Annotated in this window: 56 protein-coding genes and 2 pseudogenes; 40 read left to right on the plus strand and 18 right to left on the minus strand. The window is 42.1% G+C overall.

The features are described 5' to 3' along the window. Positions 1-114: pseudogene (locus tag FNW02_RS40115) on the plus strand (IS982 family transposase); the annotation flags it as partial. Between the two features lie 889 nt (positions 115-1,003). Then, positions 1,004-2,785 (plus strand): glycosyltransferase family 39 protein, encoded by a 1,782-nt coding sequence (locus FNW02_RS10300; RefSeq protein ID WP_191757619.1) that lies wholly within the window; start codon positions 1,004-1,006, stop codon positions 2,783-2,785. Between the two features lie 46 nt (positions 2,786-2,831). On the opposite strand, the gene FNW02_RS10305 is transcribed toward FNW02_RS10300, so the two are convergent. Continuing rightward, complete coding sequence (locus FNW02_RS10305; RefSeq protein ID WP_191757457.1) at positions 2,832-3,434, minus strand: DUF3318 domain-containing protein; 603 nt, start codon at positions 3,432-3,434, stop codon at positions 2,832-2,834. Positions 3,435-3,753: 319 nt separating this feature from the next. Between FNW02_RS10305 and FNW02_RS10310 the strand changes: the two genes are divergently transcribed. Beyond that, entirely contained in the window at positions 3,754-4,014 is a 261-nt protein-coding gene (locus FNW02_RS10310) for a hypothetical protein (RefSeq protein WP_191757458.1), read from the plus strand. 103 nt (positions 4,015-4,117) lie between these two features. Here the strand turns inward: FNW02_RS10310 and FNW02_RS10315 are convergent, their stop codons facing one another. The 5 genes from FNW02_RS10315 to FNW02_RS10335 all read right to left on the minus strand — a co-directional run bounded on the left by FNW02_RS10315 (position 4,118) and on the right by FNW02_RS10335 (position 10,043). Then, positions 4,118-5,743, minus strand: a complete 1,626-nt coding sequence (locus FNW02_RS10315) for an iron uptake porin (protein WP_191757459.1) — start codon at positions 5,741-5,743, stop codon at positions 4,118-4,120. Between the two features lie 144 nt (positions 5,744-5,887). Next, positions 5,888-6,496 carry a Crp/Fnr family transcriptional regulator gene (locus FNW02_RS10320; RefSeq protein ID WP_191757460.1) on the minus strand — a complete coding sequence of 203 codons (609 nt, stop codon included), beginning with the start codon at positions 6,494-6,496 and terminating at the stop codon, positions 5,888-5,890. Between the two features lie 709 nt (positions 6,497-7,205). Beyond that, on the minus strand, positions 7,206-7,877 hold the full coding sequence (gene phoU, locus FNW02_RS10325) for a phosphate signaling complex protein PhoU (RefSeq protein ID WP_191757461.1): 672 nt from the start codon (positions 7,875-7,877) through the stop codon (positions 7,206-7,208). A gap of 28 nt (positions 7,878-7,905) precedes the next feature. Continuing rightward, a complete protein-coding gene (locus tag FNW02_RS10330; RefSeq protein ID WP_191757462.1) occupies positions 7,906-9,237 on the minus strand; it encodes a sensor histidine kinase in 1,332 nt (443 codons plus the stop codon). A 53-nt stretch (positions 9,238-9,290) separates the two neighbouring features. Next, a complete protein-coding gene (locus FNW02_RS10335; protein ID WP_191757620.1) occupies positions 9,291-10,043 on the minus strand; it encodes a winged helix-turn-helix domain-containing protein in 753 nt (250 codons plus the stop codon). 476 nt (positions 10,044-10,519) lie between these two features. On the opposite strand from FNW02_RS10335, the gene FNW02_RS39520 reads away from it, so the two are divergent. Further along, positions 10,520-10,651: a hypothetical protein gene (locus tag FNW02_RS39520; RefSeq protein WP_263627728.1), complete on the plus strand. Its 132-nt coding sequence runs from the start codon at positions 10,520-10,522 to the stop codon at positions 10,649-10,651. Between the two features lie 1,130 nt (positions 10,652-11,781). On the opposite strand, the gene hisA is transcribed toward FNW02_RS39520, so the two are convergent. Genes hisA through FNW02_RS10350 form a run of 3 tightly spaced genes read right to left on the minus strand, consistent with a single transcriptional unit; the run spans position 11,782 to position 13,238 of the window. Then, a complete protein-coding gene (gene hisA / locus FNW02_RS10340; RefSeq protein ID WP_191757463.1) occupies positions 11,782-12,555 on the minus strand; it encodes a 1-(5-phosphoribosyl)-5-[(5-phosphoribosylamino)methylideneamino]imidazole-4-carboxamide isomerase in 774 nt (257 codons plus the stop codon). Between the two features lie 39 nt (positions 12,556-12,594). Beyond that, complete coding sequence (locus FNW02_RS10345) at positions 12,595-12,897, minus strand: DUF3593 domain-containing protein (RefSeq protein WP_191757464.1); 303 nt, start codon at positions 12,895-12,897, stop codon at positions 12,595-12,597. Further along, entirely contained in the window at positions 12,897-13,238 is a 342-nt protein-coding gene (locus FNW02_RS10350) for a DUF2499 domain-containing protein (RefSeq protein WP_191757465.1), read from the minus strand. The genes FNW02_RS10345 and FNW02_RS10350 overlap by 1 nt, the downstream gene beginning before the upstream one ends. A 305-nt stretch (positions 13,239-13,543) precedes the next feature. Here FNW02_RS10350 and csaB point away from each other — a divergent pair, with 305 nt between their 5' ends. The 3 genes from csaB (at position 13,544) to FNW02_RS39900 (ending at position 15,423) form a co-directional block, all read left to right on the plus strand. Beyond that, positions 13,544-14,581, plus strand: a complete 1,038-nt coding sequence (csaB, locus tag FNW02_RS10355; protein ID WP_191757621.1) for a polysaccharide pyruvyl transferase CsaB — start codon at positions 13,544-13,546, stop codon at positions 14,579-14,581. A 144-nt stretch (positions 14,582-14,725) separates the two neighbouring features. Then, positions 14,726-15,043, plus strand: coding sequence for a hypothetical protein (locus FNW02_RS10360; RefSeq protein WP_191757466.1), 318 nt, complete (start codon positions 14,726-14,728; stop codon positions 15,041-15,043). A 158-nt stretch (positions 15,044-15,201) separates the two neighbouring features. After that, a complete protein-coding gene (locus FNW02_RS39900; RefSeq protein WP_348535383.1) occupies positions 15,202-15,423 on the plus strand; it encodes a hypothetical protein in 222 nt (73 codons plus the stop codon). A gap of 189 nt (positions 15,424-15,612) precedes the next feature. Here FNW02_RS39900 and pgeF read toward each other — a convergent pair whose 3' ends face one another. Continuing rightward, on the minus strand, positions 15,613-16,398 hold the full coding sequence (gene pgeF, locus FNW02_RS10370; RefSeq protein ID WP_191757467.1) for a peptidoglycan editing factor PgeF: 786 nt from the start codon (positions 16,396-16,398) through the stop codon (positions 15,613-15,615). 77 nt (positions 16,399-16,475) lie between these two features. Here pgeF and FNW02_RS10375 point away from each other — a divergent pair, with 77 nt between their 5' ends. Both FNW02_RS10375 and FNW02_RS10380 read left to right on the plus strand, forming a co-directional pair. Next, positions 16,476-17,288 (plus strand): biotin--[acetyl-CoA-carboxylase] ligase, encoded by an 813-nt coding sequence (locus FNW02_RS10375; RefSeq protein WP_191757468.1) that lies wholly within the window; start codon positions 16,476-16,478, stop codon positions 17,286-17,288. Positions 17,289-17,378: 90 nt separating this feature from the next. Next, on the plus strand, positions 17,379-19,001 hold the full coding sequence (locus FNW02_RS10380) for a M23 family metallopeptidase (RefSeq protein WP_191757469.1): 1,623 nt from the start codon (positions 17,379-17,381) through the stop codon (positions 18,999-19,001). A gap of 297 nt (positions 19,002-19,298) precedes the next feature. Here FNW02_RS10380 and FNW02_RS10385 read toward each other — a convergent pair whose 3' ends face one another. Beyond that, entirely contained in the window at positions 19,299-19,979 is a 681-nt protein-coding gene (locus tag FNW02_RS10385; RefSeq protein ID WP_191757470.1) for a riboflavin synthase, read from the minus strand. Between the two features lie 340 nt (positions 19,980-20,319). Here FNW02_RS10385 and FNW02_RS10390 point away from each other — a divergent pair, with 340 nt between their 5' ends. The 4 genes and pseudogenes from FNW02_RS10390 to FNW02_RS10405 all read left to right on the plus strand — a co-directional run bounded on the left by FNW02_RS10390 (position 20,320) and on the right by FNW02_RS10405 (position 24,525). After that, positions 20,320-20,817: a bifunctional nuclease family protein gene (locus FNW02_RS10390; RefSeq protein WP_162396377.1), complete on the plus strand. Its 498-nt coding sequence runs from the start codon at positions 20,320-20,322 to the stop codon at positions 20,815-20,817. A 154-nt stretch (positions 20,818-20,971) separates the two neighbouring features. Then, a complete protein-coding gene (locus tag FNW02_RS10395) occupies positions 20,972-22,102 on the plus strand; it encodes an aldo/keto reductase (protein ID WP_191757471.1) in 1,131 nt (376 codons plus the stop codon). Between the two features lie 4 nt (positions 22,103-22,106). Further along, positions 22,107-22,712 (plus strand): Uma2 family endonuclease, encoded by a 606-nt coding sequence (locus FNW02_RS10400; RefSeq protein WP_191757472.1) that lies wholly within the window; start codon positions 22,107-22,109, stop codon positions 22,710-22,712. Between the two features lie 173 nt (positions 22,713-22,885). Then, a pseudogene (locus tag FNW02_RS10405) lies at positions 22,886-24,525 on the plus strand (tetratricopeptide repeat protein). A 90-nt stretch (positions 24,526-24,615) separates the two neighbouring features. Here FNW02_RS10405 and FNW02_RS10410 read toward each other — a convergent pair. Further along, on the minus strand, positions 24,616-25,272 hold the full coding sequence (locus tag FNW02_RS10410; protein WP_191757473.1) for a GDYXXLXY domain-containing protein: 657 nt from the start codon (positions 25,270-25,272) through the stop codon (positions 24,616-24,618). Between the two features lie 54 nt (positions 25,273-25,326). Continuing rightward, on the minus strand, positions 25,327-26,745 hold the full coding sequence (locus tag FNW02_RS10415; protein WP_191757474.1) for a DUF2157 domain-containing protein: 1,419 nt from the start codon (positions 26,743-26,745) through the stop codon (positions 25,327-25,329). Between the two features lie 1,072 nt (positions 26,746-27,817). Between FNW02_RS10415 and clpB the strand changes: the two genes are divergently transcribed. The 3 genes from clpB to FNW02_RS10430 all read left to right on the plus strand — a co-directional run bounded on the left by clpB (position 27,818) and on the right by FNW02_RS10430 (position 31,310). Continuing rightward, entirely contained in the window at positions 27,818-30,436 is a 2,619-nt protein-coding gene (clpB, locus tag FNW02_RS10420; protein ID WP_191757475.1) for an ATP-dependent chaperone ClpB, read from the plus strand. 146 nt (positions 30,437-30,582) lie between these two features. Continuing rightward, the gene (locus FNW02_RS10425; protein ID WP_191757476.1) at positions 30,583-30,957 is read left to right on the plus strand and encodes a hypothetical protein; all 375 of its coding nucleotides are present in this window, start codon (positions 30,583-30,585) and stop codon (positions 30,955-30,957) included. Between the two features lie 17 nt (positions 30,958-30,974). Then, positions 30,975-31,310, plus strand: coding sequence for a hypothetical protein (locus tag FNW02_RS10430; RefSeq protein ID WP_191757477.1), 336 nt, complete (start codon positions 30,975-30,977; stop codon positions 31,308-31,310). A 262-nt stretch (positions 31,311-31,572) separates the two neighbouring features. Here FNW02_RS10430 and FNW02_RS10435 read toward each other — a convergent pair whose 3' ends face one another. After that, complete coding sequence (locus tag FNW02_RS10435; protein WP_191757478.1) at positions 31,573-32,148, minus strand: DUF924 family protein; 576 nt, start codon at positions 32,146-32,148, stop codon at positions 31,573-31,575. Between the two features lie 5 nt (positions 32,149-32,153). Next, on the minus strand, positions 32,154-32,717 hold the full coding sequence (locus tag FNW02_RS10440; protein ID WP_191757479.1) for an SRPBCC family protein: 564 nt from the start codon (positions 32,715-32,717) through the stop codon (positions 32,154-32,156). 963 nt (positions 32,718-33,680) lie between these two features. Here FNW02_RS10440 and FNW02_RS10445 point away from each other — a divergent pair. The 13 genes from FNW02_RS10445 (at position 33,681) to lpxD (ending at position 42,635) form a co-directional block, all read left to right on the plus strand. Further along, positions 33,681-33,830 (plus strand): hypothetical protein, encoded by a 150-nt coding sequence (locus tag FNW02_RS10445; protein WP_191757480.1) that lies wholly within the window; start codon positions 33,681-33,683, stop codon positions 33,828-33,830. A gap of 75 nt (positions 33,831-33,905) precedes the next feature. Beyond that, the gene (locus tag FNW02_RS10450) at positions 33,906-35,321 is read left to right on the plus strand and encodes a cation:proton antiporter (RefSeq protein WP_191757481.1); all 1,416 of its coding nucleotides are present in this window, start codon (positions 33,906-33,908) and stop codon (positions 35,319-35,321) included. Between the two features lie 139 nt (positions 35,322-35,460). Continuing rightward, positions 35,461-35,796, plus strand: coding sequence for an NADH-quinone oxidoreductase subunit K (locus FNW02_RS10455; protein WP_191757623.1), 336 nt, complete (start codon positions 35,461-35,463; stop codon positions 35,794-35,796). After that, a complete protein-coding gene (locus FNW02_RS10460; protein WP_191757482.1) occupies positions 35,793-37,232 on the plus strand; it encodes a cation:proton antiporter in 1,440 nt (479 codons plus the stop codon). The genes FNW02_RS10455 and FNW02_RS10460 overlap by 4 nt, the downstream gene beginning before the upstream one ends. Continuing rightward, positions 37,217-37,642 (plus strand): Na+/H+ antiporter subunit E, encoded by a 426-nt coding sequence (locus FNW02_RS10465; protein WP_191757483.1) that lies wholly within the window; start codon positions 37,217-37,219, stop codon positions 37,640-37,642. Before FNW02_RS10460 ends, FNW02_RS10465 begins: the two co-directional genes overlap by 16 nt. Before the next feature lie 41 nt (positions 37,643-37,683). Next, entirely contained in the window at positions 37,684-37,941 is a 258-nt protein-coding gene (locus FNW02_RS10470) for a hypothetical protein (protein ID WP_191757484.1), read from the plus strand. After that, positions 37,938-38,216 carry a monovalent cation/H(+) antiporter subunit G gene (locus tag FNW02_RS10475; RefSeq protein WP_191757485.1) on the plus strand — a complete coding sequence of 93 codons (279 nt, stop codon included), beginning with the start codon at positions 37,938-37,940 and terminating at the stop codon, positions 38,214-38,216. Before FNW02_RS10470 ends, FNW02_RS10475 begins: the two co-directional genes overlap by 4 nt. After that, a complete protein-coding gene (locus FNW02_RS10480; RefSeq protein ID WP_191757486.1) occupies positions 38,209-38,787 on the plus strand; it encodes a DUF4040 domain-containing protein in 579 nt (192 codons plus the stop codon). The genes FNW02_RS10475 and FNW02_RS10480 overlap by 8 nt, the downstream gene beginning before the upstream one ends. Next, positions 38,784-39,446, plus strand: a complete 663-nt coding sequence (locus tag FNW02_RS10485; RefSeq protein WP_191757487.1) for a Na(+)/H(+) antiporter subunit B — start codon at positions 38,784-38,786, stop codon at positions 39,444-39,446. Before FNW02_RS10480 ends, FNW02_RS10485 begins: the two co-directional genes overlap by 4 nt. 292 nt (positions 39,447-39,738) lie before the next feature. Continuing rightward, a complete protein-coding gene (locus FNW02_RS10490) occupies positions 39,739-39,933 on the plus strand; it encodes a hypothetical protein (protein WP_191757488.1) in 195 nt (64 codons plus the stop codon). A gap of 59 nt (positions 39,934-39,992) precedes the next feature. Further along, positions 39,993-40,154 carry a rubredoxin gene (rd, locus tag FNW02_RS10495; RefSeq protein ID WP_191757489.1) on the plus strand — a complete coding sequence of 54 codons (162 nt, stop codon included), beginning with the start codon at positions 39,993-39,995 and terminating at the stop codon, positions 40,152-40,154. 51 nt (positions 40,155-40,205) lie between these two features. Then, positions 40,206-41,438, plus strand: a complete 1,233-nt coding sequence (locus tag FNW02_RS10500; protein WP_191757624.1) for a BaiN/RdsA family NAD(P)/FAD-dependent oxidoreductase — start codon at positions 40,206-40,208, stop codon at positions 41,436-41,438. Between the two features lie 150 nt (positions 41,439-41,588). Continuing rightward, on the plus strand, positions 41,589-42,635 hold the full coding sequence (gene lpxD, locus FNW02_RS10505) for a UDP-3-O-(3-hydroxymyristoyl)glucosamine N-acyltransferase (RefSeq protein WP_191757490.1): 1,047 nt from the start codon (positions 41,589-41,591) through the stop codon (positions 42,633-42,635). Positions 42,636-42,693: 58 nt separating this feature from the next. Here lpxD and FNW02_RS10510 read toward each other — a convergent pair whose 3' ends face one another. Further along, positions 42,694-43,599 carry a CoB--CoM heterodisulfide reductase iron-sulfur subunit B family protein gene (locus tag FNW02_RS10510; RefSeq protein ID WP_191757491.1) on the minus strand — a complete coding sequence of 302 codons (906 nt, stop codon included), beginning with the start codon at positions 43,597-43,599 and terminating at the stop codon, positions 42,694-42,696. 388 nt (positions 43,600-43,987) lie between these two features. On the opposite strand from FNW02_RS10510, the gene FNW02_RS10515 reads away from it, so the two are divergent. The 5 genes from FNW02_RS10515 to FNW02_RS10540 all read left to right on the plus strand — a co-directional run bounded on the left by FNW02_RS10515 (position 43,988) and on the right by FNW02_RS10540 (position 49,143). Next, entirely contained in the window at positions 43,988-44,239 is a 252-nt protein-coding gene (locus FNW02_RS10515; protein WP_191757492.1) for an acyl carrier protein, read from the plus strand. A 456-nt stretch (positions 44,240-44,695) separates the two neighbouring features. Beyond that, positions 44,696-45,946, plus strand: coding sequence for a beta-ketoacyl-ACP synthase II (fabF, locus tag FNW02_RS10525; protein ID WP_191757494.1), 1,251 nt, complete (start codon positions 44,696-44,698; stop codon positions 45,944-45,946). 335 nt (positions 45,947-46,281) lie between these two features. Beyond that, complete coding sequence (gene tkt / locus FNW02_RS10530) at positions 46,282-48,309, plus strand: transketolase (protein WP_191757495.1); 2,028 nt, start codon at positions 46,282-46,284, stop codon at positions 48,307-48,309. A 124-nt stretch (positions 48,310-48,433) separates the two neighbouring features. Further along, positions 48,434-48,727, plus strand: coding sequence for a hypothetical protein (locus FNW02_RS10535; protein ID WP_191757496.1), 294 nt, complete (start codon positions 48,434-48,436; stop codon positions 48,725-48,727). 5 nt (positions 48,728-48,732) lie between these two features. Further along, positions 48,733-49,143 carry a PIN domain-containing protein gene (locus FNW02_RS10540; protein ID WP_191757497.1) on the plus strand — a complete coding sequence of 137 codons (411 nt, stop codon included), beginning with the start codon at positions 48,733-48,735 and terminating at the stop codon, positions 49,141-49,143. Positions 49,144-49,206: 63 nt separating this feature from the next. Here FNW02_RS10540 and FNW02_RS10545 read toward each other — a convergent pair whose 3' ends face one another. Beyond that, positions 49,207-50,088 carry an SMP-30/gluconolactonase/LRE family protein gene (locus FNW02_RS10545; RefSeq protein WP_191757498.1) on the minus strand — a complete coding sequence of 294 codons (882 nt, stop codon included), beginning with the start codon at positions 50,086-50,088 and terminating at the stop codon, positions 49,207-49,209. Positions 50,089-50,319: 231 nt separating this feature from the next. On the opposite strand from FNW02_RS10545, the gene FNW02_RS10550 reads away from it, so the two are divergent. After that, entirely contained in the window at positions 50,320-51,045 is a 726-nt protein-coding gene (locus FNW02_RS10550; protein WP_191757499.1) for a Uma2 family endonuclease, read from the plus strand. 62 nt (positions 51,046-51,107) lie between these two features. On the opposite strand, the gene FNW02_RS10555 is transcribed toward FNW02_RS10550, so the two are convergent. Then, the gene (locus tag FNW02_RS10555) at positions 51,108-52,046 is read right to left on the minus strand and encodes an NAD-dependent epimerase/dehydratase family protein (protein WP_191757500.1); all 939 of its coding nucleotides are present in this window, start codon (positions 52,044-52,046) and stop codon (positions 51,108-51,110) included. 303 nt (positions 52,047-52,349) lie between these two features. Between FNW02_RS10555 and FNW02_RS10560 the strand changes: the two genes are divergently transcribed. From FNW02_RS10560 to FNW02_RS10580, 5 genes are all read left to right on the plus strand, one after another. Next, positions 52,350-53,492, plus strand: coding sequence for a glycosyltransferase (locus FNW02_RS10560; RefSeq protein WP_191757501.1), 1,143 nt, complete (start codon positions 52,350-52,352; stop codon positions 53,490-53,492). A 112-nt stretch (positions 53,493-53,604) separates the two neighbouring features. Beyond that, positions 53,605-54,336 (plus strand): undecaprenyl-phosphate galactose phosphotransferase family protein, encoded by a 732-nt coding sequence (locus tag FNW02_RS10565; protein ID WP_191757625.1) that lies wholly within the window; start codon positions 53,605-53,607, stop codon positions 54,334-54,336. Between the two features lie 427 nt (positions 54,337-54,763). Continuing rightward, entirely contained in the window at positions 54,764-55,843 is a 1,080-nt protein-coding gene (gene gmd / locus FNW02_RS10570) for a GDP-mannose 4,6-dehydratase (protein ID WP_191757502.1), read from the plus strand. 23 nt (positions 55,844-55,866) lie between these two features. Then, the gene (locus tag FNW02_RS10575) at positions 55,867-56,811 is read left to right on the plus strand and encodes a GDP-L-fucose synthase family protein (protein WP_191757503.1); all 945 of its coding nucleotides are present in this window, start codon (positions 55,867-55,869) and stop codon (positions 56,809-56,811) included. A gap of 70 nt (positions 56,812-56,881) precedes the next feature. Next, positions 56,882-57,454, plus strand: coding sequence for a 5-formyltetrahydrofolate cyclo-ligase (locus FNW02_RS10580; protein WP_191757504.1), 573 nt, complete (start codon positions 56,882-56,884; stop codon positions 57,452-57,454). Positions 57,455-57,671 lie beyond the last annotated feature (217 nt).

A 57,671-nucleotide genomic window follows, 5' to 3' on the forward strand; every position in this document is an offset into this window, starting at 1 on the left:
CATCGCAGCCCCGTTAATTTTTGTGTTAACGTTTTATGCGGATTAATCGCTTATTGTCATCAACCTAAGAAACCTAGTCTTCAACTGGAGTGGCTCTTGCCTTCTTATCTTTAACCCGAACTCAGGTTAACTATTATAAAAATATTGATAAAGCAAATAACAGGTAATAATATCAGCATTTTCAAGCAAGATAATATGTTATTTTCATTCAGATTAATCAAGTTATAGACAACAATAGTTTACGACAAAAATATGTTAATTAAAACTATAAAATATTTTGACCAATGATTCTTTATTGGTACAAGCCTCCAGATTTATTCGTGGAATCAATAAAATATCCAAAATTTCCAAGCTCCCAGATTGATCCGTGGGGTCAATCCAAAATCTGTCTTGGAAAGTTCTGAGCGGAGGCTTCCTGCGATCAGACTTTCTGCATAATCTAAAATCTAAAATTGTCTGACTGATTTGATATTTCTGAAAACCCAGTGGTTATTTAACTATATGCGTAGGTGGTAAGCGATATTTTAAAACTGATTTTTGAGGATTTGCAGTATCCACCGGAGGTGTTGAGGCAACTGTATCGTAGGATTGAAAGGGGCGCAGATTTGACAATAGCTAGTCATCAATAAAAGGAGGCGGTGTAAGTAGTTAGAGAGTTGTCGAAGGTTTTTTATCCCGTGTGCATCGGAGTGCGATCGCAAGTACAACGCCCAATGATATAAAATTCTCTTGCAGCTAATTGGACGGCAAAAATTAATTTAAATTGCTGAACTTGAAACCGAATCTGGCAAGTAACCGACGTGAAATAGTCACAAATGAAGATTTTTTAATCGAACTTAAATCTTAAATGTCAAGTCTAAGTAGAAATTGGCTTGTTGATGGCAGGGCTATGAAAGCTATTTTTTGGGGCGTATCTCAATTTTACAGAAGGATGATCTCGTTGCTACCTACCGATGCTAACCACCGTGTACCTTTAGCAGGTGAAACCTCTGCCTCACAACAAATGCATTTGCATAATTGGCAGGCTTTTCTCCTTTCTCGCTGGCTTCACCCCTTGCTTTGTTTGATGTGGTTGATTATCGGCATCAGCTTACGCCTAGCCAACTTGACTGCAAAGCCTCCTTGGACTGACGAGTTTTCTACTTTAGTATTTAGTTTGGGGAATAGTTTTTTAGAAGTACCCTTAGATCAAGCGATCGCTCCTGATATTTTATTGCAACCATTACAACCACAACCCGCCGCTAATATCCAAGATGTATGGGCACACTTGAGTCATGAAACTAACCATCCCCCACTTTACTTTGTCCTAGCTCATTGGTGGATGCAGTTATTTCCCACACAAGAGGGTTTAGTTTCTTTGTGGGGGGCGCGATCGCTTGCGGCTCTTTTCGGTGCTGCATCCATTCCAGCTATCTATGTCTTAAGCTGGTTAAGCTTTCGCTCTCGCTTGGTTGGCCATTTAGCCGCTGCCATGATGGCAGTATCACCCTACGGTATTTTTCTGGCACAAGAAGCGCGTCATTACACTTTGGCAATTTTGTGGGTGATTGCTTCCCTGGCTTGTTTGGTAATTACCACACGTCACATCAAAAACCGTACACAATTACCTATTTGGGTAGCAATCTCCTGGGTAGGAATTAATGCTTTAGGTATTGCCACTCATTACTTTTTTGCCCTTACCCTCTGCGCTGAAGCTTTAGTTTTGATTGTTCTGGCTTGGCAATATCAGGCTGGCGCAAAATTTTCTCTTCTTTTGTCGCATCCCTGGCGGCGTATCTATGCCGTTGCTGTTGGCACTTTTGTAGCAGGTGCAGTTTGGCTACCCATATTTTTACATAACAGTTATGGTAGTAAATTGACAGACTGGATACAGCAACCACGTGTCGGATTTGCTTGGTTAAGCCCGATTTTTCAAGCTTTTGCGGCATGGATAACCATGATTTACTTGCTACCAGTTGAAGCACCACAGCTAGCAATTGTAATCGCTTCAGGACTGGTGATGCTGATCTTCTTGATTTGGGCAGCACCGATCCTGGTTCGGGGGCTAAAATTTCAGCTACAGCAATCAGAGAATCGCTTGATGACTCAGGTATTAGCTGGGATAGTTGTGGGAGCGATCGCTTTATTCTTCATCTTTACGTACTTTCTTGGTATTGATTTAACAAGGGGTGCTCGTTATAACTTTGTTTACTTTCCAGCTGTCATAGTTTTACTTGGAGCTAGTCTTGCCGTTTGTTGGCGTTCTCCGAAAAAACTAATGAAAAGAACTTCCGCAGAAATAGCCAAATGGAAAGAAATTCGGAAGTCGAAAATTGATCCTCGAAACTTTGGCAGAATAACTGGTAAAAAAGCCGTGATGCTCATTTGGCTAATGGGATTTTTCAGTGCCATCACAGTTATTTGCAATCTTGGTTATCAAAAGTACTATCGTCCTGACCTTTTTGCACAGCTAATTCAGCAAACATCGCAAGTTCCAGTACTCATTGCCACCACCCAAATTACTCATGTGCATATTGGCGAAATGATGGGAGTAGCCAGGGAGTTTAAAATGCAGAATTCCCGTTTATCAGATATTCTGTTTCTCTTGGCTCATCAAGACCAAGACCCTAATACTTCTACAATTGCTTTAGAAAATAACTTAAAGACGCTACCACGACCTTTTGACTTATGGCTTGTAAATTTTCGTGCTCCTGTAGCAGAAGTCAACAAATGTGTTGCTAATACCCAATCTTTGCCATTAGTAAACGGCTATGATTACAAGATTTTTCATTGTAGGAAAGATTAATCAGGGTTACAGTTGATTACGAATTGAAGCAAAGTGACTTGTTTTTTCACTCAAAACTTTCAGGCATACCCACTGGTGACAAACCCGCGATCGCTCGTAAGTTTTGACAACGAATCAATTCAGTAAAATTTAAACCAGAACGTCCTTCAATCTTAGCTACCGCCTCAATTGCAGATAACAAATGTTCTGCTGCTTGAACTTCTGAATAACCGCGCCGTTGTCCTATGCGAATTGCTGCTGCATCAGCATTTAACTCTGACTCTTGAGATTTATTAGTGCGCCAAATGCGAGTCAGGGCGATCGCGCTTAATCCCCCAGCCACAGCTATACCTACTACATCTGACTGTGTTGATTCCAATAATCCACCTAAAAGCCCCACTAATACTACACCTTGATAAATATCGGGTTTAAACCACTTCACCCCTGTTAACCAGCTAACCATCTGTAATAACAGTAAATCCCGTTGCGGCTTCGTCAGGCGACGCCACAAATCGAAGTTAATATATATCGGTCGTTCTCGATTCCAGGGTAAGGGAAAATCAGCTTGTATTACCTTTGACTGCTGCGGTTTGCTAACGATTTTTGTGGTCATCCGACCAGAAGCAGGCATTACATCTAATAAACGTCGAATTTCAACATTTGGCTCCATATTTTTAATTATTAGCCATAATATGCACGGTGACTAATTCTGCAAAAGATAAACTTTTCGTGTTAATCTTTGATTTGTCAAACGTTATCACAGTATTTAAGAATAAACCTTCTGGTGGTGAAAACCTACGCAAACTAAGGTTTGTAAATAGAACAGACAAAGCTTTAAGCTCATCCCACCCCATCAAGGGGATGGGATTTCACGTTGATTGTTGACTGTTAACAGTTAACTGCGTCGGGGCGTCTTTCATCACCTACCGAGAAGGAATGGGTTTTACCGACGCCTTTTTATAACTATTAAGACTACACTTGATAAATACATGGACGCTTTTGCTCCCAACCCGCCTGAATGGACAAATAAGGCAACACACGCTTATGATTTTTGTTGTCCTAACTGCCACTCAAGCAGCCTAGAAGCTGCAAAAGTTTGGCTGAATCGGCGATCGCCTGTCATGACAGAAGACCGTCGCCGCAAATGGCAGGAGTTCTACTATTGTCATTGTGATTTTGTCTGGTGGGCTTGGAGTAGCGATCGCCCCCCAACAGATATATCTAATCAGCGAGATTATAACTCTATGTAATCCCGTTTTTTCCTAAACAAAAACCCGCACAAAGGCGGGCTTTTATTTATCAAATTAGCTAGTAGCGAACATTTAAGTACTCACTACTAACTCATAAACAGTTTTAGAAAGTGAAAGTGGTACGCAGTGTACCTATATAAATGGTGTCATTCGCGTCGTTGTGCTCAGGATTGAAGATCACCAATACACCAGGAGTTACGGCAATGTTATCGGTGAGTTTCACTTTGTAGAGAGCTTCTGCATGATAAGATGTGTCTGGATCTTCTCTACCTGCAATATCATTACTAGTGACTGTGGGTGATTGACCAAAGATCAAACCAAGCAAGTTTCCTTCTCTACCAAAATCTTTAAGACCTAGGGTCGCAGCCCAGTAAAACAAGTCTGCATCACTACCTCTAGTTGCACCGGCTTCAGATTTGGCGGTTGTATAACCAACCCAACCACCAACGGTTAATGCTGAGCTGGGCTGGAAGGTAGCTTGTACCCCATAGTGGTTTGCTGAAGTAGCAACACCATTACCAAAGGGGCGGACAGCGAAGGCACTACCTGTGCTTCCCGTCAGGTTAATATCGTTGGGGTTCCCAGCAGTTGTAAGATCAGGATCTCTACCACCATCGTAAGTGTGAGCGTATGTGAAACCTATATTGAAAGCTTTACTAGGTTGGAATGCTATCTGTCCAAAGGCTGCATAGTCACCATCGGAAATTCCAAAACCGTCGTTGGGATTGCTAGCTCTGGGAGCCAGATAAGCACCCGACAAGCTAAGAGCACCACCAGGATTAAAGGTAACAGTTACACCAGCACCACCAGAACCTTGGCGATAAATAGGGCTGAAACGTCCATAGCGAGAGATAGCGCCTGAACCGCTGCTTCTAAAGTCAGGGTTAAAGACGTTGACGTTTTCGTAGAACTCAGCACCAGTGGCTTCAACCTTGATACGCAATGCATCATTGAAGTTAAAAGCATAGTTAACTTTATCGATTTCAACACCGTTGCCGGTATCAGCCTCATAACCCAAGCGGGTCATGTTAGTACCCGTTACAGTATTATTTTGGACAATATTGCCGGATTGTAAACGAACTTGCAACTTGTCTTTACCAGTGAAGCTGCTTTCCAAACTCAAACGCACGCGATTAGAGAAAACAGTGTTGGAATTTAAGTCACCACCGCCAGCTCTCTCATCTCCGAAAGCATCAGATACGTTGAAGATCGCTTCTCCAACCAATTTAGTGGTGGTAGAAAACTGATTAGCTTCCAGTTCCGAAGTGCGGGCTTCTAAACCATCAACGCGACCGCGCAAGGTTGCAAGCTCAGCGGAAAATTCTTCTTGTAAACGCTGTAAGGTAGCTAGGTCTTGCTTAGTTACCAAGTCAGCTGTGGCTGTAGCAATCAGTTCATTAACCCGATCTAAACAGGCATTCAAACCTGCGGCAAATTCGTAACGGGTCAAAGCACGATTACCACGATAAGTACCATTGGGATAACCTGCAATACAGCCGTAGCGCTCAACTAGTGACTGCAAAGCTTGGAATGCCCAATCTGTAGGTTGTACATCCGAGAACTGAGAAACAGATGTTACCTGACCAAGGCTATTAGATTCTTCTTGAGATAGTTGGGCAACAGTTGTTACTTGTTCCTTAGTTTCCGCAGCTAAAGTGCTGTTAGCAGCAAAAAATGTAGCTACGATAACTGGACTGACCTTCAACACATTCCAAAATAGTTTTGTCATGTTTTTACTCTCACTCACACCTAAATAAATCCAAACTTATGGTAAAATTTCAAGAACCTTTTTTTCAGGAATTTCACTCACAATTTCCGCACCAATTATACCTTATTTTTATTAATTCTCACAAGTCAAAACTACAGTTTTGAACTATAGTTTAGTTAATTGCTTTGGTAAACGCAGAATGATACGTCGTTTGTGGCGTAAAAGCACTCCTTCTTCCTCAAACTGCTGTAATAGCCGTGTTACTGTTACTCTCGTAGTATTCAATACCTCTGATATTTCTTGATGAGTAACATTTAGATCTATTAGCTTGCCTTGTTCTACATCACGGCCAAATTTCTCACTTAACCACACTAAAAATTGCCATATACGTAATGACATTGGTTTGCGATGTACTATACTTAACAGTTCTTCTGCCTGCTGAATATGAGATAACAAAGCATTGACATCTTGATGCCAAAGATGAGGTGGTACAATGCTAACTTCCACGCTTGTCAGACATTCAATCTGGTAAGGCATAACTTTAGAAAAAGAGTAGCCAATCAGATCCTCAGGGCCCCAATAACCTAGAGTTACAAATGTTCCGTCTTCACTCCAGGTTAAAGTACGAACTGCTCCGCGTTCAATGCGCCACAGTACATCATTCCGAGGTGGAATAACTTCCCGACGGCTAAAGAGACGTTGAGGTAAATGGCCACCTAAAGCAGAATTATTCGACGCAACAGAATAGTTAGGAGTAAGACTTGTGGAATACATGATTGCAAGGTTTGAAAGAGCGGAACTATTTAATTTAATTAATTTAAAAATTTATTAGATATATCCTGGTAATTTTTTATGAACTACTATGTGGCTAAATAGCTTCAAGATTATTTAATACTAATGTTTGTAATTGTTAAATTTAACTTGAATACTATAAGTGCTATTACACAATCAACTCTGGTTACTTTAATCGTGTAAGTTTAAGAACAGGTAAGCTTTTAGTGAAATGTATGTTATTCAACTAATTTTTAATTTTTTTTTAATAAAATTTAGGACTTACGCAAGAACTCTCTGAAACTCTTATTTCTTCTCTGCGTTCGCGCAGCGTGTCGCAGACAGACGCTTTGCGTAGCTTGCTTCTTTGCAGGAGTTATGTGTTTTTGCGTCCTTAGCGGTATGCCTCCGGCACGCTACGCGAACGTTTTTTTATGATTTTGCGTAAGTCCTGAAAATTATTAGGACTAGCCTGTTGCTTGAACAACTGCTCATAAGCTGTTATGCATTTAAATTGCACATTACCTCGACATTCAGGTTGACTGTTAACCGTTAACTGTCAACAGTCAACAGTTAACAACTACAAAGAGTAGTTATGCAATTGAGACGCGCATTAGCTTACTATCATGAGCGTCGGCTTTCGACACTCAGGTTTCTTTATGGGCACGACTGGCTGCCCGATTTATTATCTCAAAGCTCTAATAAGCTCTAATTAAGAGCGCTGACCAGTAACGATGTATGCCACTCTTTGACCAATATTAGTAGCATGATCTGCCATGCGTTCTAAACAACGAATCGCCAATGCCAGCAGCACAATCGGCTCGACGACACCTTGAACATCCCGTTGGTGGGCTAAAGTCTGATAAACGCGATCGTATGCATCGTCTACAGTATCATCTAAGTGCTTTAAACTTCGTCCACCAACTTCATCCAAATCTGCTAAAGCCCCCAAGCTAGTTGCTAGCATCGCCTGAGCATGAAGGGACATGGCTTCAATCTCTGATAAACATGTATGAGGCGGATAAGGAAAGATTTTGATTGCAATCTCAGCTAAGTCCTTAGCATAATCGCCAATGCGCTCTAAGTCTCGCACAAGCTGCATAAAAGCACTCAAACATCGTAAATCTTGGGCTGTTGGCGCTTGCAGCGTCATGATTGCTGTACAGTCTGATTCTATTTGTCTATAAAAGCGATCAATTTTTTTATCTAATCGGGGAAGTTTCTCAGCAGCCGTTAAGCTACGGGCAAATAACGCTTGGTGGCTAAGGCGAAATGAATTTTCTACCAAAGCTCCCATACTCAATACATCCCGCTCTAAGCGCCTAATGGCGCGTGCTAGCTGGGGTGGTCTTTGAGAATCAGGATTAGAATGGACAGCTTTCACACTACTTGTAGTCTCAGTGAAGATATTATTAACTATAGTCTTGGCTTTGAGAGTTTGCCATAACTTCAGGAAGTTGTAGTTGCATCCATGCACCACCCGTTTCTGGATGGTTCATAGCTTTAATTGAACCACCGTGGGCGAGAACAATTTCCCAGACGATCGCTAAACCCAAACCATTACCAACAATCGTTCCTATCGAATTACTTTCTTGCAATGGCGAGTGAGTTCGCGCTTTATCTCCTCGGTAAAATCGCTCAAAAATATGGGGTAAATCTGCTTGCGAAAAACCTACTCCCGAATCAATAAGATTTATTTCCAAAACTCGGTTAGCAGGATCGCCTTGATGAGTATTCTCTCTCGATAAGATTTTCGCTTGGACGTGAATGGTTGTCTGAGGAGAACTGTACTTAATGCTGTTATCGAGTAAGTTGAGAAAAACTTGGTAAATGCGGGCTTGATCTGCTTTAATCCAAAGATTATCAGGCCCAGAATAGCTAAGAGAAACATTTTGCTTCTGTGCCAACGGTTCTAATGTTTCCCATACACATGCAATTAGCGATCGCACTTCCACAGCTTCAGTTTGCAACTGAATAGCTGGGTTTGCTTCCATTTGAGTCAGTTCCAACCAGCTTTGCACTAAGTTAATCAACCGATCAACTTCCTGCATCAGGCGGTTAACCCAGCGATCAAAAGGTGGTTCTAAGCGGTTTTGTAACGTTTCCACAACTAGACGAATCGAAGTTAGCGGCGTTCTCAGTTCGTGAGCTAAATCAGAAAAAGAACGGTCTCGTGCTTGATTTATATCCAGTAGAGGTTGGCGGTTTTCTAAAAATACTCCCACTTGTCCTTGAGGCAAGGGTAAACTAGACGCTCGCAAAGTCAGAGATTTTATTGTTTGCATCTGTGCTGCATTATCACAAGAAGGGTGAAATACCCACTCTCTCGTCTGGGGTTTTTGCCAATCACGAGTTTGCTCAATTAAATGATCAAGTTCATAAGACCTTACCAACTCCAGTAACAAGCGCACCTGTCCTGGTTGCCATCTTTGCAAGTACAAAATTTCCTGCGCTTGCTGATTACACCACAGCAGTTGATTTTCTTCATCCACCTGCAAATATCCTACTGGTGCAAAATCTAACAGGTCTTGATAAGTTTGTAATGACTGTTGCAAATCTTGCCGCAGCTGCTTCACCATCACTATTTTTTGCCACAAGCGAGGCATAAGTGGCAAATCCACCTTAGAATAACGGCAGGATAGTGATTGGAGTGCTCGCCCTAGGTAGCGGTTTAATTTAATCTGTTGCCAAACCCAAAACCCAATGCCTATCGCTAAGCCCAGAAAAAATCCCAATAAAAACATTTGAGTTGTTAGTTTCTTGGTGATTATTAAAAACTAGCAACTATCTCAACTAATTATCCAAACCTATAGCCAAAACCTCTCACAGTCACAATATATTCAGGGTGACTAGGGTCTTGCTCTAGTTTCTCGCGTAACCAGCGGATGTGAACGTCTACAGTTTTACTATCCCCGACGAAATCTGGGCCCCAAACTTGATCCAGCAGTTGTTCCCGCGACCATACCCGACGGGCATAACTCATAAACAGTTCCAGTAAGCGGAACTCTTTAGGAGATAAACTTACCTCTTGACCACGAACCAATACGCGGCACTCTTGAGGGTTCAAAGCGACATCTTTATATTTTAATACAGGTAGTTGCGGCAAAGTACTCAGGCGTTGGCGGCGTAATAAAGCTCGACAACGTGCTACTAGCTCACGCATACTAAAGGGTTTAGTGAGATAGTCATCTGCCCCCACTTCTAACCCCAGAACTCTGTCTGTTTCACTACCCTTAGCACTCAGCATTAAAATTGGTACTGGGTTTCCTTGATGACGCAATAACCTACAAATATCTAGCCCATTGATCTGAGGCAGCATCAAATCAAGAATAATCAAGTCAAAGGGGAGATCTCCTGAGTTTGGTTCAAAATTTTTGAGATACTCTATGGCAGACCGCCCATCAGGGGCAGTTATTACCCCATAACCTTCCTCTTCCAATGCTACAGCTAGCATCTCTTGGATTAGTTCTTCATCTTCTACTACTAAAATGCGGCTGGCTTGACCGATATCCGCTCTAGTAGAATACTTTGTTGATTCACTGGTATACATTGATATCATAAAAATCTGGGACTGTACTTGTATCAATATGATAATTGAGTCAATTATCTAGTCTCAGTGCATCCACACTTTTGGGGTGGAGAATTTCTTTACAATACGTAACATACATAACAGTACCCTCTATATTGTAAATCAATGTGGCTACAAGCCAATAAAGTCTTTGTGTCTTTGAAAGTTTTGAAATTCCCAAATAAATTTGATTCTGTCTTGACAATAGCAGATAAGGTTAAGTATATCTAACTTAGTACAAAAATACTATAAAATCTCAAGAATAAGCTATACCTAAAAAACAACAGGACACTGTACTAAAAGTTGAGTTCACAATCAAGTTTCATGTGTTTCATTAATCCAGTATTTGTACTACGCTAAAAATATTAGTTTCAAGGCTACTCTGATATCTGCATCGGGTAATTGTTGGTATGACTAGCTACCCCGTAATTCATTGTTTATTCAAAGGAGTTGAAGTTATGACTAAAGTTGCAGTGCAGGATAGTAAACAACAACTAATACAAGCATTTCAATATGTTGTAAATAGGGAAAAGCTAGAACAACTTCAATCGTATAAAGATTTATTAGCTAAAAAACCCAGCAATAAATAGAAGGATATCAATATTAGAAAAAATCGTAAACTTAATACAGATGCTTACAAGGCAAAAAAACGCCAGCAACAAAGAGAAATAGTATAAGGCTGTCAACAGAAAGAGAAAGACTGGATAGAACGGAAAAAATTTTTGACTGAAGTCAAACAATATTTGTGGAGTATCAACAAAAATTAGAATTTTCTGATTAACTGAAAGAAGTAGTTAAAAAATTTAGAGAATAAGCAATTAAAGAAATAAGTATTGAGAACAAACTATTACCAATTAAGAAAAAATTCAAAACTTTTCTAAATAGCTTGGATCTATCCTCAAACAAGTCCAAAATTTGGCAGTAAAGTTATTGAAGGAACTACAAATATCAATTCATATCAGGCAATAAAAGAAATAGCTTTAAAACAGGCAAAAAGTCAAATTAAAAAGAAATAATCAAGTTACATTATGGAGACGTAGCTCTAGTTACGTCTCTATAACTAACTATGATTTTATATTTGAGGTTTTTTAATTGGTTTTTTTAATTCAGTCTTACGCGGTTTACCCAGAGTGTTAGGGGGTTGTGGTTTATCTCCTCTGTGATGTTGCTCGTGTTCTTGGTTAGACATAAAACTACAATTTTAAGTTAACTATAAATTTAGCTACATTGTAAGTATTATCGATTCCAGAAATATATCATAATAAATTTGTTTTTAAAGAAAATAAAAAAATAGAGACGTTGTGATTCTTACGTCTCTAGAACAGAGGAAACCCATTATTTTTAATAATCATGAATAAAAGTTATATAAAATAAACTTTTGGTTAAAATTTTAAATCAAGTCATTAGTCAAGTTATTTGCAGCAGTTGAATTTTACTTTTCAAATGGGCATTACTAGGCTCAGTTTTAGGTGAATTGGCATTGTTAAGCAGTTGTTGGCAGACCATGAAAACAGATTCCATGACTTGGAACTCTCTACAAGTGGGGATACAAGAGTAGAAATTGTAAATCCGAAAATTTCAAAAGAATACAAGATTTTTGTCTGGTCAAGTGGCTTGTATTTTCAGGTAGTTTGGAAAGGTAAAACAGCTACGTTACAGATATGTCTCGACATAGAGACACATCTGTGCATTGGTTTAGATCAAGCAAAGGCAGAAAATGTCAAGCGAAGGTAGAAAAACCTAGGTTTGGTGGAATATCTTGAATTCTTCCTGGCCCGATCGCTCGCAATGCTTCTTTCAACAAAATATCTCCAGTATACAACGCACGACCTACTATTACACCAGTTACACCTTGAGGTTCTAACGCCAACAAACTTAACAAATCGGTAACAGAACTCACCCCGCCAGAAGCAATTACTGGGATGGAAATCGCCGCAGCAAGTTCTCGCAAAGCTTCTAAATTCGGGCCTGTGAGAGTACCATCACGATGGATATCTGTGTAGATAATGGCAGCTGCGCCCAATTCTTGCATTTGTACAGCCAGTTGAGTTGCTAAAACTTCCGAGGTTTCTAACCAACCGCGAGTAGCTACTTGGCCGTTACGGGCGTCAATGCCAATAATAATCTGTTTAGGAAATTCTTGGCAAAGTTCTTGTACTAACTGGGGTTGTTCTACAGCAATGGTTCCGAGAATTGCCCACTGTACGCCTAAATTGAACACTTGTTGCACACTAGCACGATCGCGCAATCCTCCACCCACTTCAATGGGCACTGATATTGCTTGAGCGATCGCTTCAATTGCCCCCAGATTTACTACTCTACCTGCTTTTGCACCATCTAAATCAACTATATGCAATCTAGTCGCACCCTGATCAACCCACTGTTTGGCAACATCAACAGGGTTTTCGCTAAAAACTTGCGATCGCTCATAGTCTCCCTGATAGAGTCGCACACAACGACCTTCTAGTAAATCAATCGCTGGAATTACATCCATTTACTTCTTCCTCATAACTTAATCCAGTTAAAATTCTTGCTATAGCTGGGTTTTTTTCGTTTTTAACTGCCTGACAGCTTGCCCAAAACCCAGTACAAGTAAGATGTTAGAAAGCGTCAAAAAAACTTCTGCACCGCCGTGCAACCAATCTACATCTGCTAAAGATTTGCCATAATGCAGTACAGCATAAATTCCCGCTGGGATAGTGATGGCAACAAATACTAGAGTGCCGTAAAATCCATATAGCGCTAAACGTGGCATTTGCTGACTGCGGCTAATAAACCACAAGAAACCCAAGTAGGGAAACAGTGAAAGGGCAAACAGGGTTTCTTTAGACATCATTACTCTGATTTAATAGGTTTTGGCTCAACAGTTTTAGTTACATTGTTGGCATTGGTGGAGCGCCAGATCAAAAACGCCGCTGCCCAAAGCGTAAAATTACCAACTAAGGTCATGGTAGCTTGAAGCGTTACCAGCCATTCTAGAGATTCGGCGTTGTCGAAATAATGCCAGGTACAAGCGCACATAGCGCTGACCAAAGCTGGTAACATGGCAAGGGACAATCCCCACCAAGTACGGTTATTAGTGAGTTCGCCGTAAGTCCAGATTAACCAAATGGCGGCAATCCACTCAATAACGCTAGAAATATGAATAATCCAGGTGGGAATTGAAAGGGCGTGCATAGGGAAGTTAGGAGACAGGAGATAGGAGATGGGAGATGGGAGATGGGAGTAGAGACGCGATTAATCGCGTCTCTACACGATTTAGGAGACAGGAGTTAGGAGTAATTAGTTATCTTGTCTTTTTATAAAATCATCTTCCCACAAGAAAATTCATCTTCTGTTGGTAGGATGGCTGATATCTCGTCCACTATTTAGAAAAAAGTTGATAATTTAAAATCTGTCTTGGAAAGTCTGAGCCAAGGAAATCTATCCTCAAACTTTTCGCAAAATCTAAAATTCAAAATCTAAAATCCAAAATGGTCAAGATGCGGGCGTTATTGTCTGGGTATTACGGCAAAGGTAATGGTGGTGACGAAGCTTTGTTGGCGACGCTCTTGCAAATGCTACCATCTCACGTGACGCCTGTGGTTCTTTCGGGCAATCCAGAGGAAACTCGCGATCGCTATAATGTTGAAACCCACAATCGCATGGCTGCGTTATCCGTACTGCAAGCTTTACGTTCTTGTGATGCTTTTATTTGGGGTGGTGGAAGTTTAATTCAAGATGTTACCAGTACCATAAGCCCATTTTATTATGGGGGGCTGATGACAGTGGCGCAGAAATTAGGTTTGAAAACTGTTGCTTGGGCCCAGGGTATTGGCCCGTTACTGCGTCCACAAACTCGCGCTTTGGCACAATACTCCTTCGGATATTGTACCAAAGTTAGTGTCCGCGATCACGCCAGTGCTAGTTTATTATCTGATTGGCAAATTCCTTGTATTCTTGCTCCTGACCCAGTTTGGGCGTTGGAATCTAAACCAGTACCAGGACTTTGGGATTTACCTGCGCCAAGAGTTGCTGTGACTTTGCGATCGCATCCCCAACTTACAGAAACACGTTTAGCAAATTTAACTCGTGCTTTGGTTGACTTTCAAAAAGCTACACAGGCTTTTATTTTACTGCTGCCATTTCAGAAAAGTGAAGATTTAAGTATTGCCGAAGCTATTCAACCATATCTTAAAGATGTCAGCCAGATTTTATGTCTGGAAGACCCACAACTTTTGAAAGGTGTATTTCGCGGTGTTGAGATGGCGATTGGAATGCGGCTACACAGCTTGATTATGGCTGCTGCTGAAGGTTGTCGCTGTTTTGCTCTTAGTTATGACCCTAAGGTAAATCGTCTGATGGAAGAGTTGGCAATACCTGGGTGGGATTTGGCGAGTTTGCCAGATGACCCCAATTTAATTAGTCTAACTTGGATGGAGCATTATGCTAATGGTGAGCCGTTATCACCAGAGCAAATCCAGTCTTTGATAGATCGTGCGTTAATGCACCGCGAGTTGTTGAGTGCAGCTTTAAGTTAAGTTGTTGTCTAGATATGAACAGGGAAACTTTTAGTTATGACGGCAAGCATAAAAACTTGCAGAAAGCTCTTGATATATAGTCTTTGGGAGGTACATTGAAATCACGCCATAATAAAATCACACGAGCGCGTACACTTTATTGATGTGACACAACTATCCCACCCACGACGCACCCGCATTCTACCAGCATCAATCTTAGCAACTGAAGAAGCACGCCACCGTCAGGAACAACGTGATGCTCTTGCTATGCGGTGTCGTGCTATTTTCGAGCGCTTACGTCCAACTCTGCTCGAAACGCATTACAACTGGCATATTGCCATAGACCCTGAAACAGAACACTACTTAATTGATCAAACACTCTTGGGGATAACGCAAAAAATTCGTGATGCTTATGGCAATACTAATGAAGTAAAACTTACCATATTTCGACTCAACGATACAGGAACCTGCGGCAGGTTATGATTGCAGGCTCGTTTGGGGATAGTGGTGAGTTATGATTTGAAATTCAACTTCTTGCTGCTAATGATGAGAAGTTTTTTGTTCAAGCTTTACTTGATACTGGGTTTACAGATGGGTGGTTAGCCGTCAATACCCAAGACTTGGAAGTATTGGAGTGGCCATTGATAGCCGCACAAATTGAAATGCGGACAGCACGTGGGGAAGCACGATTCGATATTTATGAAGGCAAACTCATTATCGACGAAACTGAAGTTATAATTCCCGTCCATGTTGGAGATGACATCCCTGATACCATCTTAGGTTCTTTATGGCTGGACATTATGCAGTTAGTTGTTAACAAACCAAAAGGGATATTAACCCTTGAGATGGTAGAAAGTACTTAAAGTCACAATCCTCAAGTTAGCGCTCTCAGATGAGAATTTAATTTGTAAGGTAGGAGTTAGAAACTAGGAACTAGGAAAGAAAGATTTTTTCGTGATTGATTGTCTTGAAAAAGTGCTAACTAAAAATATAGTTACTTTTAGTCGTTGATTCATTCATTATTGGTGTAAGCAAGTTGTGACAGATATTTACTAGTGACTTGTTTTGCCGCTAACAATTCCTGACCACTGAACTTTTTTCTCTTTTTCTCGGCGATAAGAAAAGAAATGCTCTGGAGTTTGGTAAGTACAGTATGGAGCGATCGCAACCTGTTCTGCACTAATCCCCATGTTTTCCATTTGTAAAGCATTTATCCGCCGGACATCTAGCCTTACCTTACCTGGATTTGGATCTTCTAGCAAGGGTGAATTAGGTAGCTCATGCAACGCGGCAACAATTTTTTGTTCGTCGTCATGTGGTATAATACTAGCCCCAATTTCAGCAGCTACGTCAACAGAAACTTGATAGACCTCACCAGCGATCGCCGGGCCCATTGCAATGCGTAAATCATCGAGTTTGCTGCCTTGGGATTGTAAGCGAGCGATCGCCAGAGGTACAATCTTCTTGGCAGTACCCCGCCACCCCGCATGTAATGCTGCCACTTGTCCAGTTTTCACATCCCCAATCAACACGGGTGTACAATCTGCACTAGCCACCCATACCGTTTGTAAAGGCTGCTCGCTAATTAAACCATCTGCCGATGCTAAATCATCTTCACCCGAACTTAACTTTTTATTAATTTCTTGTGGGGTAAGAACAGTATTGCCATGAACCTGCTTCAAGCGATAGACTGATGCCTCTGGTTGCAGTACTTCTGTCAGACTTTGTGGCGAACGCGGCCAAAATTGCTGGGTAAAGAAGCCGTGATGCCAAAATTCTAAGAGACTACAAGTCAGATAAGGCAGTCCTTCCCAATTGCGCCAATGCCAAGTGTGCATCTTGAACCAAACCTAAACAGAAACCACTTATCAGCCAATTAATGCTAACTTGAACAACGGGATTTGGGTCAACTGCTGTGGAATTTAATCGGCAAAACTTGGAATCATCCCTAAAAGCAGGGCGTAAATCTCGATATTTACCATTTTCCCTACACATTTTTGAAAGCGTCTGTTCTACTAACCAAACCCTTTGGGACTTGCTCGCTCAGGGGGCTGAAGCCGGTTCTGTAGTAATTGCGACTCAGCAAACTGCTGGGCGGGGACAATGGGGACGCCAATGGGTTTCTCCTTCTGGAGGATTATATCTTTCGGTTGCGATCGCTCCTAAAATAGAAGCTACCGATAGCTACCAGCTAACTTTGGCTAGTGCTTGGGGAGTTGCTTGGCAATTGCGAAAGTGTGGTGTGAGTGTTGGAATTAAATGGCCTAATGATTTAGTCTTAAATAATCGTAAATTAGGCGGCATTCTAACAGAAACCAAAGTAAACAAAGGAAAAATCACCCAAGCAGTGATAGGTGTTGGTATCAACTGGACAAACCCAGTACCAAAAACCGGAATCAATCTGGAATCGTGGCAAACTTCGCAACATTCCAGTCCCATTTCCTGTCTGGAAATGCTAACCTCTAAGGTTTTACTAGGAATAGAATCCGGTATAGAGTGCCTTTTCCAAGAAGGAATAAGCATACTCTTGCCTCGCTATTTGGATTTGCTTACAAACATAGGTGATCAGGTATACGTAAATAATCTTTCAGGCATTGTAGTTGGAGTAACTCCTCAAGGGAATTTACGAGTGGATCTAGAAACACATGATACAAACGAACTAATAAAACCAGAAATTTACGTTGAACCCGGTACAATCAGTTTGGGTTACAGTAAATCTTCCGTTTAAATTTGAGGTTTGTTTAAAATTTCGCTCTTTGGGCAAGACAAACCACTGACATCATCTGTTTATGCTAATTACACACAACTGAGAGAACAAATGACGCAGCGCAATCACTCTGCCCACAATCGTTTGCACTACTCGTGGCCGCGGGGTCAAACTACGAAACGCTTTGCCTCTACCCTACCAGCACAAAGCCTTTGCTGGCTTAGCAGTATTAGCCTCCTCAGCGGCGGCTTCGTGTTTGCCCAAACGGAAACATCAATAGATAATATCGTTCCCACTATTGAAAATTCCCAGCCAACAGCAGTTACAAATCCCATAAAAAAAGCAACTGTTGCACCGGAAGCCGCTCAAGCACAGCCAAACTTTTCTCAACGGGGAACCAGACTTAGGCAGAGACTCCGCAAGCAAGAGGTTTCTCAATCAAAACAGCCAGTTAGACAATCTAAACCTAAAATAGAAGTTTACGCGCCTGCCACTGGTATTAGACGCTCTATTCCCCAAGTAGAAACTTCGAGGGTTGCACCAGCAAGGGTTAGTCAAGAAAAACCTAAACTCGAATTCCAACCAAGAGCAAATATCAGAGAGGAAAAGCCCAAAATTGAGGTAGCCAAACCCACCGCTCCTGCTCGTTCCTTACCTGAGAAACTCCCAGAAGTTGCCCAGCCATTGAATAACTCAAACAGCACTGTCAGCAGGACAGCGGGGAAAACCAAGGATTATAATAACGCCTATATTGACCCCAACAATTACAATAGCGCTACGGGTACTTATCAAGCGCCCAATTCCGTAATCATCACAGAGCGTTCTAGTGGTTGTCGAGCGATTTTACCTTCAGGACAAGGTTTATTGGGCGGCGTTTGCGCCAAAGTACCCTCGCGCAATCAGCGCGTAGCTGGTTCTAAGGGCACAGCACCTAATTGGCTCAGAAGAAGTCAAAACGCACAGTTAGCAGTTCCATCAAGTCGGCAAGTTGCAACTACTGCGAATAACGGCGGATGGCGTGCTACTCGGAGTGTTTCTAGTAGTAGTGCCAAGAGCGCATTTCGCCCTAATCGATTTATCCCTAATCCCGGCGATTTCAGCACCGCAACTAAAGTCAGTGCAACTCCCATTGCACCCAGTGGTGGTACTTTGCCTCCACCAATGGCAGACGGTAACATTGCACCCCGCCCCAGCACTGTAGCTTATGACTTCTCGCTGGCATCAGTATTACCGCAAATTCCCTACACTGGTGCAGTCGCCTATCGTGGTACGGGAATGATTTACCCACTATCTATCCCCGCTCCTATTACTTCTTTATTTGGTTGGCGAGTTCATCCAATCACAGGTAATCAACGCTTCCATGCTGGTACAGACTTAGGTGCGCCTATGGGTACACCAGTTTTGGCAGCTGCAAAAGGCCAAGTGGAAACTGCGAACTACTTGGGCGGTTATGGTTTGACTGTGACTGTGAATCACCAATCTGCTCAACAAACCCTCTACGGTCACATGTCAGAAATCTTTGTTCAACCCGGTCAGTGGGTGGAACCGGGAACTGTCATTGGACGGGTTGGTAGCACAGGTAACTCTACAGGCCCTCACCTGCACTTTGAAGTCCGTCACATGACACAGAACGGTTGGGTTGCTACTGACCCAGGCGTTCAATTACAGACTGGACTGAGCCAGTTAATTCAAACCTTGCCAACAGCTCAGGTAACTCAGCTACCAGGTAGTTAAGAGTGGAGTGGGGAAGTGGGGGAGCAGGGGAAGAATAACTAATGTTCAATGCCCCATGTTCCATGACGCCACTTACTCCACTTGAGGAAACCCCAGACGCTCGCGGACTCGCTCTAAGCGTTGGCGCAGCCTCAAAGTAGAGAAGCCATGCCGTTGGCGAAGCCTCTCGTTCACGAAGTGTCTCCGATAGGAGAAGAGAAGGCTTTACGCTGCGCTATCGCCTTTGGCGTCTCCCCTTCTCCCTTTGGGAGAGGCTAGCGCCAAGGGAGAAGACCGCAGTGCCTCCCCCATTCCCCATTACAAATACCCGTGTTCTGCTAAGAATGCGGGTGTAATGTCATCTAAACTAGTTTCATTTGAGGTTGCAGTAGACTGGTTTCCAGAATAAAGGAATTTTTCCACGTATTTACCGAGAATATCCCCTTCTAAATTCACCAAACTACCAGATACTAAATAGCGAAGATTTGTTTCGGCATAAGTGAGGGGAATTACCGCTACTTTAAATTGGGAGAGTTCTGGCTCATAAGCGGCGACTGTGAGGCTGATGCCATTGACAGTTATACTGCCTTTAGGGACAATGTACCGTGCGATCGCCTCGGATGCTTTGAAGGTCATTTCCCAAGAACTGGCCGTTTGTTCTGATTCTAGCAATCGACCGATGCCGTCTACATGACCCATAACAAAATGACCACCGACTTTACTGCCTACTCGTAGCGACGCTTCTAAATTGACATATCTCTGTTGTGTTTGCTCGCCTCCCAGAGTCGTACGGCGTAGCGTTTCCGGTGAAGCAGTGGCGATAAACCCGTCTTTTAAAACTTCTTCCACTGTCAAGCAAACGCCATCTACTGCAACACTGTCACCATAGGCCAAATCCTGCATAATTACTTCACACGACTGACTTACACAAGTAATTTGCCAAGAATCGCCCCCTAAGGGTTTCATTGTTCCTAATGCCTGGATTAATCCTGTAAACACGGCTTTTTTGTCAAACTAACTCTATTTATTGCTTAATTTTGCCTGAAATTAACTGGTAATTCTCACAAGAATGCAGAACATTCAGAGTATAATTTCTGACTTTATTTATTATAAGGTTGTTAACACATTAGCATCCTGCACAAGGCATACTTGGGTAAGAAGGTTATTGTCTAATTAGACCAATTTGTCTTACTCTGGTGTTCACCACAAGTTAGGAGTTTAATAGAAGCAATTATAGAGAACAAATGCCTATGTTTATTCCTGTCCCCGATTCACCTAACAAAGAGTATTATTTGTTACTTAGCACCCAATCGCTCAAAGGATTGTAGAGGCTTAGCCAATGATTGAAATGAGAGTCGCTGGCATAGCATTAGATGCCATAACCCGCAGCCCGATTGTACTTTTGAAAGATGCTTCAGATCGCCGCGCTTTGCCAATTTATATAGGTCAGGAACAGGCTAGAGCAATTATGGGTGCATTGGAGAATCAAAAGCCTCCCAGACCCTTAACCCATGACCTAATTGTAAATATGCTAGAGACATGGAATATGACTCTAGAAAAAGTTATCATTCATTCCCTACAAAAGGATACATTTTATGCAGCTTTGATTGTCCAGCAAGGCGAGGTTAAAAAAGAAATCGACGCGCGTCCTAGCGATGCGATCGCCGTTGCCCTTCGTACAAATACGCCTATTTGGGTAATGGAAGAAGTAATTGCTGATGCTTCTATCCCTGTTGACCGCGATGCTGATGAAGCTGAACAGCAAGCCTTCCGTGAATTTATTTCCAATCTCCGTCCTGAAGATTTGATTAAGCGCTTTGGTGATGGCGACAGCTAAAAAAGTGCTGAGTCATAAGTACTGAGTGCTGAGAAAGAATAGAGAATTTAGAGAATAAAAACAAGTTCTCTGTTCTTTCTTGTTCACCTTTCACTTTTATACAAACACTATTAATCGTGTTTATACTCAGCACTCACCACTCAAAACTCAATTTATGCAATACCGACGCTTTGGGAAAACAAATCTTTGCCTCTCTGTCTTTTCATTGGGAACAATGCGCTACTTAGCTGGTTTTGAAAATGCTCAGCAAACTATCGAACAGGCTTTAGCGCTAGGAATTAATCATATAGAAACTGCCAGAGGCTACGGCAAAAGTGAGGAGTATCTTGGTGGAGTGTTAAAAGCTGGGTTGTCAGTACCGCGAACAAGGCTTCACATCACCACCAAAATTTCTCCTACAAATGATGCTGACACCATGCGTCGGTGCATTAATGAATCCTTGGAAAAATTACAGCTAGATTATCTAGATTGTTTAGGAATTCATGGCTTAAACACTTGGCAACATTTAGAGTGGGTGCAAGCCAAAGGTGGCTGTATGCAAGCCGTGCAAGAAGCTGTTGCTGATGGTCGAGTGCGACACGTTGGTTTTTCCACTCACGGATCATTAGAAATAATTCTGGCGGCAATTAACACAGATTTTTTTGAATTTGTCAACTTGCATTATTACTATTTCTTTCAACGTAACGCGCCAGCAATTCAGCTAGCAGCAGAGAAGGATATGGGCGTTTTTATTATTTCTCCTGCTGATAAAGGAGGACTTTTATACGCGCCACCTCAAAGTTTAAAAGACCTGTGTCAACCATTCTCACCCTTAGAATTAAACTATCGCTTTTTGTTGAGTGATAAACGTATTGCTACTTTAAGTGTAGGGCCAGCAAACCCACATGAATTAATAGAGCCTTTGCGATTTGCTAACAGTAATAGAGAGCTAACATCAGAAGAAATTTGTACCTTTAAGCGGTTAGAAAATCATCAAAAAGCTACTTTAGAAATTAATCAATGTAGCCAATGCTATGCTTGTTTGCCTTGTCCAGAAAATATCAATATTCCAGAAGTATTACGGTTACGAAATTTAGCAGTAGCATATGATATGACTGACTATGGAAAATATCGCTATGGAATGTTTGAAAATGCTGGACACTGGTTTCCTGGAATGAAAGCTAACCACTGCACTGAATGCGGCGATTGTTTGCCAAGATGTCCAGAAAATTTGAATATTCCTGCTTTGTTAGAAGATACTCATGAGAGATTAAATGGGAAAGCAGGTAGAAGATTGTGGGGATAAAACCATGCAAGTAACAGAACAGCGATACTACACCCCAGAGGAATATTTAGAGTTAGAGGAAGCTGCTGACTATAAAAGTGAATATATTGACGGAAAAATAATTCCTATGGCGGGTGGAACAATAAATCACAACCAAATAGCACTCAATTTTAGTACTGAGTTAAATTTTGCTTTTAAAAAGCAAAACTACCGAGTTTATATGGGTGATATTCGTCTGTGGATACCCCAAAAGCGGATCTATACGTATCCAGATGTAATGATTCTGGCGGATGAACCAGAGTTTTTCAATAACCGTAGGGATATAATTCTGAATCCACAGGTTATTGTTGAGGTTTTATCAAAATCGACCAAAGGCTACGATCGCGAAGATAAATTTGAGGCTTATCGGACAATCTCTTCCTTTCAAGAATATCTTTTAATTGACCAAACTCGAATTCACGTAGAGCAGTTTTCTAAGACTGGAAAAAAGCAATGGAATCTGCGTGAATATGACGAAGAAGATGAAGCCATCGCACTTGTAACCGTACCTTTTGAGATTTCTCTACAAGATTTATACAACAAAGTTAAGTTTGAGCTTGTTGAAACTGATATAGGTAATGAGATTAGCTGAATAGTTAAATAATAGTTTTTGGCAAAAACTTAATTACATTGAGTTAGATTAAATTAAGATTTAATACATAATATTAAGGAATTTTTGGGAATATCACCCAAGCTAATTGAAAGGTTTACGTCGAATGGTTATTTTAATAGAATAATCTCATCAAAAGATTCGCAGAAATATAAATGGACTGGATTACCTACTGCGATCGCTACAGTCTGATTTTATTAAAAGGTTAACAACTGGTTGTCTGCTTCATTGTGAAACAGAAGGTCAATATAGTGAATTAACTATAATCTCTGGAGAAAGGTTAAAGGCACTAAGAGAATTTTGCTGGCTGATGGCTGAGAAATATAAGCGCGTTTCGCCAGTTCGTGATGTTTTTATTAGCTATCTTAAAGGAAAACTTGGCGAGGAAGTTGTCAAGGAACGTTTAGCCGATTTTATTACGGAAGTGGATTATGAAAAGCGATTTGGCGGCGATGGTAAGATAGATTTTACCCTGACTTCTGACCCATCTGTTGGTATTGAGGTTAAATCTCGTCACGGTAGTATTGACAGAGTTAGATGGTCAATTAGTTCAGAAGAAGTTGAAAAAAATGCAGTTGTAGTCTGCATTTTGATTCAAGAAGAGGTGAATGAAGCACAATCGGAATATCACCTTTTTTTGGCTGGCTTTCTCCCAACACGAATGATTAAGTTGAAGACTGGAAAAATTTCATTTGGGATAGACCAATTACTATATGGTGGTGGCTTATGGTGCTATCTAGAACAGTTACAATCTTCTATAAATTATAATTTTTCCAGGCAACAACCTCTAATTAGTAAATATCATCTACCGCAGGAAATGCCATCTAAGCCAACTAACAATCAGTTAATAAAATCTTCCTTACAAACTGATGTAGATAACTATTTAGATTCTGATGATAAAGATTTAAATTTACTTTATATGAAATTGGGTGAAGAATATTTTGATAAAGGAGAATATGTAAATGCGATTACTAACTATAATCAAGCCTTGCAACTTAATCCTAATAATGCTGATTTGTATTATAGACGAGGGTTAGCGCATTACCAACTAGGAGATTATGAAGGAGCGAGCGCAGATTATTCTCAGGCAATTCAGAGAAATCTTCATGATGCTAAATCTTACAATAAACGGGGTTTAGCTCTATATCAACTGGGGCGCTTTGAAGAAGCAATTGATGATTATACCCAGGCAATTAGAATTAATCCTAATGTTGCTATAGCTTATAAAAACCGTGCTGAAGCACGTTCTCACATAGGAGATAACCAAGGAGCAATTGAGGATTATACTCAAGCTATCAAAATTAATCCCGATTATGCTGATGCTTACAAAAACCGGGGAATCTCCCGTTATCTCTTAGGATATCAGCCAGGATTTACTCAAGCAATTAAGATTAATCCTCAAGATGCCAATGCTTATAGAAATCGTGGTAATGCTCGTTCTGACTTAGGGGATTATGAAGGAGCAATTGAAGATTATACCCATGCAATTCAGATTAATCCTAATTATGCCGATGCTTATTATAACCGTGTCAATGCTCGTTCTGACTTAGGGGATTATGAAGGAGCAATTGAAGATTATACCCATGCAATTCAAATTAATCCCAATTATGCTGATTCCTATTACAATCGTGGCAATATCCGTTTAGAGAAGGGAGATAAACAGGGAGTAATTGAAGATTTTCAAAAAGCAGCAGACATTTATCGTAAAGAAGGTAAGTTAGAAGCGCTTAAAGATACACAAGCAAGAATATTAGACTTAGAAATAGAAGAATCATTAGATATTTTAAACTTCTAGAAAATGGCACAACATAACGATGCGTAGTAGAGACGTTGCATTGCAACGTCTCTACAGTTTTTGCGATTACTGAATCGATTCTCTAGAAAATTAAAAATAATATCTGCGATCGCGTACCCACATACTTACAGGTACAGCTTGACCTTGTGCATTCACTTTAACTTCCACTACTATTGGTTGCGGCTGTCCTGGTTTAATTGGTCGGGCAGTTGAGATATCTTTGTTAATATCGTTCCGTTGATCTTCTGGGATGTAATAAGTTTCCAAGCCATAAGTAATCGAATTATAGCCACTATACTGACCTTTCAAGGCTATCTGATTTGCAGCTAGAGAAGTTGGGAACTGTCCACTTACTCGCACAGGTTTCCAAGCTTGAGGAATTCCACCAGAGGCTTTTTGTTCTTCCAAAATTATGTACAAGCTGGTTCCCCGCGCTAAAGGATCGTATTGTTTGTTATTACCAGGATTTTGCTTGACCAAATCTGCCCAACCCGGAAGTTTTGTTAAATTATCTGTGCGAGAAATTTCATAGTTTAGTGTTACAGAATAACCCCGCAGCAAATCGTAAGGATCTACAGGTAGAGTTTGCAAGATAGCTGTTTTGCCTGTAACCAACGTGTAAACTGATTGGGCTGGTACTGACAAGATGATCGCTGTTTGAATTAGCAGGGGAACCACAAATCGCCAAAGAGTTATGGGTTTTTCTGGAGGTTCATTTTGCAAAAGTAATGCTTCATTAGTTTCCATAGGAGATAATCCTAAAAATGATTTGTGAATTACTAGTTTTTTCCAGTTTTAATCTCATGATCGATGAGTTGAAGAAGTTGATGAAGCCGGTAAAGTTGACAAATAGCGTTCAAACCACAAGCCGGCAAAAATTACAGCAACACCGCATAAGATAAAAACAAAAGATTTGAATAGTAAGGCGGTGTCGTGTTCCAGCATTCGGCTGATAATTTGTAGTGTTAATAAAAATATCCCACCCCAAAAAGCCTGTCGTTGTCCTAACTCCAGCGCTTCACGAACTAGTCCAAACCCTAACACTGCTAAAAGAACATTAAACGCAAATATGGGAATGGCTGGAATTGGAGTGATAGCTTGATGAACGAAAATCAATAGGGCAGTTATAACAATCAAACTACCAATAAAGATTGTTTTTACATCAATTCCCTGGCGTTCTTGGTTACGTGTTGGGCGTAGCAAATGCCACCATTGCCACAGAGCTAAAACTGTGAAAATTGCCACATCAATAAAGGGTAGCCAGGTTGCGAGGGAAGTGGCTTGATAACCAACAGTTCGAGCTTCCCATAGCCAACGGAAAGACAAGAAATAAAACGTAATGCTGAAAAACGCTAGAGTTAGAGTCCGTGCAAAGGGCTGAAATAGCCTGGAAGAGACTCGCACAAACAGCAAATCATCATAACTCCACAATAATGCTGGCGGAAGAACAAATGTGGCTATAGCAATCCAAGGTGGAGCATCTGTATATGTTAATATTTCCAGTGATTTAAGATGAAATTGCCAGGATATAACAAATGCGATCGCGGCAATTCTAAAAATCCAACGGGAACGACACTGATAAGCTAGAGGTACAAACAATATACCTAAAGCTAGGGGTATATGTTCTATTACTATCCGCCCCAAGGTAAGCTCATTTCGTGTAGAGTACCAATCGGATAATCCTGTTGAATACCCAATTAGCACTAAAATCAGGGCAAGCATCCCCAAGGAAGTCAAGTGTAGACTGTAAGCCATTAGCAAAACAGCCAATCCCCAACCTAAAAAAAGTTCGTAACTTGAACCGCTAATGTGGAACATCTGCGCCAACAGCGCCATATTTGCACCTATCGTCAACGCACCTAAAATTAGCAAGCCTTCTCCAAAGACCTGTTGACGACGTTTTCGACCTCTTACGGGTTGTCTCCACAAGCTAAAACCAGCAATATTAGTTGTCAGGAATAAACTTAACAGTAGTATTAACCTGGCTTCTCTACTCAAAGCTTGCCAGTTTGCAGCTACAAAAGTAATTACACCTAAGCCTAGCAATATCGCACCCACTGCAATCAAGATAAAAACAAAGCGATCGCGAGCAGCCGTTTCTAGATTATTAAACTGATATCTTTGTGCGAGTACTTGGTAAAAATCTGCATCAATAAGTCCTTCATCCCGCCATAGTTGCGCTTCTTGACGCAACTGGCGGCGAAAATTATCAAATATCATGACCTTCTCCGATGCTGTAAGCAAATAGGATATTTTACGAGAACTAGGCTCGTGATTAAAACGTGATTGATTATACTTTCAATATCAATACAGTATTTTACGAAAATTCTATTATTGAAATCCTCGTATTTCCACTGAATCTTAATATGACTCACCAGTTCCCAAAAGCCGGTTATTTTCTCCCCAGACTGAGATGATTGAAGATGGCTGGTTTGACCAGTCGTCTTTAGACGGCTTTAGCTATTAGCCTTGGAATTCATTCCAAGGCGGTTGTCGTAACTGTTGCAAAGTCTCAGTTTTACCAACAATACATGAGTGTTGTTCAGTTCGTTAATCTTAATTTGGATTAGCAAAAATTAGTTTAAAAAACAATTTATAGGACTTACGCACTGAAGCCTGAAACCTAGATCCCCCCTAGCCCCCCTTAAAAAGGGGTGTACACATAAGTCGGAAAAACCTGATCACCAAAGATTTGCAGTATTGCTATTTCGGTGAACTCATTTGCTATTTCGGCGAACGCATTTGCTATTTCGGCGAACGCATTTGCTATTTCGACGAACGCATTTGCTATTTCGACGAACGCATTTGCTATTTCGACGAACTCATTTGCTATTTCGACGAACTCATTTGCTATTTCGACGAACGCATTTGCTATTTCGGCGAACGCATTTGCTATTTCGGCGAACGCATTTGCTATTTCGACGAACGCATTTGTGTGTACACCGTAGTTACTTAAGGAGAGGGAAAGATTTTAGCTACGCTAAAAGCAAGGGTGAGGTTTTGGACGAGATGTGTGTACACGGTAGCCTTAAAAAGGGGGGAACTTCTAAAGCCCCCTTTTTAAGGGGGTTGGGGGATCTGAGTGCGTAAGTTCTGTTTATCCTTTGTATCCTTAAAAGTGCGAGAAATATATCAAGTAATCGCACATGCAGAAATCGGAACTACGGGAAAATACCACTTTTACAAGACGTGAACACCGATCTAGGCGATCGCTCCCCTCTTCTTACAATATGCATTGAGAACAAAAATTTGATTTCCTTGCTCTCTTGGTGGTTCCTTATTCCGAAAGCCTATGCAACCTACTAATCCCAACCAATTTACAGAAAAAGCCTGGGAAGCGATCGCTCACACCCAGGATATTGTCAAACAATACCAACAACAGCAGATAGAAAGCGAACACCTTCTGAAAGCGCTGTTGGAACAAGATGGACTTGCGAACGTTATTTTGACAAAAGCAGGTATTAACCTGCAAAAACTGCGCGATCGGACTGAACAATTTCTTCAACGTCAGCCGAAAGTATCTGGTAGCAGCAGTTCTGTATACTTAGGACGAAGTTTAGATAAACTTCTAGACCGAGCGGACGCCTATCGTCAGGAATTTAAAGACGAATATATTTCAATTGAGCATTTATTACTGGCTTACGCCAAAGATGACCGCTTTGGCAAAGCTTTATTCCAAGAATTCGGTTTAGACGAAGGCAAGCTTAAAAATATTATTAAACAAGTTCGTGGGAGCCAAAAAGTGACCGACCAAAATCCAGAAGGCAAATACGAAGCACTGGAAAAATATGGGCGTGACCTCACAGAAGCAGCTCGTAAAGGTCAACTTGATCCAGTGATTGGGCGTGATGATGAGATTCGCCGCACTGTGCAAATTTTGTCACGCCGCACTAAGAATAATCCTGTGCTAATTGGTGAACCAGGTGTGGGTAAAACTGCGATCGCCGAAGGACTAGCACAGCGTATCGTTGCTGGTGATGTACCCCAGTCGCTCAAAGACCGTAAGCTCATCGCTTTAGATATGGGTGCTTTGATTGCGGGGGCAAAATTCCGGGGTGAATTTGAAGAACGCCTGAAAGCAGTATTAAAAGAAGTGACTGAATCTGGCGGTAATATCGTTTTATTTATCGATGAAATTCACACCGTTGTCGGCGCTGGTGCAACTCAAGGCGCGATGGATGCCGGTAACTTATTAAAACCAATGTTGGCGCGGGGCGAATTGCGCTGTATCGGGGCGACAACTTTGGATGAATACCGTAAATACATCGAAAAAGATGCTGCATTGGAAAGACGCTTCCAGCAAGTTTATGTAGATCAGCCCACTGTAGAAGATACTATTTCGATTTTGCGCGGGTTGAGAGAACGTTATGAAAACCACCACGGGGTGAAGATTTCTGATAGTGCTTTAGTTGCAGCGGCTATATTGTCGAGTCGATATATTAGCGATCGCTTCTTACCAGATAAAGCCATTGATTTGGTAGACGAAGCCGCCGCGAGACTGAAAATGGAGATTACTTCCAAACCAGAAGAACTTGACGAAATTGATCGTAAGATTCTGCAATTGGAAATGGAGAAGCTATCATTACAAAAAGAAAGCGATGCAGCTTCTCGTGAACGCTTAGAAAGACTAGAAAAAGAAATTGCTGATCTTAAAGAAGAACAAAGAACACTAAATGCTCAATGGCAATCAGAAAAGGATATTATCGACAAAATTCAATCTGTTAAAAAAGAGATTGAACGAGTCAATTTAGAGATTCAGCAATCAGAACGTGACTATGATCTCAACCGCGCTGCGGAGTTAAAATTTGGCAAATTAACTAGTTTGTATCGCCAATTAGAAGCAGCAGAAAATGAACTAGAGAACGCCCAAAGAACTGGTAAATCACTGTTACGAGAGGAAGTAACAGAGGCAGATATTGCCGAAATTATCTCTAAGTGGACGGGGATTCCTATTAGTAAGTTAGTGGAATCGGAAAAAGAGAAACTATTGCACTTAGAAGACGAACTACATCACCGAGTAATTGGACAAGATGAAGCAGTCACAGCTGTCGCGGATGCAATTCAGCGATCGCGTGCTGGACTGGCTGACCCTAATCGTCCGATCGCTAGCTTTATTTTCCTTGGCCCTACAGGCGTGGGTAAAACCGAATTGGCGAAAGCCCTAGCGGCGTACATGTTCGACACTGAAGACGCGCTGGTGCGGATTGATATGTCGGAGTATATGGAGAAACACGCTGTTTCTCGGCTGATTGGTGCGCCTCCAGGATACGTGGGTTACGAAGAAGGCGGACAATTGACGGAAGCAATTCGGCGTCGTCCCTATTCAGTGATTCTCTTCGACGAAATCGAGAAAGCACACCCCGATGTATTCAATATCTTCCTGCAAATTCTTGATGATGGTCGCGTTACTGATGCCCAAGGTCATAAAGTGGACTTCAAGAACGCTATTATTATCATGACTAGTAACATCGGTTCGCAGTACATTCTTGATGTCGCCGGGGATAACGCACACTACGACGAAATGCGCCGCCGGGTGATGGAGGCGATGCGAAATAGCTTCCGTCCAGAGTTCCTCAACCGGATTGACGAAATCATCATTTTCCACGGCTTGGATAAGAAGGAATTGCGCCAGATTGTGCTGTTGCAAGTGGAGAGACTGCGACAAAGACTTAGCGATCGCAAAATATCTCTGAGACTTTCTGATGCAGCTCTTGACTTTTTAGCCGAAGTGGGATATGACCCTGTATTTGGAGCGCGTCCACTAAAGCGAGCAATTCAGCGGGAGTTAGAAACTCAGATTGCTAAGGCAATTTTGCGCGGCGAATTTAACGACGGCGACACCATCTTTGTTGATGTGGAGAATGAACGCTTGTCTTTTAGTCGCTTACCTGTTGAGTTGTTTACCAGCTAATTCCAGATAATCTCATCAATAAACGCAGAGGCGCAAAAGTGCGTCTTTGCGTTTTTTTGAAATTCTCACGAATTTATCCGGGAGACAAGGTGTTATTATGCTAGAAGTTGAGGGCAAGCAGTTAAATTTAGATTGCGCTTCGTAATGTGGATGTTTTAATTGAGTCAACAAGGGGCTTTGAGCAGGATATTGCTAGGCTGAGTGAAGATGACAAAGCAACAGCTATTCAAAAGATCAACGATTGCGCCAGCCTTTTCCCAATTCAAAAAGCTGATGTTTATCGTAAACTGCGCCGTATCCCCCTGACGTCAGATCTTAATGGTTACGAATCTTCGCTTTACACACTACGGGTTTCTCAAAAATTAAGGGTGATTTTGGCAGTTGACGAAGATCCAATTTTTGGGCAAGTTATCTTTACTCTTTTTCGAGCAGTCAAACACGATGACATTGATAAAGCATACAAAGGTATAGCAGAGTCTTTGTATCAAGAGCTACTTCAAGACAATCGAGAAACTGTCTAGATCTCGCAAGCTTGTTTATGGCACAAACCCTTACTCTCTGCGATGAATATGGCATTATTTACCAAGCTATGAAAATTTTGCCAGATGACGAGCTAAAGATTGGTTTTCTAGAAGCTTTAGCAGAGCTTCAAGACAATGAGTGTCACAGAACAAGAAAATTTCCAAAAACGAGACTGCACAAATTAAAAGGTGTGAAGCAGGCAATTTATCGTGCTGATGTTAATAAAGTTTCAGGCTGGCGCATCCACGTTCAATACATTAATGGGCAGATTCATCTCAAGGATATTATTGAGGGACAAAGGCACGATGATGTAATTGAGGTAATTAAATCTAAGAAAGCACGCTACGAGTAATCCTCAATTTTATCCATTGTCGCACCTGAACAAATCGCTGCACCGGAACGCACCAATATTAATACTTTTCGGTTGAGAGGGAAAGCGGAAAGGTAAATGGTTTTTCCAAACTAAAAAAGAGTAGTTTACTTACGTTTATCCGAAAAGTATTGACACCAATATGGTTAGTTGAGTTGCAGAAGTGCAAAAAAGAGCGCTAATAAATATGAGTTTAAAAGACGCTTTCCTCAATAGTAAAAGTGTCTTGTCGTAATAAATTCCCTTAAAATATCGAACCTGGCTGCTGCAAAAACTCCTCCTCTTCTGGAGTTGAAGGGCGTCCCAAAATACTATTGCGATGAGGAAAGCGCCCAAAACGCTCAATTACTTCCCTGTGACGAAATGCGTACTCAATTGCGCTAGCACTATCAGGGTCATCACTGAGTTTTTGAAACAGTTTCACACACTGACGTTGATGATCAGGATTTTCGCTATGTTCAAAGGGTAAATAGATAAACCAACGTTGCACAGGCAATAATTCGCGATCATAACCCTGTTTAACAGCGTGCTGCGCGGCTGAGAGTGCTTCCCAGTCAGTCGCAAAGGCTTCGGGGGTGTCGCGAAACATATTTCGGGGGAATTGATCTAACAGCAGAATCAGTGCTAGACAAGTTTCAGGTAAATCTATCCACTCATCTAAATATCCTGCTGCTGCCTTTTGATAATCTTTGAGAAACCGGGTTCGCAGTTCCTCATCACAATCGGGTTTTTTGCTAAACCAAAATTGTCGAGGTTTGCCGTAACCCAGTTCATCAGGCTGACCAAACCAAAATTCCAAAATAGCTTTTGCCTGTGACATTGCTGTTATTGACCTTTACAAAGCACTTGTCGCATTTTACGCATATTTGTAGGTAACTCGAAGTTCATTGCTTGTTGAATGAAAACTGAGGGGATTGGGATCAAAGGTGTAGCTTGCACAGTATAAGCAAGTAGTGTGCCGTTACCGCAATCTTTTAGCTCTAAATTGGCGGTAAAATCCTCAAAAGTCCCTTTTTCCATTTGAAATTGAATTTGCTGACCAAGCACTTCTACCACGTTGAGGTAAATTTCGACTTGAGCTGTGAAAAAGAAAAAAGCTTTTTGCGCTGCTTGGTACAGATGCTTGACTTCCCCTCTAGACATAGACATTACTTCACTTTTGGTAATGTCGGGAAAATATTGTACCCATCGGGGGTAATCAGTTAATTGCTGCCATACTTGCGATCGCACCATCGGCAAATACATCCAGGCTGTTACCGCACCACCCCATGCCTTGTGCGATCGCGTCTGTACTAAAATTTCACCCTGTACCAGCAAATTTTGCTTGTCTTGATTCCAAGCCATATCCGAACCTGTAATAATTGATTCTGAGATATAAGACGCAGACATATTGATTTTAGTTACTCCTCAACCATCCACCTAAAAAGGTTAAAACTCCAAGCCATTAAAACTTGATCTACTCTAACCCCTTAAATTTTAATTCCAGTCCAGACATAATATTTTTCGGAAACTGTAATTTTTTGGTAATTATTCCGATAATTTACTTAAAAAACTGTATTTTTTATCACAATTTACACTATAAATGCTTAAGTGAATTTAATAGTAAGTAAATAGACGTAATTAAATCTCAGATAAAATTTTTGTACGTAGTGAGCGATTTATCGCTTTGTGTAAGGTAAATGAGGCGTTATTGCATCAAGAGAGAGAAATAGTAAATTTACTTACTTCCCATTTCACGCCCAGTTTGACCATGAAGACCAAAGCAAGGTACAAACTTTGCAATTGCCATGCTTATGATGCGGCGCTTACGCATTGAGACAGTATCAATTTCTCGGTAAGCAAGGAAGTCATAGAACAATAGCGCAACAAGATAAGACGCAAGGGAGCCTCCAACTATTACAGCGACCTAGCAATGCTGCGGCAAATAATAATTAATATAACCTTTCTTTATCTTATTAATTATTCCCATCAAAGTTGTCAACAAGCATAGCCTTTTATCTATGAAAGCAATTTAATATTTATTTAATATTGAGGCTTGTGAATGAACAACATGGACGTATAAGGCTGTAAACTGTTGTTAACCGCATTAAAGTTGACAATAAATAAAACTTGCAATTTCTGTAAGTTTTTGTAGTCAAATTTTTGAACTGTCTTTGACGTAAGCCTTCTCTATTAGGGATTCGTATTCAGCAACTCACTATCTAGAAAGGTACTATAGTTTGCTGCTTTGCAAAGAATTTAAGTTTTCTTAGTCGAATTCTCATGCTTATAAAACATGAAATTTACTCAAAGTAGCTGGCAATTTTTACAAATCAAAATTTATTTTGCTGTGTTCGTAACCATAATCCCAGTATGCCATTGACTAATGCTATCTCTTTTAGGAACTTACGAGGCGATTTATTCGGTGGTGTAACTGCTGCGATCGCTTCGTTATCTCTAACGCTAACACTCAGTATCGCCTCCAGTGCTGGCCCTGTAGCTAGTCTTGATGATGCAGTTTAGGAATTCGTAATTTCATTATTAATTACGAATTATTTTGGCTCGACTTCAAAATAAATCAGTAACAAAAATAAAAACATGATTTTTTCAGAACCAATAGTTAATTCGTTTACCTGGTTAAATTTTCCTCCCCTAGGTTTACAGCCTTCTTTACTAGCAACAACCAATGAGGCTGAATATGCTCCTATTGTCCTGACTGGAGTGTTACTAAGTTTAGTAGTCATTTATCTGGCTAGTAAAATTGGTGGCGAATTATCTAGAATGATGGACTTGCCTCCTGTATTAGGAGAATTAGTTGGTGGCGTGGTTGTGGGTGCTTCTGCTCTCCATTTGGTAGTATTTCCTGACAGTGGTGCAGCGGCTACCGATTCCATGATCATGACTATTTTGCAATTTATTAACAACCTGACTCCTGATGCAGTCACGTCAATATTTCAAACTCAGAGTGAAGTTGTTTCCGTTCTCGCCGAACTAGGTGTAATCATTCTACTATTTGAAATTGGTCTAGAATCAGACTTAAAAGAATTACAGAAAGTCGGTTATCAAGCAACAATTGTTGCTTGTGTTGGGGTAGCTGTTCCTTTTGCGGCTGGCACAGTTGGACTGATTTTATTGTTTCATGCCCCAGTAATTCCAGCAATTTTTGCAGGTGCAGCACTGACAGCTACTAGTATTGGGATTACCTCTAAAGTTTTGTCAGAAATTGGGCAGTTAAAATCTCGTGAAGGTCAAATTATTGTAGGTGCAGCTGTCATTGATGACATTTTAGGTATCATCGTTTTGGCAGTAGTTGCAAGTCTTGCCAAAACTGGCGAAGTTGATATTTTCAACGTGATTTATCTAATTGTCAGCGCTACTGTATTTCTCATTGGCTCGATTCTCCTCGGCAAATATTTCAATCAGAGTTTTGTTGCCATTGCTAATAAATTGCAAACGCGAGGAAACTTAATTATTCCAGCATTTATCTTTGCCTTCTTTATGGCTTTTTTGGGTAATGCCATTCATTTAGAAGCTATCTTAGGCGCATTTGCGGCTGGCTTAGTTTTGGATGAAACCGATAAACGCAAAGAGCTAGATGAGCAGGTTAAACCCGTTGCTGATATCTTAGTACCAGTTTTCTTTGTGACAGTTGGCGCGAAAGTTGATTTAGGTGTTCTTAATCCTTTAGTTCCAGGAAATCGAGAAGGATTAATTATTGCTGCCTTCTTAATTGTGGTAGCGATGCTCGGTAAAGTTGTCACAGGTTGGTCGGTTTTTGGCCAAGCTGGAATTAATCGGTTAGCGGTTGGTGTGGGGATGATTCCCCGTGGCGAAGTTGGGTTAGTGTTTGCGGCAATTGGTGCAGCTAGTGGTACTCTTGATAAACCATTGCAAGCTGCGATCGTGATTATGGTGATTCTAACAACCTTCGTAGCTCCGCCTTTATTACGGTTTGCATTTAAACAATCACCAGAAGAAAAAGAATCTTTAGAAAAAGCCAATTTAATAGGCTAATTACTTTCTTGTACGGAGAAGATTAAGGGTAAGGGAAAAAGCGAGTTAAATGGTGTGCGACCATTATCATCACTTTAACCTTTACCCGTCTTGTTTCTTTTCTCTTTTACCTTCAACCCTTATCCAACAGACAACTCCTGTGTTAGAAGCGTGCATATTCGCAACAATATTGTGCGGATTTTTCGGCATCATCCTTAAAAAGAACCTTGTTATGAAAATCATCTCTATGGATGTGATGAGTACGGGGGTTATCGCCTATTACGTGCTGATTGCATCACGAGATGGCTTGTTCACACCAATTGTTTCCAACATCAAAAATGGTGCTTATGCTGATCCGGTTCCTCAAGCGGTTATATTAACGGCGATTGTGATCGGCTTTTCGATTCAAGCCTTAATGCTGGTCGGTGTTATGAAACTGGCACGGGATAATCCGACCTTGGAAAGCAGCGAGATCGAGAAGAACAATATGCCATGAGTACCATTACCATCACCTGGATTGCACTACCATTTTTTGTGGGGTTCAGCATTTATTTGCTTCCCAAACTTGATCGATATCTAGCATTGTGCATGGCTTTTGCTTCCGCAGGATATGCGTTGCAGCTATTTTTCGACCAGTCGCCACTAACATTACAGTTACTAGATAATTTCGGCGTTATCTTAACAGTTGATCAATTAAGCGGCTACTTTATATTGACAAATGGGCTGGTAACGGCGGCGGTCATCCTCTACTGTTGGCACAGCGGTAAGACGGCTTTTTTTTACGCACAGACCATCATTTTGCATGGCAGCGTCAATGCCGCGTTCGTCTGTTCAGATTTGATCAGTTTATACGTGGCGTTAGAGGTGAGTGGTATTGCCGCGTTTCTCTTGATTGCCTATCCCAGGACTGACCGCTCGATTTGGGTTGGCTTGCGCTATCTGTTTGTCAGCAATGTGGCAATGCTGTTTTATCTGGTTGGCGCAGTGCTGGTCTATCAGGCGCATCATTCGTTTGGTTTTGCAGGTTTGCGCGGCGCACCTCCAGAAGCACTTGCTTTGATCTTTCTAGGTCTCTTGACAAAAGGGGGAATTTTTGTATCGGGATTATGGTTGCCGTTGACTCACTCTGAATCGGAAACGCCAGTTTCGGCCATGCTGTCGGGAGTTGTGGTTAAAGCTGGTGTCTATCCATTAGTGCGGTGTGCACTGATGGTGGAAGAGGTTGACCCAATAGTAAGAATCTTTGGAGTTGGGACGGCGCTTTTAGGAGTTTTCTATGCAGTCTTTGAAAAGGATACCAAGCGGATGCTGGCGTTTCACACGGTTTCGCAGTTAGGCTTTATCCTCGCTGCCCCGGCCGTGGGTGGTTTTTATGCGCTGACGCACGGACTGGTCAAATCGGCGCTCTTTTTAATAGCGGGGGTCTTACCGAGTCGAAACCTGAAGGAGCTGCAACATCAGCCGATCGCTACTCCAATCTGGATTGCTCTAGTGATAGCTAGCTTCTCGATCTCTGGCTTTCCCTTGTTGTCCGGCTTTGGGGCGAAGGTGTTGACGACAAAGAATCTATTACCTTGGCAAGCGATCGCCATGAATATTGCAGCCCTGGGAACGGCAATATCGTTTGCCAAATTCATATTTTTGCCGCTTGGGGGAAAAGCGGATGCAAAACCTGGTTTCTGGGCAGCAGTCATCTTGTTGATTGGTGGGCTGTTTTTGGCCAATATTGTCTATTACGAAGCTTATACCTTTACGAATATCATCAAACCCCTGGCAACCATCGGCCTTGGCTGGTTGGCTTACTTTCTGATTTTTAAACACTCAATACTCAAGCTGCCGCATGTACTTGAGCAATTTGAGCATCTAATCGGTGTGATGAGTCTGATTTTACTCCTGCTGTTCTGGAAGGGATTTGCATGGTTGGGCATCTAAATTTTATATTGCGACTGACTATCTGGTTTTTGCTCACTGCCAATTTCAGTGTGGCAAATATCATCATTGGCATTAGCATCGCGCTTCTATTGCCCGGTGGTCGCACAGCTAGGCAATCATTAAAAGATTGGCTGCGTGTGCTGGGTGAAATTATAGTGGCGATTCCGCAGGCGTATATTGAGGCATTTGAAATCATCCTCCGTCCGCATAACCACGAAGAAATAACGATGGAACGAGTCAAAGCCCGACGGACACCAGGGCTGATATTCCTAGATATATTCCTGATTACCTTTACGCCAAAAACCATTGTTTTGAAATATCACGAAGAAGGCTGGTACGAAGTTCACCGGGTGCAACGGAGGAAAGTAGAAGGGCACAGGAGCACAGGAGCACAAGAGAAGGGTTTTTGAAGTTTTGCACAGAGCATCATCATTAATCAACTGAACAGCGTATGATTCTGAACTTGGTATTGATTGCCATGATTCTGGCATTGCTCATCCCCATGTATGAGGCATGGCAGGATGATGATATTTGGCAAAAAATGCTGGCATTTGCCAGTATTGCGACTAAAACTTCACTCATGATCCTAGTCGTATCCGTCTTGCGTGATGATTGGATGATTGGTGTTGTCGGGGTAATCATCCTGAGTGTAGGGAATGCTGGATTAATGTTACTGGCTCATGTACTCAAACGAATGAATGAATTATGATTAACTTTCTCAGTTATGCCTGCATAGGTGTAGGACTCGTCTTTTGGTTTTGGGGAACCTCTCATCTGCTGGGCAAGCGATCGCTATTGTTCAAGCTGCATAGTCTTTCGGTTGCAGATACCCTCGGCTCAATGAGTATTATCATCGGGCTGCTAATGAAAATACCCAGTGAATGGCCGTTGCTCATCCTCGCCATTATCTCTTTAGCCATCTGGAACACAATGCTAGGGTATGTGTTGGCTTACTGTTCTAGTAGCGAGGATGGCTATGAATGATAGCTATGTCTATGTGATCATCGCGCTGCTGCCGTTGGCTGCGTGTATGGTGGTATTTCAGGCTAATCCATACCATGCCTTGGTAATTCGCGGCATATTAGGAGCAGTGGCGGCATTGGTATATACGCTTTTGGGAGCGCCGGATGTTGCTTTGACCGAAGCATTAGTAGGCACTATGCTGGCAATTACTCTCTATGCGATCGCAGTGCGCTCATCGCTGGTTATGCGTATTGGCTTGCTCAAAGATGACGATTCTTTACCAGATGACACTGAACATCATTTTGAGCAACTGATAGATGACTTACGCACAATTTTTGGCAAACGCCACATGCGTCTAGAATTGGTTCCCTACCCGAATACCCAAGCCTTGCAACGGGCATTGATGGATAAAGAAATCCATGCAACCTGTGTCAGAACAGAACACGCCGATTCAAGCCAGGATGAAAACCAGTCCTATCATACCGCCATCAGAGTGAAACGCATTTATGACATTATGCAAACCGAACTTGCATCACCAGCGACAATTCTCACCTACGTAAATACACTAGATTCAGGGGAGGAGCATAAATGAAATGGGTATACATTGCAGCAGGGATAGCGTTATATGTAAAAATGCTCATCTTGCCGAATCCACAACTAGACCTACCGGATTTCTCCATAGTTGAATCGATTGTCAAAGATGGTGGCATACCCAATGCGGTTACAGTGATCATTCTCAGGAATCGTTTGTATGACACTATTTTCGAGGTAGTGGTATTTACAATTGCGATTATGGGTGCTTATTTTCTCCTGGCTAATGAAAGGCCGTCCTGCGCGATCTCTCATTTCACAGATAAACCATCCATTGTGCTGGCGCGTTTGGGAGCGACCATTGCTGCGTTGGTAAGTATCGAACTAGCTATTCGAGGACATCTCAGTCCAGGCGGTGGTTTTGCTGCCGGAGTGGCAGGCGGAACGGCGATCGGTCTGATTGCGATTACCTCATCACCAGAGTCAATGCAAGCAATCTACCAGCGCTGGCACGCCGCTACATGGGAAAAAGTTTCGGTTCTTGTTTTCATTGTCTTGGCGGTTATAACTCTGGCTGGAGTAGAGTTACCACACGGAGAAATGGGCGCACTTTTCAGTGGAGGGGTCATTCCCTTGCTTAATATCCTGGTTGCAGTCAAAGTCGCATTGGGGTCGTGGGCGGTGATTTTGGTTTTTATTCGTTATCGTGGGTTGTTGTGAAAAAAATTCTGCGTACCCATAGAGCAACTATTAATAACATAACTGATTGCAAGGTTTTACTTAACTTATGAGAGCAGATTGCTACTAACTCTTATTTAATGATGAAAAGCCAAGTTTTACAAAGCTAGAATGACATAAACACTATATAAATATCAAATTGCAATCAGTTCTATAGTAATTGATACGGTAGATAACATTTAGTAGTTCTAAGTTCCTAGTTCCGTGAGCGTAGCGTAGCCCGTGCTAAGTTGTGACTCAATTTGTTGTACTCATGAGTAGAGAGGTAAATTAGGTGAGTCAATCTTCTTTAAATCGCAGATTAACCCAGATTTTTGGGATGTTGCTTGGTATTGGTATAGCTGTTTGGGTATTGAGAGGCTTTGGTATTCTCAGTTTTATTCCAGGTGGGATTATTTGGCTATTAATATTAGCAGCGATCGCTGTAGGAATTATTAGTTATGCCCAAAGAACATGGTGGCGGTTTTAACAGTTAACAGTTAACAGTTAACAGTTAACAGTAAATGCATTTTACTATAGGGAAATAAGATGATACCCCATATATGTACTGTTTGTGGCTATGTGTATGACCCAGAAGAGGGCGATCCAGATAGCGATATAGCACCTGGAACAGCCTTTGAAAGCATACCAGATGATTGGGTATGTCCAGTTTGTGGCGCAGACAAAGAGGAATTTGAACCAAATGAGTGAAGATAACAGCTAGCCTAGAAGATAGGTGCTATAGAAGAGATATTTTTGAAATTGTTGCCGTTACAAATTGTAGTTATTGGTGGTGGGGCAGCGGGATTTTTTAGTGCGATCGCTTGTGCTAAAGTCAATCCTCAAGCCCAAGTTATTTTACTCGAAGCCAGTCGCCAACCACTGGCGAAAGTTCGGATTTCTGGAGGAGGGCGTTGCAATGTCACTCACGCTTGCTTTGAACCAGAGGGGTTGGTGCAAAATTACCCCAGAGGCGGAAAAGCTTTGCGTGGTGCTTTCACTCGCTTTCAAGCTAAAGATACAATCACTTGGTTTGCTGTTCACGGAGTCCCGCTGAAAATTGAAGCTGATGGTCGGATGTTTCCGATTACAGATAATTCCGAAACGGTTGTCAACTGTCTGATGAAAGCTACTGTTGCATCTGGGGTTGAACTTCGTACTGGTACACCCGTGATTTCAGTGAAACGACACTTGTCTGGGGGGTTTGAAGTTTTCCTGAAATCAGGAGAGACAATCAAGTGCGATCGCTTACTTCTTGCCACTGGTAGCAGTCCTGTAGGTTATAAAATAGCCAGAGATTTAGGTCATCAAATTGAGCCGCCAGTCCCTTCTTTATTTACCTTCAATATTGGCGATCAAAAGTTGCGGACATTGGCTGGAGTTAGTGTTAACTCTGTGCAGTTGCGGTTATCTGGTAGCGGAAATTCCCAATTAGAACAAACAGGGCCATTGCTGATTACTCACTGGGGTTTGAGTGGGCCAGCCGTCCTGAAGCTTTCGGCTTGGGGTGCAAGAATCTTACATGACAGCCACTACCAAGCAACATTATTAATCAATTGGCTGCCCTCTTTGTCGCAAGAACAAGTTCGACAACAAATCTTAGCAGTCAAAACTGAATGGGCAAAAAAGGCGATCGCATTACATCGCGGTGTTGACCTACCTCACCGTCTCTGGCAATATATCATTGCTCGTGCAGGTATTACTACAGAAGACCGCTGGGCCGGATTATCTCACAAAACATTAAATCAACTGGTGCTAGAACTCACTCAAGGGCAATACTTAATCAGCGGCAAAGGGGCTTTCAAAGAAGAATTTGTGACTTGTGGTGGCGTCAATCTTAAAGAAGTTAACTTCAAAACAATGGAAAGTAAGTTAGTTCCTGGTCTTTACTTTGCCGGGGAAATATTAGATATTGATGGCGTCACAGGCGGCTTTAACTTCCAAAGTGCTTGGACAACAGCTTATTTAGCTGGTAACGCAATGGGAACTGGATAGTGAAGATGGGGGAGCAGGGGGAGCAGCAGAAAATAAGGAAGATAATTCTTGACTCCTAACTCCTGACTCCTAAATCGTGTACAGACGCGATTAATCGCGTCTCTTCTGCTTTCTTTGCGGTTCGATTATTTAAAATACCAATACCTAATAATGAAATTTAGCGAAATTTTAAGTCAATTCGGCAACGCCGTCACCGTCCATAGCCTTAGTGTTAACCCAGACCATAACCCAGAAATTACGGGGGTAGCAGCCCTTGATGAAGCTACTAGCGGTACTCTCAGCTATATTGAGGGATCTAAATTTGCCTCTTTTGTTGGCAAAACAAACGCTAGTGCTTTAATTTTGCCTCAGGACGAAAAATTACAGATGCAAGCTCAGGAACGCGGTATCGTCTGGATAGCAACCCCAGATCCGCGACTATTGTTTGCCAAAGCGATCGCTCTTTTTTACCAACCATATCGCCCAAAACCAGAAATTCATCCCACTGCTGTGATTGACTCTACAGCAAAAATTGGTAGCAATGTTTACATTGGCCCCCATGTTGTGATTCAGCCAGGAGTGGAAATTGGTGATGGTGTAATCATTCATCCCAATGTAGTGATTTATCCAGACGCCAAAATAGGCGATCGCACCACCTTACACGCTAACTGTACTATCCACGAACGTACCCGCATTGGTGTAGACTGCGTAATTCACAGTGGTGCTGTCATTGGTGCAGAAGGCTTTGGCTTTGTTCCTACTCGCACAGGTTGGTTCAAGATGGAACAATCTGGCTTTACCATCTTAGAAGATAACGTAGAAGTAGGAAGCAACAGCGCCATAGACCGTCCATCTGTTGGCGAAACACGGATTGGTCGCAGTACAGTAATTGACAACTTAGTACAAATAGGACACGGTTGCCAAATAGGATTTGGCTGTGCTATTGCAGGTCAAGCGGCGATGGCGGGAGGTGCGAAACTAGGAAATCGGGTAATTTTGGCTGGACAAGTAGGAATTTCCAATCAAGTGAAAATGGGCGATGGGGCGATCGCATCCGCTAAAGCTGGAATTCATAGCGATGTTGCACCAGGAGAAGTTGTCTCCGGTATGCCAGCAATTCCCCATAAACTGTATCTCAAGGTATGTGCTATTTCTAACCGCCTACCAGAGATGTATGAATCGCTGAAACAATTGCAACGCCAACTAGGACAAAAGTGAGGGTTTAGTCAACAGTCAACAGTCAACAGTTAAAACTCTTTTAACCCTTGACCCTTAATTAAAAGCCCAATTTCTCCAACACCGACCGAGTAGACACAATGTGGCGTGCTAAACCCAGTTCTTCTGGGCTAACCCCAAGTGCTAAAGCAATTAACTGGGGTAAATGCAATACAGGCAAACCTAGCTTTCGCCCGATCACTTTTTCCACTTCTGGCTGACGAGAATCTAAATTCAAGTGACACAAAGGACAGGGAGTGACTATACAGTCAGCACCAGATGCCAAAGCATCTTGAATATGCATCCCTGCCATCTTGAAAGATTGGGTAGTGGCATAGCTAGAAAGGGGCCAGCCACAACATTGTGTACGACCTCGATAATAAATTGGTGTTGCACCTACTGCCCGAAACATATTTTCCATTGCTTCCGGTTGGAAAGGGTCATCGTAAGGCATAGACTTTTGAGCGCGGAGAAGATAGCAACCATAAAAAGCCGCACATTTTAGTCCAGTCAACTTACGGGTGACACGTTTGGTAATTTCTTCCAAACCGTAATCTGTCACTAAGGCATAGAGTAAATGCTTTACTTCCGTACTACCACGATAAGGCAAACAGCCTTCTTGATTCAGTAAACCATTAACTTGTTGAATGTAGGCGGAGTTGGTTGTTTGGCATTCTTTTAAGCGTTCATTGACATGACCAATTACACCCTGACAAGTACTGCAATGGGTAAGTAAAGGTAAATTTAATTCTTCTGCTAAGGCAATATTTCTCGCGTTAACAGTATCTTCCAGCAGTTGAGAATCTTCTTTAAAGGTTCCTGAACCACAACAAGCAGCTTTTTTCAATTCAACCAGTTCGATACCCAGTGCTTGGGTTAAAGCTTGGGTTGACTGGTAAAGCTCCCGACATGCCCCTTGGGCAACACACCCTGGGAAGTAAGCGTATTTAAGTGTTTGAGATAGCATAAAAGTATATTTGGGTTAGGGCAACTGCCCTACACAATAACTGTTTTAGCATCTTTTGTTAGTACTGAAGTTCTAATAACTGCGGCAAACTGCAATTCAGACTGCTCATTACTGTCAAAGTGATGGATTTTAAATAGAACATCAGAAAAAAATTAGCAAAAATCGGAAAATAGAATTATTTACGCGGTGTATGGAAACGCACAGCATTCCTTACTAATATATAGAGACATAAACACTCTCCGTTCTTCAAAGAAACGGGCTGGGTTTTCTGTAGGAAAACTCTTCGGTAGTATGCGGGCGATCGCGCTTTCCGATAAGATGTATATGCTCAAAACAATATCGCCCATAAAGAGCGTAATTATAGCAACCAGGTAAGGACTTTATATCTATGAGCCAAGCAGAAATTCTTGAAAGAGTTAAGGAAGTAATTGTCGAGCAACTGGAAGTGGAGCCTGAGGCTGTTGTTCCAGAAGCTAAATTTACCGACGATCTACACGCAGACTCTCTGGATCTTGTTGAATTAGTAATGGCTTTGGAAGAAGAATTTGAACTTGAAATTCCCGATGAAGCTGCCGAAAAGATTTTATCGGTTCAAGACGCAGTGGACTACATCAACAACAAAGTTACCGCATCAGCTTAAACAAGTTTTGAGTCCCGAATACTGAGGAGCCAACCGCCTAATTCGGGAAAAGGCTACTTAGCTACCCCGCAAAACAGCCGCCCTCTGGGTATTTACAAGTAGGGGCCAACGGCAGTTACTACAACTCTCAAAGGCGAGAGCAAAGTACTGCCTCTCCATCAAACTAGGTCTTCAAGTAAGGAAAATCTTTCGGACGCTTCTAGGAAGCCACTACGTGGATAGGTTCTCAAGGCAGTTCGTTGAAGAACGAATTCCGTGGGCAAAGAGAAGTTTATAGCAAGATTTTGCAAGGTGCGGCGGCTTGCGAAAATCAGAATTTCGGGATCTCCCAACTTCTATTTGCAGGACTGGCTTTTCATACTCGCAAGATCAGCCGACAAAATGCCTCTTTAGTAATCAAAACTTAGCACTATTTGTTTTTCTGACTGCTGCTTTTTCGCCACCTTTAACTGAATCATGACAGACTATAAACGTAAACGCGTTGTTGTAACTGGTGTTGGCGCGATTACACCTATTGGTAATACACCAACAGAATATTGGGAAGGATTGTTGAGTGGACGTAATGGCATAGACTACATCACTGCTTTTGATGCGTCTCACCATGATTGCCGCATTGCTGGTGAGGTGAAAAACTTTGATCCACATGATTACTTGGAGCGTAAAGAAGCCAAGCGCATGGATCGATTTGCCCAATTTGGGGTTGCGGCGGCAAAACAGGCTATTTCCAACGCGCATTTAGTGATTGATGACCTAAATGCAGAACAGATAGGTGTCATGATTGGTTCTGGCATTGGCGGTCTTAAGGTATTAGAAGACCAACAAACTATTTACCTCAATCGTGGGCCTGACCGCTGTAGTCCATTCATGATACCGATGATGATCGCCAATATGGCAGCAGGATTAACAGCAATTCACGTTGGTGCTAAAGGCCCAAATTCCTGCCCTGTAACTGCTTGCGCTGCTGGCTCCAATGCCATAGGGGATGCTTTTCGCCTGATTCAAAGAGGATATGCCCAGGCGATGATTTGCGGCGGGACAGAGGCGGCTGTAACACCATTGTCGGTAGCTGGGTTTGCAGCAGCACGAGCACTTTCGACTCGTAATGATGACCCCGCTCACGCTTGTCGTCCTTTTGACCGCGATCGCGATGGATTTATCCTCGGTGAAGGTTCAGGAATTTTAATTCTAGAAGAACTACAATATGCCCTCAGTCGCGGCGCTCGAATTTATGCCGAAATAGTCGGTTATGCTATGACCTGTGATGCTTACCATATAACCTCTCCAATACCAGGGGGATTAGGAGCCGCCAGAGCCATACAATTGGCACTCAAAGACGGAGAACTAACTCCAGAGATGGTAAGCTATATCAATGCCCACGGTACTAGTACTGCGGCTAATGATACAAATGAAACCGCTGCAATTAAAAAAGCCTTGGGAGAACATGCTTATAAAGTGGCAATTAGCTCCACAAAATCGATGACAGGTCATCTGTTAGGCGGTTCTGGAGGTATTGAAGCAGTCGCAACAGTACTAGCAATCGCCAATGACAAAATTCCACCAACAATTAATTTAGAAAATCCCGATATAGAGTGCGATTTAGATTACGTGCCAAGCTATAGCCGCTCTCAAAAAGTCGAGGTGGCATTATCTAACTCTTTTGGGTTTGGTGGTCATAATGTCACACTAGCCTTTAAGAAATACCTCTAAAATTCTCAATTTTGCCGCTAGTCGGCTCTACTGAAGTGTCAGTGTGAAAAGTATCATAGATATCAATCCGCTCGGAGCTAAGCGTTCAGCATGACCCAATTATCAGCTTGATTTATCACCAGAAACTCAGAAGATCCCGCTTGTCCATCAACAATCGGGAATGGGATGATGAGGATACTGTAGGGGAATTTCAATCAGTGTTCAGTTATTAGTAATTCAGCAACCAGGTTTATGGACTGATAACTATTAACTGTTAACTGTTAACTGTCAACTGTTAAAGCCCCAGCAAGAGAGAAGCTCGAAGAGTGCTAACCCGTCGTTAAAAACAAGAGATTATGACTGTTGCAACCCAATCCCTCAAAGAACTTTCCCTCGAAGAACTTTGTATTAACTCGATTCGCTTCTTGGCTATTGATGCCGTAGAAAAGGCAAAATCGGGACACCCAGGACTGCCGATGGGCGCGGCTCCGATGGCTTTTGTACTTTGGGATCGCTTTATGCGATTTAACCCCAAAAATCCCAAATGGTTTAACCGCGATCGCTTTGTCTTGTCTGCCGGTCATGGCTCCATGTTGCAGTATGCCCTGCTCTACTTGACAGGCTTCGACAGCGTATCGATTGAAGATATTAAGCAATTCCGTCAGTGGGAATCCAAAACCCCCGGACACCCCGAAAACTTCATGACCCCAGGTGTAGAAGTCACTACAGGCCCACTAGGTCAAGGAATTGCTAATGGAGTCGGTTTGGCAATGGCGGAAGCACACCTTGCCGCAAAATTCAACAAACCCGATGCTAAAATTGTTGATCACTACACCTACGTAATTTTAGGTGATGGTTGCAACATGGAAGGAGTTTCCGGTGAAGCTGCTTCTTTCGCGGGACACTTGGGATTAGGCAAACTCATCGCTCTGTACGACGACAACCATATCTCCATTGATGGTTCCACAGATGTGGCATTCACTGAAGATGTTTCCAAGCGGTTTGAAGCTTATGGTTGGCACGTTCTGCATGTCAAAGATGGCAACACAGACTTGGCGGCAATTGAAAAGGCGATCGCCGAAGCAAAAGCCGTTACTGATAAACCAACCATGATTAAGGTAACAACCACCATTGGTTACGGTTCACCCAACAAGCAAAATACTGCTGGTGTACACGGCGCTGCTCTGGGTACGGACGAAGTTGCCTTGACTCGCAAAGAACTAAAGTGGGAACATGAGCCTTTTGTAATTCCACAAGACGCACTCAACCACATGCATAAAGCAGTAGAGCGCGGCGCAGACTACGAAACTGAGTGGAACAAGACATTTAGCGACTACAAAGCGAAATATCCCCAAGAAGCGGCTGAATTTGAACGTTACATTAGCGGCAAACTCCCCGACGGTTGGGATAAAGTACTACCCACTTACACCCCCGAAGACAAAGGACTACCCACCCGTAAACACTCGGAAACCTGTCTCAATAAACTAGCGACGGTTTTACCTGAGTTAATTGGTGGTTCGGCTGACTTAACCCACTCCAACCTTACCGAAGTCAAGGGCAAAGGCGACTTCCAAAAGGGGCAGTACCAAAACCCCAACATCCACTTTGGTGTACGGGAACACGGAATGGGCGCAATCTGTAATGGTATAGCGCTCCATAGTTCGGGATTAATTCCCTACGGTGCTACCTTTTTGATCTTCACAGATTACATGCGTGCTGCTATCCGCTTATCCGCCTTGTCTCAAGCCGGCGTGATTTGGGTAATGACCCACGACTCCATTGGGCAAGGTGAAGATGGCCCGACACACCAACCGATTGAAACGCTAGCTTCCCTGCGAGCCATTCCCAATTTAACGGTAATTCGCCCCGCAGACGGAAACGAATCTTCTGGCGCTTACAAAGTAGCAATTGAGAAGGCGAAACAAAACGCTCCTACATTGTTAGCGTTCACTCGTCAAAATGTCCCGAACTTGGCAGGTACGTCGATTGAAGGCGTAGCAAAGGGTGGCTACACAGTAGTGGATAGCCAAGGTACGCCTGATATCATCCTAATTGGCACTGGTTCAGAATTGAGCCTCTGTGTCAACGCAGCTGAGAAACTCACGGCTGAGGGTAAGAAAGTTCGTGTCGTCTCCATGCCCTCGACTGATTTGTTTGATGCACAGGATGCAGCTTATAAAGAGTCTATTCTACCTAAAGCTGTCACCAAGCGCCTGTCTGTAGAAGCTGCCGCTAGTTTTGGTTGGCACAAATATATAGGTATTGAAGGCGACACTGTTAGTATTGATCGCTTTGGTGCTTCGGCTCCAGGCGGTGTTTGTCTAGAGAAGTTTGGCTTTAGCGTTGATAATGTGTTAGCTAAGGCAAAACAATTGTTGGGTTAATAGCAACGGAATATTCTCTTATTTTGTAGGGTGGGCTGAAAAGTCCACTCTTTTTTTAACGCAGAGGTTCGTTAAGGAGGATTGTTTATAATTGGGGTAATTAGTTGATTAATCAGAGAAAATCATGCCAGAAGTTGCTAATTATCATCAAGAACTCTTTAACCGGATCTCACCAATTGTTGAGAAGTTGATTGAAGGTAATAGTTTATATCAACTCAAGTTAAACCAACGAGAAATGATAGAAATGTTAGTAGAACTATTTGGGCAGTTCTCTGCTGAAGAAATGAGAGCTATTACCGAGCATGAACTAACACGTAGAATTGATAAGATTCTTGTCTTAGAGGCTGTTTCTGGTACGTTAAATGATTTGACGCCAGAGCAAATCAAAATGTACGATGAAGCAGTAAAACGAAAATAGATCAAGTGACTTATTTATTAGATACAAATGTTGTTAGTTACATTTTGAGGAGAAATGCAACTGTTGGTAGGAAACTACGGGATGCTAATCGTTCGGGACAAGAAGTGTTTATTAGTTGCATAACTTATTATGAAGTTAAAAGAGGGCTTTTGTATGCAAATGCTACGAGGCAGTTAGCAGAATTTAATCAGTTTTATAGAAAGTATGAAATTTTATTCTTGAATGATATAGAAATTATTGAGAGAGCCTGCGAAATTCATGTGAATTTACAACGCAGAGGTTTGATGATACAAGAACAAGATATATTGATAGCGGCTACAGCGATCGCACGCGGTTTAATTTTAGTTTCTAATGACTCTGACTTGCTCAGAGTTCAGGGTATTAATTTAGAAAATTGGGCAAGAATAGAATATTGAGTTTGGACTGGTAAATAAATACTATTGGAGCAATATCTGACTTAGCTAGCTCCATTGATTTAATTATTTAAAATTATAGGCAGGCAATCCAGTAACATCAGTTTGGAGAGCAAACACATCACCAGAGTAGAAACTTTTTTCGATTTCCGCTTGGCTGAGTCCAACTGAGGCTGTGGTAATGTAAAGCGTCTGCAAATCCTCGCCTCCAAAGGTGCAGCTTGTTGGCAACTGTACAGGTAGCTTGATCCGCAATATCTCCTCACCTTGAGGATTGAAACGAATTACACACCAACCATCCCACATCGCTGACCAGATATGTCCTTGACTGTCTATCGTTAACCCATCGGGATAAAAAGACTCACCAGTTAAATCAACAAAAATACGGCGATCGCTTATACTGCCCGTTGCTAAATTAAAATCATAAGCATATATCTTTTGCTGGGGAGAATCGGTCAAGTAAAATGTCTTTTGATCAGGACTCCATCCCAAACCATTAGAGATAGTTAATCCTGTTTCCATTACATGTAAAGAGCCATCCGGGTCATAGCGATAAAGGCTAGCCTGCGGTTGTTCCAAAGAATGCATTGAGCCGAACCAAAAACGACCTTGAGAGTCGCATTTCCCATCGTTGAAACGGTTATCCGGCAAATCTGCTTCAATTTCAAGGATAGGAGTTACTACACCTGTCTGAGTGTTGAGGAAAGCTAGGTGATGACGCAGCGCCATAATCAATCGATTTTTACCTGCTATGGCGATCGCTCCTACCACATCCCCCACATCAAAAAAGGTATTATTTCCTGTGGCAGGATGGAATTGATGCACCCGATGGTTATAGATATCGACCCAGTAAAGCAACTTCTGGGTTGCATCCCAAATGGGGACTTCACCCAAACGAGCACGCGCTTCTAAAACATTATGGAGTGGATATTGTAAAATCTCGGTCATTTTATTAACAGATAATAATTTTAGTGACATTTACACAATTCATTAACAACAGGTCAACAGGTGTTCTTCACCAATCAACTGGGATTGCTAGATTCAATAGTTAGAAAAACCTTGTGATTTGAGCAATACAGAGGAAAATAACACAATCACTCTACAGTAAAAAATAAAGACACGAGCGATCGCGTCTTCCGCAGGTATAAGAAAAAATCTTTCTTTGAACTTTTAACTTTTATGTATCAAACAGATCCTCCTCGTCCTGCCAAAGAAGTCCTACCTACCATGTATGATCTTCCAAGTGAAGATCCCAAGGAGCCAGGCTTGCCCGATCAGTTTCATCTTTGGCAACCTCGTCTGTTGGAAGAAACGTTTTTTCCACCCAACTATCCACCAGACCAAGTATTTGTTGCCAGTGACTTAAACCTCTATTACGACCCTCAGCATACACTGTGGTACAAACGCCCAGACTGGTTTGCTGCTGTAGGAGTTTCGCGTCTTTACGAACAGCAGAACTTGCGTCTAAGTTATGTCATTTGGCAAGAAGGAGTTGCTCCCTTTGTTGCGATAGAACTACTGTCTCCTGGGACTGAAAAAGAAGATTTAGGACAAACCCTACGGGAAATTAACCAACCGCCGACGAAGTGGGAAGTTTATGAGCGGATTTTGCGGGTTCCTTACTACATTGTGTTTGACCGCTACACTGACAAACTACAAGCATTCCAACTGGTTGCAGACCGTTACAGCGAGTTGAACTTAAGTACACCACGGGTATGGATGCCTGGTTTGCAACTGGGCTTAGGACTGTGGCAAGGTTCTTACCAAGGGATTGAGCGATTGTGGCTACGCTGGTACGATGCGGCTGGGAATTGGGTTCCTACTCCACTAGAAGAGAAAAACCAAAGGATTGAGCAATTAACGACACAACTACGAGAGTTGGGCATTAATCCCAATGAGTTATGAGGGTGCGATACTCGCATCATTAGGGGCACAATATTGTTAGTTGTGCCCTGATTATGTATGGCTTACAAAGCTTGCAAAATCTCTTTATCCACAGAGAAATCCACATCAGTCTGATCTCGCCCAGAAGCCAAATAATCATTCTCCAATGAGTCTTGTAACCCAGAAATCAAGTCATACTCTGGTTGCCAACCCAATTCTGTAATGGCTTTATTTACCGAAGCAAAGAAATGCTGTACGCGCATTGGAAAAGCTTTGCGCTTGCCGAAATCAAACTTTTTCGGATCATAGTGGACAATTTTCACAGCATCAGGTGATTTGCCAGCAGCAATAGCACAGGCACGGGCTAAACCATCAAAAGTGACAAAGCGATCGCCGGAGACGTTGTAAATCTGTCCAACTGCTCGTTCATTGTCCAAAACTTGAGTCATTGCCTTCGCCAAGTCTTTCACATGACCTAGCTGAGTAATATGTAATCCATTAGCAGGAATAGGAATTGGGCGATCGCGCACAATTCTGTCAAAAAACCAGCTTTCTAACTCATTATAATTACGGGGCCCATAAATGTAGGTAGGACGAATGGAGGTAAAGGGTAATCCCAATTGCGTTAAATAAGCTTCTGTTTCATGTTTGCCTCGATGACGGCTTTTAGGATCGACGGTATCGCCTTCTACATGGGGTAATTGATCAGATTTTAGATATACTCCCGCAGAACTCATATATACAAAATGTTGTACGCGCTCTTGAAAAATTTCTGCTAGTGGTTGAGTATCAGTAAGTTCCCGTCCGTTATTGTCAAAAATGACATCAAAGTTTTCTTGTGATAACTTTTCCTTTAGTTGAGTTGCGTCAGTGCGATCGCCTGTGATTTGTCCTACTCCTGGCAAGGAAGGTGCTGGACGATTGCCACGATTGAACAGTACCACCTCGTGTCCTTGTTCCACTAGTAATTGAGTCAGGTAGACACCAATGAACCGAGTGCCACCCATAATCAGAATTCGCATAAATTCCCAGTTCCTATTATCAGTTGTCAGGGGTACTAAGGATTGGGGACACTTAAGAGGGGAAAAGGTTAAAGGGGAAGAGGATATTTTTTCCCTTTCCCCATTACCCCTTTCCCCGAGACCGCAGTGGCTCCCCTATGCCCTAATTTGAGGTTATCAGGTTACAGATCCCTCTGGAACCTCTAAGGGGAGGATTACGTCTGAGAGTTAATCTGGGGCGCTTCCCATTCACTAATCACAACGGGAAACTTTTCAGTTAACCTCATAAATTACCTAAGTGTTTTCCATCTATTCAAGTTAGCTGTGCCCTTGAAATATGCTTTGGTTCATGAGTGGCTAACGCCTAAAGCCACCGGCGGTTCAGAACTCGTTGTACGGGAAATCTTGAATCACATCAATGCTGATTTGTATGCCCTCATCGACTTTGAATCCAGTAATCCTGAAAGTTATTTATATAAGCGTCAGATTGGTAAGACGTTTCTCCAACACTTTCCCTACGCCCGCAAAGGTGTACAAAAATATTTGCCTTTGTGGCCGTTGGCGATTGAACAACTGGATTTGCGGCAGTATGACGTAATTCTGTCTTCATCCCATGCTGTTGCTAAAGGAATCCTCACCACTTCTGAGCAGTTGCATATTTGCTACTGTCACAGCCCTATGCGCTACGCCTGGGACTTGACTTTTGATTATCTGCGCCACAGTAAACTGGGTAGTGGTTTACCTGGGTGGGTAACGCGATACTTATTGCATCGTTTGCGCCAATGGGATGTATTAAGTGCGAATCGCGTTGATTACTTTATTGCCAATTCCCAGTATACATCTCGTCGGATTTGGCGTTGCTATCGGCGAGAAGCAACAGTCATCTACCCACCAGTGAATGTTGAGGAATTTCCATTTTCATCTCAGAAAGAGGATTTTTACCTCATAGTTTCCCGGCTAGTGAGTTACAAACAAGTATCTTTGATTGTCAAAGCTTTTAATCAACTAAAACGACCATTGATCGTAATTGGTACAGGAGATGAAATGAACCAAATTCGCAAGATAGCAAATCCTAATATTCAAATACTAGGATGGCAACCCGATAATGTGGTAAAAAAATATATGGCTAATGCCCAGGCGTTTGTATATGCAGCTTGTGAAGATTTTGGCATTGCCCTAGTAGAGGCGCAAGCTTGTGGAACTCCAGTGATTGCTTATGGTGCAGGAGGTGCTCTAGAAACTGTGCGAGATATTCGTTCCTGTGGGGATACAGGAACTGGTATATTTTTCAGAAAGCAAACAGAGGAAGCTTTAGTTGCAGCAGTGGAAAAGTTTGAAATGCATAAGGGTTTGTTCAATCCTGAGTATATACAATCGCACGCCGCGCAGTTTTCGCCACAAATCTTTGCAGAACGCTACCTAGATTTTTTAGAAAAGTGCAACGCAAAAAGACCTTCCTGGGAGTGATGGTCTAGATTTGTTTATTTGTTTTGTAGGCTTTTGGCAATTTACCTCCAGAAGCACCTCCTTTTGGCTTTAAGATTGGGACTATGTGTGGTGTGGATTGTTAAGGAGTATGATGACTGCCCAGAGCTCACTCCTCTCCGGCAAGCGATCGCGTACTTTCTTAAAACGTGGTCAAAAAACTAAGACGCCTAGGGTTAAACCCAAAGGTTTGTCTTTTCAGGGTTTAAACGGAGAGTTTGCCAAGCGACTGTTCGATATAGTGTTTTCGTTGTTGGTGTTGATTTTGTTCCTCCCCATTTATTTAATCTTGGCCTTGCTAATTGCTTTAAGCTCAGAAGGCCCGATTTTTTACGTCCAGGAACGGGTCGGCAAAAACTACAAACGCTTTAATTGTATTAAATTCCGCACAATGGTGAGCAATGCCGATGAAGTTCTCATACAAATGATGGAAACATCCCCTCAACTGCGGCAAGAATTTGAAACCAGTTTTAAGCTCAAGCAAGATCCCAGAATTACAAAAATTGGTCGATTTTTGCGAATTACTAGCTTAGACGAATTTCCTCAGTTCTGGAACGTTTTAAAAGGGGATATGAGTGTTGTCGGCCCAAGACCCTTAGTAGCGGAAGAACTACCAAAATACGGTTGTCACATCGAAGAGATTTTGACAATTCGTCCGGGAATCACTGGCTTGTGGCAAGTGTCTGGGCGTAATGATATTCCATATCCTCGGAGAGTCCAAATAGACCTGCATTATGTCAAATTTAGGAATCTTTGGCTCGATTTATGGATTATCTTGAAAACCATCGATGTGGTCATTATGCCCAAAAATAACGGAGCATACTGAGAAACTACTTAGGGTGATTTTGTGGGGCAGTTAATGCCCCAAAGGATAATGATTATTTAGCAACTGAGCTGAGACACAAGTCTATTTACGTACGTGTTTTCCTTTTAAATACACATAAGTCTTTCTTCTAGTAACAAAATAACCTCTGGTCAATCTAAATACCAATTTATTCAGCCTTCACAAAAACCCAAGCTGTATAAAGTTTCGGCAAAGATTAAAAAATTATACACAATCTCTAAAGAATCTTTATTTAACTTGGGTAAGGATTACTTGTTAAAGTACTTTTGATTAAGTATATTTATTTACGTAAAGTTCTGATATCAACTAGAACTCGTATGTTTCCCATTAGGCAATTTAGCAATTAACTGCTAGGTTGTATCAGATTGACTGTAACTTTTTTATCGAAGACAACAAGGGATAATTGAGCATGACGCAACAGAAGCGAGCGTTGATTACTGGTATTACCGGTCAAGATGGTTCATATCTGAGTGAGTTTTTGCTAGAGCAAGGTTATGAAGTTCATGGCATAATTCGCCGAACTTCTACCTTCAATACAGACCGCATTGATCACATCTACGAAGATCCTCATAAAGAAGGTGTGCGGTTGTTTCTTCACTACGGTGACTTGACGGATGGTACAACGCTGCGCCGTATTTTAGAAGAAGTTCAGCCAACAGAAATTTACAACCTGGGCGCTCAATCCCATGTCAGAGTTAGCTTTGATTCACCAGAATACACGGTGGATGCAGTAGGAATGGGAACACTGCGTTTATTAGAAGCAATTCGGGACTATCAAGGACGTACTGGAATTCAAGTGCGGTTTTATCAAGCGGGTTCTTCGGAAATGTATGGTTTGGTACAAGCAGTACCTCAAAGCGAGACAACACCATTTTATCCCCGCAGTCCTTACGCTTGTGCTAAAGTTTACGCCCACTGGCAAACAATAAACTATCGCGAATCTTATGGTTTATTTGCTTGTAATGGCATCCTTTTCAACCATGAATCGCCACGACGAGGTGAAACCTTTGTTACCCGCAAAATTACTAGAGCAGTAGCCAGAATTGTTGCAGGGAAGCAGAAAAAAATCTTCATGGGTAATCTTGACGCCAAGCGAGATTGGGGCTATGCGAAGGATTACGTTAGAGCAATGTGGCTGATGTTGCAGCAAGAGCAGCCAGACGATTACGTAATTGCTACCGGTGAAACTCATTCAGTGAAGGAGTTTCTGGAACTGGCATTTGGTTATGTGAATCTTAATTGGCAAGATTATGTAGAGTTTGATGAACGGTATCTTCGTCCATCTGAAGTAGACTTGCTGATTGGCGATCCTACCAAGGCACAGCAGAAGTTAGGCTGGAAACCGTCAGTAACTTTTAAAGAACTAGTTGCTCTGATGGTGGAAGCAGATTTACAGGCTTTGGGTCACACTTTACCCAATGGGAATGGTTCGCAATTTCCACATGATATTGCTACAACTCGTCAAGAACTGGGCGCTCTCCACTTTTGATTCACACTGCTGAGGATAACAATATGACTGCCTTAGAACTACAAAGTAAACGGATTCTCGTGACCGGTGGAGCGGGGTTTTTAGGTCGTCAGGTGATAGATCAGCTGTGTAAGGCAGGGGCCGACCATGACAAGATTACAATACCGCGATCGCGCCAGTGTGATATACGTGTGTGGGAAAATTGCCAACGTGCAGTTGACCAGCAAGACATAATTATTCATCTAGCTGCTCACGTCGGCGGTATTGGTCTTAACCGTGAAAAACCCGCAGAGTTATTCTACGATAACTTGATCATGGGAACCCAGCTAATTCATGCTGCCTATCAAGCTGGAGTAGAAAAATTTGTCTGTGTTGGCACAATCTGCGCTTATCCCAAATTCACCCCTGTGCCATTCAAAGAAGATGACCTGTGGAATGGCTACCCGGAGGAAACCAACGCTCCTTATGGAATTGCTAAGAAAGCGCTTTTAGTCCAATTGCAATCTTACCGCCAGCAGTACGGTTTTAATGGCATTTATCTGTTGCCAGTGAATTTATACGGCCCAGAAGATAACTTTGATACCGGAAGTTCCCACGTCATTCCAGCGTTGATTCGTAAAGTTCACGAAGCCCAAATTAAAGGAGAAAAGCAGCTCCCAGTTTGGGGTGATGGCAGTCCTACTCGTGAGTTTTTATACTCAGAGGACGCAGCACGAGGAATTGTCATGGGTACTCAATTTTACAACGACTTGGAACCAGTTAACTTGGGCACGGGTTATGAAATCTCCATCCGCGATTTAATTACACTCATCTGCGAACTGATGGAGTTTGATGGCGAAATTGTTTGGCAAACTGACAAGCCTAATGGTCAACCCCGTCGTTGTTTAGATACTGAACGGGCAAAGCAAGCCTTTAACTTCACTGCACAGGTGAGTTTCCAGCAAGGCTTAAAGAATACGATTGAATGGTATCGTCAACACGCTGCATAACAAATCATTATTGTAGGGTGGTGTAAGGTGGGCGATGCCCACCTTATTTGCTTTGACAACGTAAATTTTTATGGACAACATTGATCGTCAATTCAGTAAAGCGGAATTACGCCGTAATCTGCTCCAAACACGTCAATCAATGCCCGTCCGAGAGTGGAGAGAAAAAAGCGATCGCATCTGCTCTAATCTGCAAACTTCTGTTTTATTCACTCAAGCAAAAACAATACTTGTTTATTTCAGCTTTCGTCAAGAACCTGACCTTAGCCCATTATTTGCAGATACGAACTACCGTTGGGGTTTTCCTCGCTGTGTTGGTAAGTCCCTTCATTGGCATATTTGGACATCTGAAGATTCTGTGCAAACTGGTGCTTATGGAATTAACGAACCCCATCCCAACGCTCCAAAAATCGAGCCTGTTGATGTGGATTTGATTCTTGTTCCCTGTGTTGCTTGCGACTATCAAGGATATCGCCTGGGCTATGGAGGAGGATATTATGATCGCTTACTCAGTTTATCGGAGTGGTTAACAAAGCCAACCATAGGAATTGTATTTGATTTTGCCTATTTACCTCAATTACCTATCGAACCTTGGGATAAACCGTTAAAAAATGTTTTTACTGAAACTGGCTGGGTTAACTCTTAAAAGCTATTGGTCTTGCATAACAGTTATAAAAAGGTGTCGGGAAAACCCATTTCTTCTAGAGATGGGATGAAAGACGCCCCGACGCCGTTGACAGTTGACAGTTGACGGTTAACAGTCAATAGTCAACGTGAAATCTCATTCCCTTTTAGGAGTTGGATGAGCTTAATTTTCAATCTCATCGCACACCAAACATACCTCATCTTTTAATTAATTGCAC

This window comes from Komarekiella delphini-convector SJRDD-AB1, from assembly GCF_014831675.1.
Taxonomy (GTDB): Bacteria; Cyanobacteriota; Cyanobacteriia; order Cyanobacteriales; family Nostocaceae; genus Komarekiella.

Coding starts and splice junctions, on each gene's coding strand:
- FNW02_RS10445 (WP_191757480.1), top strand. CDS start 33,681: ATGCCATTGACTAATGCTATCTCTTTTAGGAACTTACGAGGCGATTTA.
- fabF (WP_191757494.1), top strand. CDS start 44,696: ATGACAGACTATAAACGTAAACGCGTTGTTGTAACTGGTGTTGGCGCG.
- FNW02_RS10460 (WP_191757482.1), top strand. CDS start 35,793: ATGAGTACCATTACCATCACCTGGATTGCACTACCATTTTTTGTGGGG.
- clpB (WP_191757475.1), top strand. CDS start 27,818: ATGCAACCTACTAATCCCAACCAATTTACAGAAAAAGCCTGGGAAGCG.
- FNW02_RS10335 (WP_191757620.1), bottom strand. CDS start 10,043: ATGTATACCAGTGAATCAACAAAGTATTCTACTAGAGCGGATATCGGT.
- FNW02_RS10430 (WP_191757477.1), top strand. CDS start 30,975: ATGGCACAAACCCTTACTCTCTGCGATGAATATGGCATTATTTACCAA.
- FNW02_RS10535 (WP_191757496.1), top strand. CDS start 48,434: ATGCCAGAAGTTGCTAATTATCATCAAGAACTCTTTAACCGGATCTCA.
- FNW02_RS10480 (WP_191757486.1), top strand. CDS start 38,209: ATGAATGATAGCTATGTCTATGTGATCATCGCGCTGCTGCCGTTGGCT.
- hisA (WP_191757463.1), bottom strand. CDS start 12,555: ATGGATGTAATTCCAGCGATTGATTTACTAGAAGGTCGTTGTGTGCGA.
- FNW02_RS10440 (WP_191757479.1), bottom strand. CDS start 32,717: ATGTCTGCGTCTTATATCTCAGAATCAATTATTACAGGTTCGGATATG.
- FNW02_RS10310 (WP_191757458.1), top strand. CDS start 3,754: ATGGACGCTTTTGCTCCCAACCCGCCTGAATGGACAAATAAGGCAACA.
- lpxD (WP_191757490.1), top strand. CDS start 41,589: ATGAAATTTAGCGAAATTTTAAGTCAATTCGGCAACGCCGTCACCGTC.
- FNW02_RS10450 (WP_191757481.1), top strand. CDS start 33,906: ATGATTTTTTCAGAACCAATAGTTAATTCGTTTACCTGGTTAAATTTT.
- FNW02_RS10415 (WP_191757474.1), bottom strand. CDS start 26,745: ATGATATTTGATAATTTTCGCCGCCAGTTGCGTCAAGAAGCGCAACTA.
- FNW02_RS10515 (WP_191757492.1), top strand. CDS start 43,988: ATGAGCCAAGCAGAAATTCTTGAAAGAGTTAAGGAAGTAATTGTCGAG.
- FNW02_RS10465 (WP_191757483.1), top strand. CDS start 37,217: ATGGTTGGGCATCTAAATTTTATATTGCGACTGACTATCTGGTTTTTG.
- gmd (WP_191757502.1), top strand. CDS start 54,764: ATGACGCAACAGAAGCGAGCGTTGATTACTGGTATTACCGGTCAAGAT.
- FNW02_RS10580 (WP_191757504.1), top strand. CDS start 56,882: ATGGACAACATTGATCGTCAATTCAGTAAAGCGGAATTACGCCGTAAT.
- FNW02_RS10390 (WP_162396377.1), top strand. CDS start 20,320: ATGATTGAAATGAGAGTCGCTGGCATAGCATTAGATGCCATAACCCGC.
- FNW02_RS10485 (WP_191757487.1), top strand. CDS start 38,784: ATGAAATGGGTATACATTGCAGCAGGGATAGCGTTATATGTAAAAATG.
- FNW02_RS10350 (WP_191757465.1), bottom strand. CDS start 13,238: ATGCACGCCCTTTCAATTCCCACCTGGATTATTCATATTTCTAGCGTT.
- FNW02_RS10380 (WP_191757469.1), top strand. CDS start 17,379: ATGACGCAGCGCAATCACTCTGCCCACAATCGTTTGCACTACTCGTGG.
- FNW02_RS10410 (WP_191757473.1), bottom strand. CDS start 25,272: ATGGAAACTAATGAAGCATTACTTTTGCAAAATGAACCTCCAGAAAAA.
- FNW02_RS10470 (WP_191757484.1), top strand. CDS start 37,684: ATGATTCTGAACTTGGTATTGATTGCCATGATTCTGGCATTGCTCATC.
- pgeF (WP_191757467.1), bottom strand. CDS start 16,398: ATGCACACTTGGCATTGGCGCAATTGGGAAGGACTGCCTTATCTGACT.
- rd (WP_191757489.1), top strand. CDS start 39,993: ATGATACCCCATATATGTACTGTTTGTGGCTATGTGTATGACCCAGAA.
- FNW02_RS10315 (WP_191757459.1), bottom strand. CDS start 5,743: ATGACAAAACTATTTTGGAATGTGTTGAAGGTCAGTCCAGTTATCGTA.
- csaB (WP_191757621.1), top strand. CDS start 13,544: ATGCGGGCGTTATTGTCTGGGTATTACGGCAAAGGTAATGGTGGTGAC.
- FNW02_RS10305 (WP_191757457.1), bottom strand. CDS start 3,434: ATGGAGCCAAATGTTGAAATTCGACGTTTATTAGATGTAATGCCTGCT.
- FNW02_RS10330 (WP_191757462.1), bottom strand. CDS start 9,237: ATGTTTTTATTGGGATTTTTTCTGGGCTTAGCGATAGGCATTGGGTTT.
- FNW02_RS10555 (WP_191757500.1), bottom strand. CDS start 52,046: ATGCGAATTCTGATTATGGGTGGCACTCGGTTCATTGGTGTCTACCTG.
- tkt (WP_191757495.1), top strand. CDS start 46,282: ATGACTGTTGCAACCCAATCCCTCAAAGAACTTTCCCTCGAAGAACTT.
- FNW02_RS10545 (WP_191757498.1), bottom strand. CDS start 50,088: ATGACCGAGATTTTACAATATCCACTCCATAATGTTTTAGAAGCGCGT.
- FNW02_RS10575 (WP_191757503.1), top strand. CDS start 55,867: ATGACTGCCTTAGAACTACAAAGTAAACGGATTCTCGTGACCGGTGGA.
- FNW02_RS10320 (WP_191757460.1), bottom strand. CDS start 6,496: ATGTATTCCACAAGTCTTACTCCTAACTATTCTGTTGCGTCGAATAAT.
- FNW02_RS10550 (WP_191757499.1), top strand. CDS start 50,320: ATGTATCAAACAGATCCTCCTCGTCCTGCCAAAGAAGTCCTACCTACC.
- FNW02_RS39520 (WP_263627728.1), top strand. CDS start 10,520: ATGACTAAAGTTGCAGTGCAGGATAGTAAACAACAACTAATACAAGCA.
- FNW02_RS10435 (WP_191757478.1), bottom strand. CDS start 32,148: ATGTCACAGGCAAAAGCTATTTTGGAATTTTGGTTTGGTCAGCCTGAT.
- FNW02_RS10300 (WP_191757619.1), top strand. CDS start 1,004: ATGCATTTGCATAATTGGCAGGCTTTTCTCCTTTCTCGCTGGCTTCAC.
- FNW02_RS10565 (WP_191757625.1), top strand. CDS start 53,605: ATGACTGCCCAGAGCTCACTCCTCTCCGGCAAGCGATCGCGTACTTTC.
- FNW02_RS10345 (WP_191757464.1), bottom strand. CDS start 12,897: ATGATGTCTAAAGAAACCCTGTTTGCCCTTTCACTGTTTCCCTACTTG.
- FNW02_RS10475 (WP_191757485.1), top strand. CDS start 37,938: ATGATTAACTTTCTCAGTTATGCCTGCATAGGTGTAGGACTCGTCTTT.
- FNW02_RS10395 (WP_191757471.1), top strand. CDS start 20,972: ATGCAATACCGACGCTTTGGGAAAACAAATCTTTGCCTCTCTGTCTTT.
- FNW02_RS10510 (WP_191757491.1), bottom strand. CDS start 43,599: ATGCTATCTCAAACACTTAAATACGCTTACTTCCCAGGGTGTGTTGCC.
- FNW02_RS10400 (WP_191757472.1), top strand. CDS start 22,107: ATGCAAGTAACAGAACAGCGATACTACACCCCAGAGGAATATTTAGAG.